This window comes from Pseudomonas sp. UW4, assembly GCF_000316175.1.
GTDB lineage: Bacteria > Pseudomonadota > Gammaproteobacteria > Pseudomonadales > Pseudomonadaceae > Aquipseudomonas > Aquipseudomonas laurylsulfatiphila.
The window spans coordinates 1,085,001-1,142,671 of sequence record NC_019670.1 but is presented as its reverse complement, the minus strand read 5'-3'; the positions used below and the strand labels follow the sequence as shown (position 1 = coordinate 1,142,671).

The 57,671-nt window shown below is 60.1% G+C and carries 51 protein-coding genes, 1 tRNA gene and 2 rRNA genes (2 of these 54 cut by a window edge); 14 read left to right on the top strand and 40 right to left on the bottom strand.

The genetic code is table 11. The features are described from left to right. A protein-coding gene (ptsP, locus tag PPUTUW4_RS04960; protein WP_015093651.1) for a phosphoenolpyruvate--protein phosphotransferase crosses the window boundary here: on the top strand, positions 1-1,780 show its 3' portion. It extends 737 nt beyond the left edge of the window; 1,780 of the gene's 2,517 nt are visible here — the last part of the coding sequence; the start codon falls outside the window, past its left edge; the stop codon is at positions 1,778-1,780. Positions 1,781-1,820: 40 nt separating this feature from the next. Next, the gene (nagE, locus tag PPUTUW4_RS04955; protein WP_015093650.1) at positions 1,821-3,536 is read left to right on the top strand and encodes an N-acetylglucosamine-specific PTS transporter subunit IIBC; all 1,716 of its coding nucleotides are present in this window, start codon (positions 1,821-1,823) and stop codon (positions 3,534-3,536) included. Between the two features lie 186 nt (positions 3,537-3,722). Here the strand turns inward: nagE and PPUTUW4_RS04950 are convergent, their stop codons facing one another. Together PPUTUW4_RS04950 and purL are read right to left on the bottom strand one after the other, a co-directional pair. Continuing rightward, the gene (locus PPUTUW4_RS04950) at positions 3,723-4,034 is read right to left on the bottom strand and encodes a YqfO family protein (RefSeq protein WP_015093648.1); all 312 of its coding nucleotides are present in this window, start codon (positions 4,032-4,034) and stop codon (positions 3,723-3,725) included. Between the two features lie 5 nt (positions 4,035-4,039). Continuing rightward, positions 4,040-7,936 (bottom strand): phosphoribosylformylglycinamidine synthase, encoded by a 3,897-nt coding sequence (purL, locus tag PPUTUW4_RS04945; RefSeq protein WP_015093647.1) that lies wholly within the window; start codon positions 7,934-7,936, stop codon positions 4,040-4,042. Between the two features lie 285 nt (positions 7,937-8,221). Here purL and mltF point away from each other — a divergent pair, with 285 nt between their 5' ends. Beyond that, entirely contained in the window at positions 8,222-9,682 is a 1,461-nt protein-coding gene (gene mltF, locus PPUTUW4_RS04940) for a membrane-bound lytic murein transglycosylase MltF (protein ID WP_015093646.1), read from the top strand. A 124-nt stretch (positions 9,683-9,806) separates the two neighbouring features. Here the strand turns inward: mltF and pdxJ are convergent, their stop codons facing one another. The 8 genes from pdxJ to lptF form a co-directional block, all read right to left on the bottom strand. Continuing rightward, positions 9,807-10,553 (bottom strand): pyridoxine 5'-phosphate synthase, encoded by a 747-nt coding sequence (pdxJ, locus tag PPUTUW4_RS04935; protein ID WP_015093645.1) that lies wholly within the window; start codon positions 10,551-10,553, stop codon positions 9,807-9,809. A 52-nt stretch (positions 10,554-10,605) separates the two neighbouring features. After that, entirely contained in the window at positions 10,606-11,295 is a 690-nt protein-coding gene (gene recO / locus PPUTUW4_RS04930) for a DNA repair protein RecO (protein ID WP_015093644.1), read from the bottom strand. 163 nt (positions 11,296-11,458) lie between these two features. Further along, positions 11,459-12,361: a GTPase Era gene (era, locus tag PPUTUW4_RS04925; RefSeq protein ID WP_007973959.1), complete on the bottom strand. Its 903-nt coding sequence runs from the start codon at positions 12,359-12,361 to the stop codon at positions 11,459-11,461. Next, on the bottom strand, positions 12,354-13,043 hold the full coding sequence (gene rnc, locus PPUTUW4_RS04920; RefSeq protein ID WP_007973960.1) for a ribonuclease III: 690 nt from the start codon (positions 13,041-13,043) through the stop codon (positions 12,354-12,356). The genes era and rnc overlap by 8 nt, the downstream gene beginning before the upstream one ends. 185 nt (positions 13,044-13,228) lie before the next feature. After that, a complete protein-coding gene (gene lepB / locus PPUTUW4_RS04915) occupies positions 13,229-14,083 on the bottom strand; it encodes a signal peptidase I (RefSeq protein WP_015093643.1) in 855 nt (284 codons plus the stop codon). A 5-nt stretch (positions 14,084-14,088) separates the two neighbouring features. Further along, positions 14,089-15,888, bottom strand: coding sequence for a translation elongation factor 4 (gene lepA / locus PPUTUW4_RS04910; RefSeq protein ID WP_007973962.1), 1,800 nt, complete (start codon positions 15,886-15,888; stop codon positions 14,089-14,091). 171 nt (positions 15,889-16,059) lie between these two features. Next, entirely contained in the window at positions 16,060-17,121 is a 1,062-nt protein-coding gene (gene lptG, locus PPUTUW4_RS04905) for an LPS export ABC transporter permease LptG (protein WP_015093642.1), read from the bottom strand. Continuing rightward, on the bottom strand, positions 17,114-18,232 hold the full coding sequence (gene lptF, locus PPUTUW4_RS04900) for an LPS export ABC transporter permease LptF (protein ID WP_015093641.1): 1,119 nt from the start codon (positions 18,230-18,232) through the stop codon (positions 17,114-17,116). Before lptF ends, lptG begins: the two co-directional genes overlap by 8 nt. A gap of 428 nt (positions 18,233-18,660) precedes the next feature. Here lptF and PPUTUW4_RS04895 point away from each other — a divergent pair, with 428 nt between their 5' ends. The 3 genes from PPUTUW4_RS04895 to PPUTUW4_RS04885 are packed head-to-tail and all read left to right on the top strand — an operon-like array spanning position 18,661 to position 21,056. Further along, entirely contained in the window at positions 18,661-20,151 is a 1,491-nt protein-coding gene (locus PPUTUW4_RS04895; RefSeq protein WP_015093640.1) for a leucyl aminopeptidase, read from the top strand. A gap of 60 nt (positions 20,152-20,211) precedes the next feature. Further along, complete coding sequence (locus tag PPUTUW4_RS04890; RefSeq protein ID WP_015093639.1) at positions 20,212-20,640, top strand: DNA polymerase III subunit chi; 429 nt, start codon at positions 20,212-20,214, stop codon at positions 20,638-20,640. Between the two features lie 8 nt (positions 20,641-20,648). Next, positions 20,649-21,056, top strand: a complete 408-nt coding sequence (locus PPUTUW4_RS04885; protein ID WP_015093638.1) for a hypothetical protein — start codon at positions 20,649-20,651, stop codon at positions 21,054-21,056. Between the two features lie 139 nt (positions 21,057-21,195). Here the strand turns inward: PPUTUW4_RS04885 and PPUTUW4_RS04880 are convergent, their stop codons facing one another. Next, a complete protein-coding gene (locus PPUTUW4_RS04880; RefSeq protein ID WP_015093637.1) occupies positions 21,196-21,963 on the bottom strand; it encodes a sulfite exporter TauE/SafE family protein in 768 nt (255 codons plus the stop codon). A gap of 100 nt (positions 21,964-22,063) precedes the next feature. On the opposite strand from PPUTUW4_RS04880, the gene PPUTUW4_RS04875 reads away from it, so the two are divergent. The 4 genes from PPUTUW4_RS04875 (at position 22,064) to leuA (ending at position 27,341) form a co-directional block, all read left to right on the top strand. Further along, complete coding sequence (locus tag PPUTUW4_RS04875; protein WP_015093636.1) at positions 22,064-22,954, top strand: LysR family transcriptional regulator; 891 nt, start codon at positions 22,064-22,066, stop codon at positions 22,952-22,954. Between the two features lie 42 nt (positions 22,955-22,996). Next, complete coding sequence (xseA, locus tag PPUTUW4_RS04870) at positions 22,997-24,376, top strand: exodeoxyribonuclease VII large subunit (protein ID WP_008053235.1); 1,380 nt, start codon at positions 22,997-22,999, stop codon at positions 24,374-24,376. Between the two features lie 3 nt (positions 24,377-24,379). After that, the gene (locus tag PPUTUW4_RS04865; protein WP_015093635.1) at positions 24,380-25,201 is read left to right on the top strand and encodes a M23 family metallopeptidase; all 822 of its coding nucleotides are present in this window, start codon (positions 24,380-24,382) and stop codon (positions 25,199-25,201) included. A 460-nt stretch (positions 25,202-25,661) separates the two neighbouring features. Beyond that, positions 25,662-27,341 carry a 2-isopropylmalate synthase gene (gene leuA / locus PPUTUW4_RS04855; protein ID WP_015093634.1) on the top strand — a complete coding sequence of 560 codons (1,680 nt, stop codon included), beginning with the start codon at positions 25,662-25,664 and terminating at the stop codon, positions 27,339-27,341. A gap of 205 nt (positions 27,342-27,546) precedes the next feature. Here leuA and PPUTUW4_RS04850 read toward each other — a convergent pair whose 3' ends face one another. The 21 genes from PPUTUW4_RS04850 to trmJ form a co-directional block, all read right to left on the bottom strand. Beyond that, a complete protein-coding gene (locus PPUTUW4_RS04850) occupies positions 27,547-28,338 on the bottom strand; it encodes an amidohydrolase (protein WP_015093633.1) in 792 nt (263 codons plus the stop codon). Next, the gene (locus PPUTUW4_RS04845; protein ID WP_015093632.1) at positions 28,326-29,474 is read right to left on the bottom strand and encodes a pyridoxal phosphate-dependent aminotransferase; all 1,149 of its coding nucleotides are present in this window, start codon (positions 29,472-29,474) and stop codon (positions 28,326-28,328) included. The genes PPUTUW4_RS04850 and PPUTUW4_RS04845 overlap by 13 nt, the downstream gene beginning before the upstream one ends. Before the next feature lie 226 nt (positions 29,475-29,700). Continuing rightward, entirely contained in the window at positions 29,701-31,173 is a 1,473-nt protein-coding gene (gene der / locus PPUTUW4_RS04840; RefSeq protein ID WP_007973987.1) for a ribosome biogenesis GTPase Der, read from the bottom strand. A 240-nt stretch (positions 31,174-31,413) separates the two neighbouring features. After that, the gene (bamB, locus tag PPUTUW4_RS04835) at positions 31,414-32,565 is read right to left on the bottom strand and encodes an outer membrane protein assembly factor BamB (RefSeq protein WP_015093631.1); all 1,152 of its coding nucleotides are present in this window, start codon (positions 32,563-32,565) and stop codon (positions 31,414-31,416) included. Next, a complete protein-coding gene (locus PPUTUW4_RS04830) occupies positions 32,558-33,199 on the bottom strand; it encodes a tetratricopeptide repeat protein (RefSeq protein ID WP_015093630.1) in 642 nt (213 codons plus the stop codon). The genes bamB and PPUTUW4_RS04830 overlap by 8 nt, the downstream gene beginning before the upstream one ends. A 41-nt stretch (positions 33,200-33,240) precedes the next feature. Further along, positions 33,241-34,530, bottom strand: a complete 1,290-nt coding sequence (gene hisS, locus PPUTUW4_RS04825) for a histidine--tRNA ligase (protein ID WP_007973994.1) — start codon at positions 34,528-34,530, stop codon at positions 33,241-33,243. A gap of 37 nt (positions 34,531-34,567) precedes the next feature. Then, positions 34,568-35,677, bottom strand: a complete 1,110-nt coding sequence (gene ispG / locus PPUTUW4_RS04820; protein ID WP_003185136.1) for a flavodoxin-dependent (E)-4-hydroxy-3-methylbut-2-enyl-diphosphate synthase — start codon at positions 35,675-35,677, stop codon at positions 34,568-34,570. Positions 35,678-35,680: 3 nt separating this feature from the next. Continuing rightward, positions 35,681-36,709 (bottom strand): RodZ family helix-turn-helix domain-containing protein, encoded by a 1,029-nt coding sequence (locus PPUTUW4_RS04815; RefSeq protein WP_015093629.1) that lies wholly within the window; start codon positions 36,707-36,709, stop codon positions 35,681-35,683. Next, entirely contained in the window at positions 36,709-37,467 is a 759-nt protein-coding gene (gene pilW, locus PPUTUW4_RS04810; protein WP_015093628.1) for a type IV pilus biogenesis/stability protein PilW, read from the bottom strand. The genes PPUTUW4_RS04815 and pilW overlap by 1 nt, the downstream gene beginning before the upstream one ends. Before the next feature lie 12 nt (positions 37,468-37,479). Further along, on the bottom strand, positions 37,480-38,628 hold the full coding sequence (gene rlmN / locus PPUTUW4_RS04805; protein WP_015093627.1) for a 23S rRNA (adenine(2503)-C(2))-methyltransferase RlmN: 1,149 nt from the start codon (positions 38,626-38,628) through the stop codon (positions 37,480-37,482). Positions 38,629-38,656: 28 nt separating this feature from the next. Further along, positions 38,657-39,082 carry a nucleoside-diphosphate kinase gene (gene ndk, locus PPUTUW4_RS04800; RefSeq protein ID WP_007903599.1) on the bottom strand — a complete coding sequence of 142 codons (426 nt, stop codon included), beginning with the start codon at positions 39,080-39,082 and terminating at the stop codon, positions 38,657-38,659. A gap of 88 nt (positions 39,083-39,170) precedes the next feature. Beyond that, complete coding sequence (gene iscX / locus PPUTUW4_RS04795) at positions 39,171-39,371, bottom strand: Fe-S cluster assembly protein IscX (protein WP_007973999.1); 201 nt, start codon at positions 39,369-39,371, stop codon at positions 39,171-39,173. A 14-nt stretch (positions 39,372-39,385) separates the two neighbouring features. After that, positions 39,386-39,727, bottom strand: a complete 342-nt coding sequence (gene fdx / locus PPUTUW4_RS04790; protein WP_015093626.1) for an ISC system 2Fe-2S type ferredoxin — start codon at positions 39,725-39,727, stop codon at positions 39,386-39,388. Between the two features lie 2 nt (positions 39,728-39,729). Continuing rightward, positions 39,730-41,592 carry a Fe-S protein assembly chaperone HscA gene (gene hscA / locus PPUTUW4_RS04785; protein ID WP_015093625.1) on the bottom strand — a complete coding sequence of 621 codons (1,863 nt, stop codon included), beginning with the start codon at positions 41,590-41,592 and terminating at the stop codon, positions 39,730-39,732. Positions 41,593-41,643: 51 nt separating this feature from the next. Further along, positions 41,644-42,165 (bottom strand): co-chaperone HscB, encoded by a 522-nt coding sequence (gene hscB, locus PPUTUW4_RS04780; protein ID WP_007974002.1) that lies wholly within the window; start codon positions 42,163-42,165, stop codon positions 41,644-41,646. Between the two features lie 8 nt (positions 42,166-42,173). After that, positions 42,174-42,497 carry an iron-sulfur cluster assembly protein IscA gene (iscA, locus tag PPUTUW4_RS04775; protein ID WP_007974004.1) on the bottom strand — a complete coding sequence of 108 codons (324 nt, stop codon included), beginning with the start codon at positions 42,495-42,497 and terminating at the stop codon, positions 42,174-42,176. 28 nt (positions 42,498-42,525) lie between these two features. Continuing rightward, positions 42,526-42,912: a Fe-S cluster assembly scaffold IscU gene (gene iscU, locus PPUTUW4_RS04770; protein WP_007974006.1), complete on the bottom strand. Its 387-nt coding sequence runs from the start codon at positions 42,910-42,912 to the stop codon at positions 42,526-42,528. An 85-nt stretch (positions 42,913-42,997) separates the two neighbouring features. After that, positions 42,998-44,212, bottom strand: coding sequence for an IscS subfamily cysteine desulfurase (locus PPUTUW4_RS04765; protein ID WP_007974008.1), 1,215 nt, complete (start codon positions 44,210-44,212; stop codon positions 42,998-43,000). A gap of 50 nt (positions 44,213-44,262) precedes the next feature. After that, positions 44,263-44,754, bottom strand: a complete 492-nt coding sequence (gene iscR / locus PPUTUW4_RS04760) for a Fe-S cluster assembly transcriptional regulator IscR (protein ID WP_007974010.1) — start codon at positions 44,752-44,754, stop codon at positions 44,263-44,265. 277 nt (positions 44,755-45,031) lie between these two features. Then, positions 45,032-45,808, bottom strand: a complete 777-nt coding sequence (cysE, locus tag PPUTUW4_RS04755; RefSeq protein WP_015093624.1) for a serine O-acetyltransferase — start codon at positions 45,806-45,808, stop codon at positions 45,032-45,034. 2 nt (positions 45,809-45,810) lie between these two features. Next, positions 45,811-46,581, bottom strand: a complete 771-nt coding sequence (trmJ, locus tag PPUTUW4_RS04750; protein WP_007974014.1) for a tRNA (cytosine(32)/uridine(32)-2'-O)-methyltransferase TrmJ — start codon at positions 46,579-46,581, stop codon at positions 45,811-45,813. A gap of 146 nt (positions 46,582-46,727) precedes the next feature. Here trmJ and suhB point away from each other — a divergent pair, with 146 nt between their 5' ends. Next, positions 46,728-47,546 (top strand): inositol-phosphate phosphatase, encoded by an 819-nt coding sequence (suhB, locus tag PPUTUW4_RS04745; RefSeq protein WP_007974015.1) that lies wholly within the window; start codon positions 46,728-46,730, stop codon positions 47,544-47,546. Positions 47,547-47,795: 249 nt separating this feature from the next. On the opposite strand, the gene PPUTUW4_RS04740 is transcribed toward suhB, so the two are convergent. From PPUTUW4_RS04740 to queA, 6 genes are all read right to left on the bottom strand, one after another. Beyond that, the gene (locus PPUTUW4_RS04740) at positions 47,796-48,344 is read right to left on the bottom strand and encodes a glycine zipper 2TM domain-containing protein (protein WP_015093622.1); all 549 of its coding nucleotides are present in this window, start codon (positions 48,342-48,344) and stop codon (positions 47,796-47,798) included. A gap of 121 nt (positions 48,345-48,465) precedes the next feature. Next, positions 48,466-49,380 (bottom strand): protein translocase subunit SecF, encoded by a 915-nt coding sequence (secF, locus tag PPUTUW4_RS04735; RefSeq protein WP_015093621.1) that lies wholly within the window; start codon positions 49,378-49,380, stop codon positions 48,466-48,468. 9 nt (positions 49,381-49,389) lie between these two features. After that, on the bottom strand, positions 49,390-51,258 hold the full coding sequence (gene secD, locus PPUTUW4_RS04730) for a protein translocase subunit SecD (RefSeq protein WP_015093620.1): 1,869 nt from the start codon (positions 51,256-51,258) through the stop codon (positions 49,390-49,392). A gap of 64 nt (positions 51,259-51,322) precedes the next feature. After that, positions 51,323-51,658, bottom strand: coding sequence for a preprotein translocase subunit YajC (gene yajC, locus PPUTUW4_RS04725; protein WP_015093619.1), 336 nt, complete (start codon positions 51,656-51,658; stop codon positions 51,323-51,325). A 43-nt stretch (positions 51,659-51,701) separates the two neighbouring features. Beyond that, the gene (tgt, locus tag PPUTUW4_RS04720; RefSeq protein WP_162139258.1) at positions 51,702-52,817 is read right to left on the bottom strand and encodes a tRNA guanosine(34) transglycosylase Tgt; all 1,116 of its coding nucleotides are present in this window, start codon (positions 52,815-52,817) and stop codon (positions 51,702-51,704) included. A gap of 14 nt (positions 52,818-52,831) precedes the next feature. Beyond that, the gene (queA, locus tag PPUTUW4_RS04715) at positions 52,832-53,896 is read right to left on the bottom strand and encodes a tRNA preQ1(34) S-adenosylmethionine ribosyltransferase-isomerase QueA (RefSeq protein ID WP_015093617.1); all 1,065 of its coding nucleotides are present in this window, start codon (positions 53,894-53,896) and stop codon (positions 52,832-52,834) included. Positions 53,897-54,003: 107 nt separating this feature from the next. Here queA and PPUTUW4_RS04710 point away from each other — a divergent pair. From PPUTUW4_RS04710 to PPUTUW4_RS04700, 3 genes are all read left to right on the top strand, one after another. Next, a tRNA-Leu gene (locus PPUTUW4_RS04710) sits at positions 54,004-54,088 on the top strand. A gap of 158 nt (positions 54,089-54,246) precedes the next feature. After that, positions 54,247-54,576, top strand: a complete 330-nt coding sequence (locus tag PPUTUW4_RS04705) for a hypothetical protein (protein WP_015093616.1) — start codon at positions 54,247-54,249, stop codon at positions 54,574-54,576. Positions 54,577-54,942: 366 nt separating this feature from the next. After that, positions 54,943-56,790 carry a DEAD/DEAH box helicase family protein gene (locus PPUTUW4_RS04700; protein WP_015093615.1) on the top strand — a complete coding sequence of 616 codons (1,848 nt, stop codon included), beginning with the start codon at positions 54,943-54,945 and terminating at the stop codon, positions 56,788-56,790. A 99-nt stretch (positions 56,791-56,889) separates the two neighbouring features. Here the strand turns inward: PPUTUW4_RS04700 and rrf are convergent. Further along, a 5S ribosomal RNA gene (gene rrf, locus PPUTUW4_RS04695) occupies positions 56,890-57,005 on the bottom strand. 170 nt (positions 57,006-57,175) lie between these two features. Further along, positions 57,176-57,671 (bottom strand): 23S ribosomal RNA (locus PPUTUW4_RS04690) (it continues 2,398 nt past the right edge of the window).

Below are 57,671 nucleotides of genomic sequence, written 5' to 3'. Positions count from 1 at the left end.
CTTGCTCACCGCGTTATCCACAGCCCTGGCCGAAGACAGTCACGCCGCCGCGCCACCGACGATCGCCCAACGCAATCGCCCCGCCGAAGCCGGTGTGTTGCACGGCGTTTGCGCGGCGCCGGGCCTGGTCGGCGGGCCGCTGTTTCGCCTGAATGCGATCAGCCTGCCAGTGGATGCCGGCCAGCATGATCCGCAACAGCAACGCCAGGTTCTGGACGCGGCACTGGGCCAGGTGCGCAATGAAATCGACCACACCCTGACCCTGGCAAAAAAACACAAGGACAGCGCTGAAGAGGCCATTTTCGCCGCACACCTGGCGCTGCTCGAAGATCCGGCCTTGCTCGACGCTGCCAGCCAATCCGTCGACCAGGGCACAGCTGCGACCCACGCCTGGAGCCAGGCCATCGACGCGCAATGCGAAGTGCTCCAGCAAACCGGCAGTACATTGCTCGCCGAACGCGCCAATGACCTGCGCGACCTCAAGCAACGTGTGCTGCGCGTATTGCTCGGCGATACCTGGCATTACGACGTGCCGGCCGGCGCCATCGTCGCGGCCCATGAACTGACTCCGTCCGATCTGCTGCAACTGAGCCAGCAAGGCGTCGCCGGGCTGTGCATGGCCGAGGGCGGTGCGACCTCCCACGTAGCGATTCTGGCCCGGGGCAAAGGCCTGCCGTGCATGGTCGCACTGGGCTCGACGCTGCTCGATCAGCAACAGGGGCAACCGGTGGTGCTGGACGCCGACGGCGGCCGCCTCGAACTGACACCCGGCACACAGCGCCTGGCCGACGTGCGCCAGTTGCAACAGCAACAGCAACAACGCCGGGCCGAACAACAGGCCCAGGCGCACACACCGGCGCTGACAAGCGATGGCCTGCGCATCGAGGTCGCCGCCAACGTGGCGTCCAGCACGGAAGCGGCAGACGCATTGGCCAATGGCGCCGACGGCGTCGGCTTGCTGCGCACCGAATTTCTCTTCGTCGACCGCCACACCGCCCCGGACGAACTGGAACAACACCAGGCCTATCAAGCCGTGCTCGATGCCATGGGCGACAAGTCGGTGATCATCCGCACCATCGACGTCGGTGGCGACAAGCAACTCGATTACCTGCCACTGCCCGCCGAGGCCAACCCGGTGCTCGGCCTGCGCGGCATTCGCCTGGCCCAGGTCCGCCCGGAACTGCTCGACCAGCAACTTCGCGCGCTACTGCACCTGCGCCCGTTGTCACGCTGCCGGATCCTGCTGCCGATGATCACTGAGGTCGATGAACTGCTGCACATCCGCCAGCGCCTCGATGCCTTGTGTACCGAACTGGGCCTGGCGCAGCGCCCGGAACTGGGGGTGATGATTGAAGTGCCGGCCGCCGCGCTGCTGGCCGAGCAACTGGCGGAGCACGCGGACTTCCTGTCCATCGGCACCAACGACCTGTCGCAATACACCCTGGCCATGGACCGCGACCATGCCGGCCTTGCCGCGCGCGTCGATGCGTTGCACCCGGCCCTGCTGCGGTTGATCGCCCAGACCTGCGCCGGTGCGGCGCAGCACAAGCGTTGGGTCGGTGTCTGCGGTGCACTGGCGTCCGATCCGCTGGCCACGCCGGTGTTGATCGGCCTGGGGGTCAGCGAGCTGTCGGTGAGCCCGGTACAGATCGGTGAAATCAAGGACCGCGTGCGTCATCTCGACGCCAGCGAATGCTGGCGCATCAGCCAGGGCCTGCTCAAGCTGAGCAGCGCCAGTGCCGTGCGTCATGCCTGCCACCAGCACTGGCCTCTGAGCTAGCTCTTTACAAAAGAAGAACAAAAATCCAGGGAGATCCGCCATGTACCAACTTTTCATTGAAGGCCTGCAACGCCTCGGCCGCGCGCTGATGCTGCCGATCGCGATCCTGCCGATTGCCGGCCTGCTGCTGCGCCTGGGCGACACCGACCTGCTCAACATCGCGATCATCCACGACGCCGGCCAGGTGATCTTTGCCAACCTGGCGATGATCTTCGCCATCGGCATCGCGGTGGGTTTCGCCAAGGACAACAACGGTACGGCGGGGCTTGCCGGGGTGATCGGTTACCTGGTGATGATCGCCACCCTCAAGGTCCTCGACCCGAGCATCAACATGGGCATGCTCGCCGGGATCGTCAGCGGCCTGATGGCCGGCGCGCTGTACAACCGCTTCAAGGACATCAAGCTGCCGGAGTACCTGGCCTTCTTCGGTGGGCGACGGTTCGTGCCGATTGTCACCGGGTTCGCCGCCGTGGGCCTGGGCGTGGTGTTCGGCTATATCTGGCCGCCGATCCAGCACGGCATCAACAGCTTCGGCACGCTGATGATGGAGAGTGGCAGCATTGGTGCGTTCGTCTTCGGCGTGTTCAACCGCCTGCTGATCGTCACCGGCCTGCACCACATCCTCAACAACATGGCGTGGTTCGTGTTCGGCAATTTCACCGACCCCACCTCCGGTGCGCTGGTCACCGGCGACCTGTCGCGCTACTTCGCCGGCGACCCGAAAGGCGGCCAGTTCATGACCGGGATGTTCCCGGTGATGATCTTCGGCCTGCCCGCCGCGTGCCTGGCGATGTACCGCAACGCCCTGCCGGAACGGCGCAAGGTGATGGGCGGGATATTCCTGTCGATGGCCCTGACCGCGTTCCTGACCGGCGTGACCGAGCCGATCGAATTCGCCTTCATGTTCCTCGCGCCGCTACTGTTTCTGCTGCATGCGTTGCTCACCGGCCTGTCGATGGCCGTCACCAATGCGCTGAACATTCACCTGGGCTTCACCTTCTCCGGTGGCTTCATCGACATGGTGCTTGGCTGGGGCAAGTCCACCAACGGCTGGCTGGTGTTTCCGGTGGGCCTGGCGTATGCCGTGATCTACTACGTGGTGTTCGATTACTGCATCCGTCGTTTCGACCTGAAGACACCGGGCCGCGAAACCAGTGTTGCCACCCCACAGGTGGCGGTGGCCGACAATGAACGCGCCGGGGCTTACATCAAGGCCTTGGGCGGTGCCGCAAACCTGATCACCGTCGGTGCCTGCACCACGCGGTTGCGCCTGGACATGGTGGATCGCAACAAGGCCTCGGATACCGATCTAAAGGCGCTCGGCGCCATGGCCGTGGTGCGTCCGGGCAAGGGCGGGAGCTTGCAGGTAGTGGTCGGGCCGATGGCCGATGCGATTGCCGATGAGATTCGCTTGGCGATGCCGGCGCAGGGGCGTGCCATCGTGTCGTCGCCGGCAGCAGAAATCGACGCGCCTCCACCTGCCGCCGTGGCAACACCCGAGGCGCAGCAATGGCTCGATGCGCTGGGGGGTGGCGACAATGTGCTGCAACTCGACTGCATCGCCATGACGCGCATCCGCCTGCAACTGGCCAATGGCAAGGCATTGTCGGAGTGTGATTTGAAAGCGCTGGGTTGCCAGGGTGTGAGTCAGCTGGACGGCGGGATCTGGCATCTGCTGGTTGGCGACAAGGCGCCAAGTTTGAGTGATGCGCTGGAAGCGTTGGTCAATCGCAGTGAGGTCAGTGCCAAGGTTTAGATCCTCGGTGCCTGACAGGCCGCCATCGCGAGCAGGCTCGCTCCCACAAGGGTCCGGTGTACATCGATCCACTGTGGGAGCGAGCCTGCTCGCGAAGAGGCCATCACTAACACCACAATAGTTGTGGGTAATAAAAAACCCGCTGAAATCACTTTCAGCGGGTTTTTCATTTCAGCGGCACGAGAATCAGAAATCCTCCAACCGCCACACTTCATAAGCCGGCGTCTCGTAGGGATGGCTCTGTTTCAGAGCCACCACCACCGAGCGAATCAACTCATCAGCCACTACAAGCTCGACTTTCCATTCCTCGACCTGTTCGACCTGCCCTGCCTCGCCAATGAACGGCTGACTGCCGTCCAGTGGACGAAACTGGCCCAGACCCAACACTTGCCATGCACAGTGATCGTAAGCACCGATCCGTCCGCCACCGGCGGCGAATACGGCACTTTTGACCATGTCGACATGACTGTCGGGAACAAAGAAGCTGAGCTTGTACACGACGCTTAGTTCACCCACACGCGAGCGTTACGGAACATGCGCATCAGCGGTGCATCTTCGTTCCAGTCATCCGAACGCCACGAGTTCTGCACGGCGCGGAACACACGCTCCGGGTGCGGCATCATGATGGTCACGCGACCGTCGCGGCTGGTCAAACCGGTGATCCCGCGCGGCGAGCCGTTCGGGTTGGCCGGGTAGCTTTCGGTGACCTTGCCGTGGTTGTCGACGAAACGCATTGCCACGCAACCGGACAGATCGGCTTCCAGCAGTGCTTCTTCGCTGGCGAACTCGGCATGACCTTCGCCGTGGGCGATGGCGATCGGCATGCGCGAACCGGCCATGCCCTGCAGGAAGATCGAATTCGACTCCTGGATCTGCACCATGGCAACACGGGCTTCGAACTGCTCGGAACGGTTGCGCACGAAGTGCGGCCAGAACTCGCTGCCCGGGATCAGCTCGTGCAGGTTGGACATCATCTGGCAACCGTTGCACACGCCGAGGGTGAAGCTGTCGTTGCGCTCGAAGAAGCCCTGGAACGCATCGCGGGCGCGGCTGTTGAACAGCGCGGATTTCGCCCAGCCTTCACCGGCACCCAATACGTCGCCGTAGGAGAAGCCACCGCAAGCAACCATGCCCTTGAACTCGTTGAGGTCGACACGGCCGGCCAGGATGTCGCTCATGTGCACGTCGATCGCGTTGAAACCGGCGCGGTCGAACGCCGCCGCCATTTCCACCTGACCGTTGACGCCCTGCTCACGCAGCACGGCAACCTGTGGGCGGATGCCTTTCTTGATGTAAGGCGCGGCGATGTCCTGGTTGATGTCGTAGCTCAGCTTGACGCTCAGGCCCGGGTTGTCTTCTTCCAGCAGCACGTCGAACTCTTGCTCGGCGCAATCGGCGTTGTCACGCAGGCGCTGGATCTGGTAGCTGGTCTCGGCCCACTGGCGTTGCAGCAGACGACGCTGGCCTTCGAACACGGTGTCACCGTTGAAGGTGATACCGATCTCGCCATTGTTGATTGGCTGACCGATCACCGACACGCAATCGCCCAGGCCGGCAGCGCTGAACTGCGCGAGGATGTCCGGGGTGGCGTCCTGGCGAACCTGGATCACGGCACCCAGTTCTTCGTTGAACAGGATCGCGGCGATGTCGGCGGAGGAATCCGCCAGGCTGTCGAGGTTCAGGCTCAGGCCGCAGTGACCGGCGAAGGCCATTTCGACGACGGAGGTCAGCAGACCACCGTCGGAACGGTCGTGGTAAGCCAGCAGGTGACCGTCGGCGTTGAGGCCCTGGATCACGGCGAAGAAGGCCTTCAGGTCTTCGGCGTCGTCGACGTCCGGAGCCTGTTTGCCGAGCTTGCCGTGAACCTGCGCGAGGATCGAGGCGCCCATGCGGTTCTGGCCGCGGCCCAGGTCGATCAGGATCAGGTCAGTGGTGCCCTTGTCCATGCGCAGTTGCGGGGTCAGGGTCTGACGGATGTCAGTCACTGGCGCAAAACCGGTCACGATCAGGGACATCGGCGACGTGACGGACTTGTCGACGCCTTCATCGTTCCAGCGCGTGGCCATGGACATCGAGTCCTTGCCCACCGGAATGGTGATGCCCAGCTCAGGGCACAGCTCCATGCCGACCGCTTTCACGGTGTCGTACAGACGCGCGTCTTCGCCCGGGTGACCGGCAGCGGACATCCAGTTCGCCGACAGCTTGATGTCGGAGATCTTGCCGATGCGCGAGGCCGCGATGTTGGTCAGGGTTTCGCCGATGGCCATGCGGCCCGACGCCGGAGCGTCCAGCAGTGCCAGCGGAGTCCGCTCGCCCATGGCCATGGCTTCGCCGGTGTAGACGTCGAAGCTGGTGGCGGTGACGGCAACGTCGGCCACCGGAACCTGCCACGGGCCGACCATCTGGTCACGAGCCACGAGGCCGGTGATGGTGCGGTCGCCGATGGTGATCAGGAAGCTCTTGCTCGCCACGGCCGGGTGATGCAGGACACGCTCGACGCAGTCGGCAATGTTCAGGGTCGACGGATCGAAGTCGTCGCCCAGCTCGGCTTCACGTACCACCGAACGGTGCATGCGTGGCGCCTTGCCCAGCAACACTTCCAGTGGCATGTCCACCGGGCTGTTGCCGAAATGGCTGTCGGTGACGGTCAGCTGGGGTTCGGCAGTGGCTTCGCCGACCACGGCAAACGGGCAACGCTCACGTTCGCAGATCGCCTTGAAACGCTCGAAGTCAGCCGGGCCGACCGCCAGAACGTAGCGTTCCTGGGATTCGTTGGACCAGATTTCGTGCGGGGCCATGCCCGGCTCGTCGTTTGGAATGTTGCGCAGTTCGAAACGGCCACCGCGGTCGCCGTCGTTGACCAGTTCCGGGAAGGCGTTGGACAGACCGCCTGCACCCACGTCGTGGATGAAGCTGATCGGGTTCTTGTCGCCCAGTTGCCAGCAACGGTCGATGACTTCCTGGCAGCGACGTTCCATTTCCGGGTTTTCGCGCTGTACCGAAGCGAAGTCCAGGTCCGCCGAGCTGGTGCCGGTGGCCATGGAGGAAGCCGCGCCGCCACCCAGGCCGATCAGCATCGCCGGGCCGCCGAGCACGATCAGCTTGGAGCCAACGACGATCTCGCCTTTCTTGACGTGTTCTTCGCGGATGTTGCCCATGCCGCCTGCCAGCATGATCGGCTTGTGGTAGCCGCGAACTTCGTCACCGTGCGGGGTGGTGATCGACTGTTCGAAGGTACGGAAATAGCCGGTCAGGGCCGGACGACCGAATTCATTGTTGAACGCAGCGCCGCCCAATGGGCCTTCGATCATGATGTCCAGCGCGGTAACGATGCGCTCAGGCTTGCCGTATGGCACTTCCCACGGCTGTTCGAAGCCCGGGATCTGCAGGTTGGACACGGTGAAACCGGTCAGGCCGGCTTTCGGCTTGGCACCGCGACCGGTGGCGCCTTCGTCGCGGATTTCGCCACCGGAACCGGTGGATGCGCCCGGGAACGGAGCAATCGCGGTCGGGTGGTTGTGGGTCTCGACCTTCATCAGGATGTGCACCGGTTCCTGCACCGCGCCGTACTGGCGGGTTTCAGGGTCCGGGAAGAAACGACCGGCCACGGAACCGACGATCACCGAAGCGTTGTCCTTATAAGCCGACAGGACACCTTCGTTGTGCATCTGATAGGTGTTCTTGATCATGCCGAACAGGCTTTTTTCCTGGCTCTCGCCGTCGATGTCCCAACTGGCGTTGAAGATCTTGTGACGGCAGTGCTCGGAGTTCGCCTGGGCGAACATCATCAGTTCGATGTCATGCGGGTTGCGCTTCAAACCGACGAAGGCGTTGACCAGATAGTCGATCTCGTCTTCGGCCAGGGCCAGGCCCAGCTCGGTGTTGGCTTTTTCCAGCGCGGCGCGGCCGCCGCCCAGCACGTCGATGGCGGTCAGGGGTTTCGGTTCGGCGTGGCTGAACAGGCCGGCGGCCTGTTCGAGGTTGCCCAGGACGATCTGGGTCATGCGGTCGTGCAGACCGTCAGCGATCAACCGGGCTTCAGCATCGCTGAACTGGCCGGCCACGTAGAACGCGATGCCGCGCTCCAGGCGCTGGATTTTCGCCAGGCCGCAGTTGCGGGCGATGTCGCTGGCCTTGCTCGACCACGGCGAGATGGTGCCGAAACGCGGCAGTACCAGAAACAGACGACCGGTCGGTTCTTGTACCGGAACGCTTGGACCGTACTTCAGAAGGCGCGCGAGCACCTGCTGTTCGTCGCCGGTCAGGACGCCGGTAACTTCGGCGAAGTGAGCGAATTCAGCATACAGGCCGCTGACAGCCGGAACCTTCTGGCTCAGTTGCTCAAGGAGCTTGCTGTGGCGAAAGGCGGAAAGGGCAGGAGCGCCGCGCAGGATCAACATCTTCGGGACAGCCTCGGGAAGGGGTGTGCTTTGAGGCCGTGCATTCTAGCCTAAACAGCCCGCGACATCACCCGAAACGCTACGCACGGTTGCACTCGGGTGTCGATCTGTGTTTCTGCCCCGAAAGTCAGGTTAACCGGGCGTGTGACGACAGCTTATTTTTACTGTGACAAAATGCAGACAAGGCCCGTTCCTGCGGGGTTTCGGCCGGATTTGTGATCTCTAGCAGACTCGCCCTTCACTGTCGAGATATGGCGCCCGTGGTCCTTTGCGTATACTGCGCAGATGTTTTTCCCAATGGCTTTGCGTCCGCGGTACGCCAAATGGCTGATCGCAACCGGACTCTTCCTGATGCTCGGCGCCTGTGTTGATAAACCCAACACGCTCGAGCGCGTAAAGGAGGATGGCGTGCTGCGGGTGGTTACCCGAAACAGCCCCGCCACCTACTTTCAGGATCGCAACGGTGAAACCGGCTTCGAATACGAGCTGGTGAAGCGCTTCGCCGACGATCTGGGGGTCGAGCTCAAGATCGAGACCGCCGACAACCTCGATGACCTGTTCAACCAGGTAGGCAAGCCCAACGGCCCGGTGCTGGCGGCTGCCGGTCTGGTCAGCAGCGAAGAACGCAAGAAGCAGGTGCGCTTCTCGCACTCTTATCTGGAAGTCACCCCGCAGGTCATTTACCGCAACGGCCAGTCACGGCCGACCGACGCCAAGGACCTGGTGGGCAAGAAAATCATGGTGCTCAAGGGCAGCACCCACGCCGAACAATTGGCAAAGCTGAAACAGAAATTTCCCGGCATCGAATACGAAGAGTCTGACGCAGTCGAGGTCGTCGATCTCCTGCGCATGGTCGACGAAGGTCAGATCGACCTGACGCTGGTCGACTCCAACGAAGTCGCGATGAACCAGGTGTACTTCACCAACATCCGGGTCGCCTTCGACCTCGGTGACGCCAGCAACCAGAGCTGGGCCGTCGGGCTGGGCGACGACAACAGCCTGCTCAACGAAATCAACGACTACCTCGACAAGGTCAAGAAAAACGGCACCCTGCAACGCCTCAAGGATCGTTACTACGGGCACGTCGACGTTCTCGGCTACATGGGCGCCACCACCTTTGCCCAACACTTGCAGCAACGCCTGCCCAAGTACGAACAGCACTTCAAGTCCTACGCCAAGAAAGAGAAAGTCGACTGGCGCCTGCTGGCGGCCATCGGCTATCAGGAATCCCTGTGGCAACCGACCGTCACGTCCAAGACCGGTGTTCGCGGCCTGATGATGCTGACCCAGAACACCGCACAGGCCATGGGCGTGTCCAACCGCCTCGATCCGAAACAAAGCATCATGGGCGGCGCCAAGTACCTGGCCTACATCAAAGAACAGCTCGACGACTCGATCCAGGAACCGGACCGTACCTGGTTTGCCCTGGCGGCCTACAACGTCGGCAGCGGCCATCTGGATGACGCACGCAAACTGGCGGCCAAGGAAGGGTTGAACCCGGACAAATGGCTGGACGTGAAGAAGATCCTGCCGCGCCTGTCCGAGAAGAAGTGGTACAGCAAGACCCGCTACGGCTACGCCCGCGGCGGCGAACCGGTGCATTTCGTGGCGAACATCCGTCGCTACTACGACATCCTGACCTGGGTAACCCAGCCACAGCTTGAAGGCGACCAGGTCGCCGAGGGCAAACTGCTCGTTCCGGGGATCGACAAGAGCAAGCCGGCTCAAGAGCCTGCGCCGCTCTGACAGCCACCACCAAACAAATGTGGGAGCGAGCTTGCTCGCGATGAGGCCCTTTCAGCCACATCGATTGTGTCTGTCAGACCGCTATCGCGAGCAAGCTCGCTCCCACAGGGTTTTGTGTTGGTTTTTAAGCCTTGGCAGCAGCCGCCAGAATCAGCGCCTTCATCTCCGACACCGCCGACTTGAAGCCAACGAACAACGCATGAGCCACCAGCGCATGCCCGATGTTCAGCTCGTTGATGCCCTTGATCGCCGCCACGGCTTCAACGTTGTGATAATGCAGGCCATGCCCGGCATTGACGATCAGGCCCTGAGCCAGGCCGCAGGCCACGCCATCGGCCACACGCTTGAGTTCTTCGGCGACTTCGGTCGGTGTCTCGGCATCGGCATAACGCCCGGTGTGCAGTTCGATGGCCGGGGCGCCAACACGGTGCGAGGCTTCGATCTGACGCTCATCGGCGTCGATGAACAGCGACACCTCGGAGCCGATCTTCGACAGGCGTTCTACCGCCGCCTTGATCCGCGCTTCCTGCCCCGCTACATCCAGTCCACCTTCGGTGGTCAGCTCCTGACGGGTTTCGGGCACCAGGCAGATATGCGCCGGGCGGATGCGTTCGGCGAACTGCATCATTTCTTCGGTGATGCCCATTTCGAAGTTCATGCGGGTTTGCAGCACATCCTTGAGCACCAGAACGTCGCGCTCCTGAATGTGCCGTCGGTCTTCGCGCAGGTGCACGGTGATGCCGTCAGCGCCCGCCTCTTCCGCGTCCAGTGCTGCCTTGACCGGGTCCGGATAACGGGTGCCCCGGGCCTGACGCAGGGTGGCAACGTGGTCGATGTTCACGCCAAGAAGAATACGGGTGCTGGTGGTCACGGAAAGCGCTCCAGAAGAAGAGAAAGTTCGGTGCACAGCATACACGGGGAAATTACGGCTTTCGAAACAACTCGCGGGAAACCAGTGGGCGTCCACCCAGATGCACGGCCAATGCCTGACGCATCAAACGCTTGGCCGCCGACAACGCACCCGGTGCGCTCCAGTCGGCATCGGCCATCGCCAGCAGTTCGGTGCCGTTGAACAGACCCGGTTGCAGCAGGTAGACCCGCTCCAGCCCGGCATCCACTTGCAAACGGTAGAGACCGTCGGGGGCGATGGCCTCATCGTGGATATCCGCAGTCAGTGAGAATCCGTAGCCAAGATCATCGAGCAAGCGCCATTCGAACGAACGCAGCAACGGCTCCAGCGCCCGACCTTCGGCCAGAGCAAGCAGGGTCGCGGCGTAATGTTCGAATACGGCGGGATGGGGATCTTCGGCAGGCAACAGGCGAATCAGCAGTTCATTGAGGTAAAGACCGCTGAACAGCGCCTCGCCATTGAGCCAGGTGGAAACACCGGCACTTTCCATGCGCCCGACGTTCTTCAGCTCGCCCTTGCCCCGGAACTCGACTTCCAATGGCACGAATGGCCGCGCCAGCGTCCCGGCCTTGCCTCGCGCACTGCGCAACACCGCCCGCAGCCGGCCTTGCGGCGTCAGGAAATCCACCAGCGCACTGTTTTCACGGTAGGCGCGCGAGTGCAGGACGTAGGCGGGTTGGGCGATGGGCGGGGTTTGCGACATGAGTGTCTCGCTGAAGGCGTGCCGTTTTGAAATCAACACAAACCAATGTGGGAGCGGGCTTGCCCGCGATGACGGACTCACATTCGACATCTCTGCTGAATGTTACATCCTCATCGCGGACAAGCCCGCTCCCACAGGGTTCTACGGTGTAGTGCAAACCTGTTTACAAGTCGCCGTAACCCAGCGAACGCAGCGCACGCTCGTCATCGGACCAGCCGCCCTTAACCTTGACCCACAGGTTGAGCATGATCTTGGAGTCGAACAGCAGCTCCATGTCCTTGCGCGCTTCGGTGCCGATTCGCTTGATGCGCTCGCCCTTGTCGCCAATGATGATTTTCTTCTGGCCATCGCGCTCGACGAGGATCAAGGCATGGATGTGCAGGGTCTTGCCCTGCTGCTTGAACTCTTCGATCTCGACGGTGATCTGGTATGGCAGCTCGGCGCCCATCTGGCGCATGATTTTCTCGCGCACAAGCTCGGCGGCGAGGAAGCGGCTGCTGCGGTCGGTGATCTGGTCTTCCGGGAAGAAGTGATCGTTTTCCGGCAAGTGCTCGGCAATCACCCGCTCCAGTGCATCGAGGTTGTGCCCGTGCTGCGCGGAAATCGGGATGATCTGCGCATTCGGCAGCTGCTCCTGCAACCAGCTCAGGTGCGGCATCAGCTCGGCCTTGTCTTCGATGCGATCGGTCTTGTTCAGCGCCACGATCAGCGGGCCGGTCACGTACTGGACGCGCTCGAGCACCATCTGGTCCTCTTCGGTCCACTTGGTGCGGTCAACCACGAAGATCACCACGTCGACGTCTTTCAACGCCGCCGAAGCGGTCTTGTTCATGTAGCGGTTCAGGGCCTTCTCGCCACCCTTGTGCATACCGGGGGTGTCGACGTAGATCGCCTGCACGTCGCCCTCGGTCTTGATACCGAGCATGTTGTGGCGGGTGGTTTGCGGCTTGCGCGAGGTGATCGCCAGCTTCTGACCCAGGATGTGGTTCAGCAGCGTGGACTTGCCCACGTTCGGACGGCCGACGATGGCAACATAGCCACAGCGCGTTGCGTTTGTATCAGTCATTGCCATTCTCCACACCCAGGGCAATCAGTGCTGCGGCGGCCGCTACCTGTTCGGCAATACGACGGCTCACACCCTGACCTCGGCTTTTTTCATTCAGTAAGATGATTTCGCATTCGACGAAGAACGTCCGGCAATGCGGCTCACCCTGGATATCCACCACTTCGTAACGCGGCAGCTCACAACCACGGGACTGCAGGAACTCTTGCAGGCGGGTCTTCGGATCTTTGTTGGTGTCGACCAGCGTCAGGCCTTCGAACTCTCCGGCCAGCCAGGCGAGCACACGCTCGCGGGCCACTTCCATGCCGGCGTCGAGGTAGATCGCACCGATCAGCGCTTCGAGGGCATCGGCCAGAATCGACTCGCGACGGAAACCGCCGCTTTTCAGCTCGCCCGAGCCCAGGCGCAGGTACTCGCCCAGATCGAAACCACGGGCCAGTACGGCCAGGGTCTCACCTTTCACCAGGCGTGCGCGCAAACGCGACAACTGGCCTTCGCGGGCCAGCGGGAAACGCTCGAACAACGCCTCGCCGGCGACGAAGTTGAGGATGGCGTCACCGAGGAATTCCAGGCGCTCGTTGTTACGCCCGGCAAAACTGCGGTGAGTCAGGGCCAGGACCATCAGTTCCTGATCCTTGAAGGTGTAGCCGAGCTGACGCTCTAGACGGCTTAAGGAGACGCTCACGGTTTACCCACGCTGAGTTCGTGGTTCGATTGCACTGCCATCGCCGTGAGGCGGCGCAGGCTTGGGACAATTAACGCTGTGTTCAAAAATAACGTCCTGAATATCATTGGCTTCATGCTTTTTCCGTCACCTTCTTCAGGTTCCAGAAATGCATTCGGCGCTGTGTTCAACAGCGCCGTGTTTGATTACTTGATCAGGCCAACCCGCGAGAAATTCGGCAGGTGACTGAGTTTGGGTTCCGGCCAGCTCATCCAGACCGCGAAGGCCTTGCCGACGATATTCTTGTCGGGAACCATGCCCAGCAGATCCTTGGGAATGCTCGGATCATCCCAGTAGCGACTGTCGTTCGAGTTGTCGCGGTTGTCGCCCATCATGAAGTAGTGCCCGGCCGGCACGGTCCACGAATGGTCCGGCATGGCGCGGTAGCGACTCATCTCTTTACGGATCATGTGCTCGGCGGCGCCGAGCTTTTCCTTGTAGAGCTCGGCGCTGCCCAGCGTGCCCGGCTCGGAGCCGACCAGTTGCTCGGCAATCGATTGACCGTTGACGAACAGACGCTTGTCGGCGGTGTAGCGAACCGTGTCGCCCGGCAAGCCAACCACACGCTTGATGTAGTTGACGTTCGGATCGCTCGGATAGCGGAATACCATCACATCGCCGCGCTGCGGATCACCGACTTCGATGACTTTCTTGTCGATCACCGGCAAGCGGATCCCGTAGGAAAACTTGCTCACCAGGATGAAGTCACCGACATCCAGGGTTGGCTTCATCGAACCGGAAGGAATCTGGAACGGTTCCACCAGGAACGAACGCAGCACCAGCACGATGAACAACACCGGGAAGAACGACTTGCCGTATTCGACCAGCAGCGGCTCTTTGTTCAGCTGCTCGACCACGACCATGTCAGGCTGGCTGACGCTGCCCTGATAGGAAGCGATGGCGGCACGCCGACGCGGGGCCAGGATCAACAGATCGAGCAACGCCAACAGGCCGCAGACAAATACGGCGATGACCAGCAACAGCGGGAAATTTAGTGACATAGGACCTAACTATCCAACCTGAGCACTGCAAGGAAGGCTTCCTGTGGAATTTCCACGTTGCCGACCTGCTTCATGCGTTTCTTACCGGCCTTTTGCTTTTCCAGCAGCTTTTTCTTACGGCTGACGTCACCACCGTAGCATTTGGCCAATACGTTCTTTCTGAGCGCCTTGACGGTTGTCCGCGCCACAATCTGCCCGCCAATGGCGGCCTGGATTGCCACGTCGAACATCTGCCGAGGAATCAGATCCTTCATCTTCTCGGTCAGCTGGCGACCTTTGTAGTGCGAATTGTCACGGTGCACGATCAGCGCCAGGGCGTCGACCTTGTCACCGTTGATCAGCACGTCCAGTTTCACCAAGCTGGCCGATTGGTAACGATCGAAATGGTAGTCCAGAGAAGCATAGCCGCGACTGGTGGATTTCAGACGATCGAAGAAGTCCAGCACCACCTCGTTCATCGGCAAGTCGTAGGTCACCTGTACCTGAGAGCCGAGGAACAGCATGTCGACCTGTACACCGCGTTTTTCGATACACAGGGTAATGACGTTGCCCAGGTGCTCTTGCGGCACAAGAATATTGGCGCGCACGATCGGCTCGCGCATGTCTTCGATGGCAGACAGGTCCGGCAGCTTCGACGGGTTATCGACGTAGATCGTCTCGCCGGTCTTGAGCAGCAGCTCGAAGATTACCGTAGGCGCCGTGGTGATCAGGTCCAGGTTGTACTCGCGCTCCAGGCGCTCCTGGATGATTTCCATGTGCAGCATGCCGAGGAAGCCGCAGCGGAAGCCGAAGCCCAGGGCGTCGGAGCTTTCCGGCGTGTATTGCAGCGACGAATCGTTGAGGGTGAGCTTTTGCAGCGCCTCGCGGAAGTCTTCGAAGTCGTCGGAGCTGACCGGGAACAGGCCGGCGTACACCTGCGGCTGAATGCGCTTGAAGCCTGGCAGCACGTCGACGTCCGGCGTCGAGCTCAAGGTCAGGGTATCGCCCACTGGCGCACCGTGAATGTCCTTGATGCTGGCAATGATGAAGCCCACTTCGCCGGCCTTCAGGTCAACGGTCGGGGTGTGTTTCGGGTTGAATACACCGACGCTGTCCACCAGGTGGATCTTGCCGGTGGACTTGACCAGGATCTTGTCGCCCTTCTTCACGCGGCCGTGGCGCACGCGCACCAGGGAGACAACGCCCAGGTAGTTGTCGAACCAGGAGTCGATGATCAACGCTTGCAGCGGATCTTCGATGTTGCCGGTCGGCGCAGGAATGGTGGTCACCAGGCGCTCGAGTACTTCATCGACGCCCAGACCGGTCTTGGCAGAGCAAGTGACCGCGTCGGTGGCATCGATGCCGATGATTTTTTCGATTTCTTCCTTGACGCGCTCAGGATCGGCCTGTGGCAGGTCGATCTTGTTCAGCACCGGCATTACTTCCAGGCCCTGTTCGATCGCCGTGTAGCAGTTGGCAACCGACTGCGCTTCAACGCCTTGGCCGGCGTCGACCACCAGCAGCGCGCCTTCACAGGCCGCCAGCGAACGGCTGACTTCGTAGGTGAAGTCGACGTGGCCGGGGGTGTCAATGAAGTTCAGCTGGTAGTTGATACCGTCTTTGGCTTTGTAATACAGAGTAACGCTGTGCGCCTTGATGGTGATCCCGCGCTCGCGCTCGAGGTCCATGGAGTCCAGGACCTGGGCTTCCATTTCGCGCTCGGCCAGGCCGCCACACATCTGGATGAAGCGATCGGCCAGCGTCGACTTGCCATGGTCAATGTGGGCGATGATGGAGAAATTGCGGATATGACTCAAATCACTCACGGATCAACACTCAAAAAGGCTGCAGGCATAGCCCGCCGAAAAATAGCCGGGAATTGTACCTGATCCACGGCACGAGCGTCACGTTCGCAGGTCAGACGGCACCTACAAAAACGCCCCGGTCTTGCGACAAGGGCGTTTTTGATCGTCAAAGCGGTCGGAAAAAGCCCGCCATCAACCGGCCCGGCGCAACAGCCAGAGCCCGGCCACGGCACAAATACCCGCTGGCACCAGCACCGAAAGCAACGGTGGGAAGCCGAACACCTGGCTCGAAGGGCCCAACAAATCCTGAACGATGCGGAAGGTGAAGCCCACCAGCACGCCTGTGAACACCCGTTGACCCAGGGTCACCGAACGCAGCGGACCAAAGATGAAGGAGATCGCCATCAACACCAGGGCGGCAGTCACCAGCGGCTGCAACACTTTGACCCAAAATGCCAGCCAGTAACGGCTGTTGTTCAACCCCTGGTCCGCCAGGTAGTGGATATAACCCCACAGACCGCTGATCGACAGCGACTCTGGCACCATGACCACGGTGCTCAGCAACTGCGGACTCAAGGCCACGTTCCAACGCTCGACCGGGGTCGACACCACTTCAGTGCTGCGCTCGTGGAACACAGTGGTCGTGACGTCCGTCAACTGCCAGTGATCCGTGTCGAACTCGGCACGCTTGGCGAAACTCGCCGACAGCATGTGCCGCTCGCTGTCGATACGATAGCGAGTCACGCCGTACAGGATGCCATTAGGCTGCACCGAGTTGACATGAATGAACTCATCGCCCTGGCGGTGCCACAAACCGTGCTTGGCGCTTTGTGCATCGCCGCTGCCCTGGGCCAGCGAGCGATTGGCCTGCGCGGCGGTTTCAGCGGGCGGAGCGACATACTCGCCAATCAGCAAGCCCGCCAGCATCAACACCAGCATCGGTTTCATGACCGCCCAGACGATCCGGCCGGTCGACACACCGGCGGCGCGCATGATCGTCAATTCACTGTTGCTGGCCAGAGTGCCCAGGCCGATCAGGCAACCGATCAGCGCGGCCATCGGCAGCATTTCGTACATCCGGCGCGGCGCCGTCAGCGTCACATAGCCCAGCACATCGACCAGGGTGTAGGTATCGCTGACGTCCCCCATCTCGTCGATGAAGGCAAACAGCGTCGCCAGACCAAGAATGATCCCGAGCACCGCGAGAATAGCCATGAACACGCTGCTACCAATGTAGCGATCCAGCTTAACCACGGGCCACCTCCAGCGCGCTGCGGCGACTCGCCCGCTTCAAGCGCAAAGGCTCCCAATAGAGCAGGCCCAGGCCAATGGTGAGGAAGATCCCGTGCACCCACCACAAGCCCACCGCGGCGGGAATCTTGCCTTTATCCAGGGCACCGCGGGCGGCAATCAGAATGCTCAGGTAAGCCATATAAAGAAGAATCGCCGGCAATAATTTGAGGAATCGGCCCTGACGCGGGTTGACCCGCGACAGCGGCACCGCCATCAAGGTCACGATGAACACCAGCAATGGCAGCGAGATGCGCCATTGCAATTCGGCGCGCATGCGAATGTCTTCACTGCCGATCAACGTACTGGTCGGCATTGCATCGCGGTCGGTGACTTCATCGCTGACTTCCGGTTTTGGCAGCAACACACCGTACTCGTCGTATTTGATCGCCCGGTAGTCGGCCTGCCCCGGACTACCGTCATAGCGATAGCCGTTATCCAGGATCAGGTAGCGGTTGCCGTCCGGGCGAATTTCCTGACGCCCCTTTTCCGCCACCAGCACGGAAATTCCGCGATCCTTGTTGTTGGAACTGATGTTTTTTTGCGAGATGAACACACCGCCCAGATTCACGCGATCATCCGACATGCGTTCGGTATAGGTGACCCGGGTGCCGTCACGCAGGGACTGGAAGCGCCCCGGCTCCAGGGTATCGAATTCGGTGAGCGCATCCTGCTTGTTCAGCAGCAGCTGAAACTGATTGGCCCCCTGTGGCGCCAGGCTCAGGCTCAGCCATGCGACGATGAGTGCAACCAGGGTGGCCGGAAACATCGTCATCCAGACCAGCCGCTGCTGGCTCATGCCGGTGGCCGAGAGCACGGTCATTTCGCTTTCGAGGTACAGCCGCCCGTAGGACAACAGGATCCCGAGAAACAGCCCCAGCGGCAGGATCAGCTGGAGGAACCCCGGCATGCGAAAGCCCATGATCAGGAACAGCGAGCCCGGATCCAGCAGGCCCGAGGCCGCCTGGGCGAGGTATTTGATGAAGCGACCGCTCATGATTATGACCAGCAGCACGGCGCTGACGGCGCTCAAGGTCAACAGGACTTCGCGGGACAGATAACGGAAGACGATCAAACCAGACACTCCAGGGTTGTCAGGCTAAGGCGGCCAAACAAGCAAACATATCGGACAGCCCGCAAGACAGAGCCGCCGAAAAAAGATGGCGCATTATCCTGTGATTGGGTGCGCCTGTCACTGCGCAATGCATTGGGCAGGTGTAGGAGCGAGCTTGCTCCGGGCGGCGTTCCGACGATGGTCGTCAACGATAACGCGGGGAGCCTGAAGCCCCGCGGTGGTCTCGGGTTCTTCGCGAGCGGGCTCGCTCCTACAGAGGCCGTCAATTCCATGAAGATCGTACAACCGAGGGTTGTCAGCCGCCGGTAGCGAGGTTCAAACTGCGGCCTTTGTCGCCGGTCGATCCTGGCGCCTTTCTTCATATAAGCAATCGACGCACATAAGGTGTCGGGTGCATGCGTGATAACCATCAATTCAGGGACCCGGACATGGAACTGGTTGTAAAAAGCGTCAACCCGGAAACGTTGAAGACCGCCACTCTCGTGGTCTCCGTCGGCGAAGGCCGCAAGCTCGGCGCCGTCGCCAGACAACTCGACGAACTGAGCGGCGGCGCGATCAGCGCAGTGCTCAAGCGCGGCGACCTGGCCGGCAAGGTTGGCCAGAGCCTGTTGCTGCACAGCCTGCCGAACCTCAAGGCCGAACGTGTGCTGCTGGTGGGCACTGGCAAGGACGACGAACTGGGTGACCGCCCGTTCCGCAAAATCATCGCCGGCATCCTCAACACCCTGAAGGGCCTGGGCGGCAGCGATGCCGTGCTGGCCCTCGACGAAGTCGTGGTCAAGGGCCGCGACAGCTATGGCAAGACCCGCCTGCTGGCCGAAACCCTGGTGGACGGCGAGTACAGCTTCGAGCAGTTCAAGAGCCAGAAAGCCGATCCCCGCGCCCTGAAGAAAATCACCCTGCTGACCATCAAGGCCGCTCAAGCTGAAGTGCAGCGCGCCGTGACTCACGCCACTGCCATCGCCAACGGCATGGCCTTCACCCGTAACCTGGGCAACCTGCCGCCCAACATCTGCCACCCGACTTTCCTCGGTGAGCAGGCGAAAGACCTCGGCAAGGAATTCAAGGATCTGAAAGTCGAAGTCCTCGACGAGAAGAAGATCAAGGCCCTGGGCATGGGTTCGTTCTACGCCGTAGGCCAGGGCAGCGCCCAGCCGCCACGCCTGATCGTCATGCAATACAACGGCGGCAAGAAATCCGAGAAGCCGTATGCGCTGGTCGGCAAAGGCATCACCTTCGACACCGGCGGCATCAGCCTCAAGCCAGGCGCCGGCATGGATGAAATGAAGTACGACATGGGCGGTGCCGCCAGCGTGTTCGGCACCCTGCGTGCCGTGCTGGAACTGAAGCTGCCGATCAACCTGGTGTGCATCCTGGCCTGTGCCGAGAACATGCCGAGCGGCAACGCTTCGCGCCCTGGCGACATTGTCACCACCATGAGCGGCCAGACCGTGGAAATCCTCAACACCGACGCCGAAGGCCGTCTGGTGCTGTGCGACGCCCTGACCTACTCCGAGCGCTTCAAGCCGCAAGCGGTCATCGACATCGCGACCCTGACCGGTGCCTGCGTGGTCGCCCTGGGTTCCCACACGTCGGGCCTGCTGGGCAACAACGACGAACTGATCGGCCAACTGCTGAGCGCCGGCAAGGCTGCCGACGACCGTGCCTGGCAATTGCCGCTGTTCGATGAGTATCAGGAACAGCTGGACAGCCCGTTCGCCGACATCGCCAACATTGGCGGCCCGAAAGCCGGCACCATCACCGCCGCCTGCTTCCTGTCGCGCTTCACCAAGAACCTGAACTGGGCGCACCTGGACATCGCCGGCACCGCCTGGACCAGCGGCGGCAAGGACAAGGGCGCCACTGGCCGTCCGGTTCCTTTGCTGACCCAATACCTGCTGGACCGCGCCAAAGCCTGAAACCAATGACCCTGGGGGGCATTGCTTTCGGGCAGTGCCCCCAAGGGATCAGGAACCGCAATGACCAAAGTCGACTTCTATATCCTGCCCAGCGCCGATCCTTCGGCACGCCTGGATTTCGCTTGCAAGCTCACCGAAAAGGCCTGGCGCATGGGGCACCGTGTCTACCTGCATTGCAGTGACGCCGCCCAACGCAACGATCTCGACGCACGCCTCTGGACGTTCAAGGGTGAAAGCTTCGTTCCCCACGGCCCCGCCGAAAACGAACCGGATGGCTTGATTGTCCTGGGTCTGGGTGACGATTGCGGTCAGCATCAGGACTTGCTGGTCAATCTCGACCTGAAAGTCCCGGCCTTCGCCCAGCGTTTCGCCCGCGTGGCGGAAGTGGTGGTGGAAGACCCGACGATTCGCCAGGCCGCGCGGGAGAGTTTCCGTTTCTACCGCGAACAGGGCTATCCTCTGCAAGATCACCGTTTACAGCGACTCTGAGCCTTCCAATGGACACTCCAAAACCGCTGCAACAGTCCGCGCACCTGCTGGACGACCTTGAGTCGATCCGCCAATTGCTCGGCGATGACAACCTGCAACCGCCCCTGCTGACCGACACGGTCGAGGAAGGCGACCAGGAACAGATTCCCATGTTGTTCGACGCGGTCAGCGAGCCTTCGCCGCCCGTCGAGCCGACAATCCCCGCCCCAGTTGTAGAACCGGTCATCGCTGCTGCGCCGGCGCCTGCCGCCAGCAAGAACCCGGATGACCTGTTGCACCTGGACAGCGAACTGCGCGCCGCCGCGCAGCTGATCATGCAAGACGTGATCGACGATTTCGCCCCGCACATCGAGACCGAAATCAAACGCCGCCTCAGTGCACGACTGGAGCGGTTGTTGAGCCAGTACAACGATTGAACAACTTGCGGTGAGGGCTCTTCTGTGGGAGCGAGCTTGCTCGCGATGAGGGCGTCATATTCAACATTGATGTGTCTGTTCGACCGCTATCGCGAGCAAGCTCGCTCCCACAAAAAGCCCCCTGCAACAGGTTGAATCTTCAGGTGCTGAGATATCGCCCGATCAACGCAATCCCGCTGGCCAGCACCAGCCACGTCACCAGGCGCACGAACCCCTCGCGGGACATCCGCATGGTCAGGCGCCGCCCAATCCACAGCCCCAGCACCATCGCCGGCAACAGACACACCGCCAGCACCAGCAATGGCAGATCGGCATACACACCGGCGATTGCAAACAGACTCAATCGCACCACCGTACTGCAACTGATCAGTGCGCTCTGGGTGGCCCAGGCCGCCTCCTTGGGCAACCGACTGTTCAGATAGATCGCATAGAGAAAGCCGCCGCTGCCAAACAACGCGCCAAACATCCCGCCCACAGTGCCCATCGGCAGAGCCCACACTGCGGACAACTGCGTCGGGCGGGTTTTGACCCACAGGCTGTAGATCGCATAGGCACTGATAAACAGCCCCATCAACAGCAACAACAGATCGGACTTGAGGTTCAGCAGGAAAATCACCCCCAGCGTGCAGCCCACCGCCATGCAGGGCAACAGCCGCAACAGCTCCGGCCGGGCGACATCCCGCCGCGAAGGCAACAGGTTGCCGAATGCCGCGACAAAATCGAGCAACACCAGCAACGGCACGATCTTCGACAGCGGCATGAACAGAATCAGAATCGGCCCCGCGATCAACGCCGTACCGAACCCGGCGATGCCGAACACAATGTAGGCCAGGGCGATGCCCGAGCCGATGACCAGCCAGTCCATGGCGCTGAAAGGCCATTGATTCAACAACGTCAATACGCTCATTGCAGCGTTCCTCTACTTTAAGTTCGCTGACTTTAGCCATCGCCAAGCGTTGCGACTAATATCATCAAAGCCACTAACCCATCTCAAAAAGGCATGCCTTGTGCTTTCAACCCGGCAACTGCGTTACTTCGTTGAAATCGCTGAATGCGGCAGCTTCGGCGCCGCAGCCGAGCGCCTGTTCATCGCCCAATCGGCCCTGAGCCGGCAAATCAAGGACATGGAAGTCCACCTGCAAACCCCACTTTTCGAACGTACTGCACGGCGGCCCCAGCTCACTCCAGCGGGTGAGGCTTTCTTACCCCGTGCCAAAAACCTGTTGAGCGAGCTGATCAAAGCCAGCGAGACGGCCACCAGGATCGGCAAAGGTCAACACGGCACCTTACGCTTGAGCCATTCCAGCACTGTGCCCATGAGCGGCCGACTGCTGCGCAGCGTCGGCCGTTATCTCGAACATCATCCTGGCGTGTCCATGGACATCGCTCAGTTGTCTTCCGAGGCGCAGCTGCAAGAGTTGGCGGACGGCCGACTGGACATCGGCCTATTGCGCCTGCCAGTGCTCCGTCAGTGTGAAGAGGTGCAAATCGACCCGCTGTACGACGAACCTTTGCTGGTGGCAGTCCCGCCCGATCACTGGCTGGCCGGGGACAAATCCGGGCGGAAGATCAACCTGGCGCAGCTACGCGACGAAGCGTTTATTTCCATCCCTCATCCCCAGCGAGGCGGTCTTAGCTACCTGTCTGCCGAGTTGTGCATGCGCCAGGGCTTCTTTCCCAAAGCAGCTCGGGTAATGTCGCGTAAAACCACGCAACTGCAACTGATCCAGGCGGGATTTGGTATCGCCCTCTTGCCGGAATCGATGCAGGACATTGCGCCACCCGACGTTCATTTCCTGCCTTTGGCAGACCCTGGCAGTCATAGCAGCGTCGCTCTGGCGTACCGCAAACACCCGACGGCACTGGTTCAACAGTTCCTCGAGCATTTGGTGATATAGGGGTCGTGCATTCACTTGAAGAATGCCTTTAAACTGCGCCCCATGATTAAAGATCCCTTTGCAAGACTCGGCCTGGACCGCGAAGTCCTGACCGTCAGCCAGCTCAACGGCCGCGCGCGGGTGTTGCTCGAAGACGTGTTCAGCAACATCTGGGTAGAGGGCGAAATCTCCAATCTCGCCCGCCCGGCGTCCGGCCACGTGTATTTCACCCTCAAGGACAGCGGCGCCCAGGTGCGTTGCGCGCTGTTCCGGCAGAACGCGGCCCGGGTTCGCCAGGCCTTGAAGGACGGGCTGGCGGTCAAAGTGCGCGGCAAGGTCTCGTTGTTCGAGGGGCGCGGGGATTATCAACTGATCCTCGACACCGTGGAGCCGGCCGGCGATGGCGCCTTGCGCCTGGCTTTCGATGCACTCAAGGAAAAGCTCAGCGCCGAAGGCCTGTTCAGTGCCGAGCGCAAGGTCCCGCTACCGGCGCATCCGCAACGCATCGGCATCATCAGTTCGCCCACCGGGGCAGTGATCCGCGACATCATCAGCGTGTTCCGCCGTCGCGCACCGCAGGTGCAGTTGACGCTGATCCCCACCGCCGTACAGGGCCGCGAAGCCACCGCACAGATTGTCCGTGCGCTGAAACTGGCGGATGCCCGCGGTTTTGACGCCCTGATCCTGGCCCGGGGTGGCGGTTCGCTGGAAGACCTCTGGTGTTTCAACGAAGAAGCCGTGGCCCGCGCCGTGGACGCTTGCGTGACGCCGATTGTCAGCGCCGTCGGCCATGAAACCGACGTGTCGATCAGCGACTTCGTCGCCGATGTTCGCGCGCCCACCCCCTCCGCTGCCGCCGAATTGCTGGCACCGGATTCCAGTGACCTGGTGCGTCGGGTCGAGAGCCTGCACCGCCGGCTGGTGATGCGCATGCGTGACCGCTTGATGCGCGACCGCCTGCGCCTGGAAGGCATCTCTCGCCGCCTGCGCCATCCCGGCGAGCGCCTGCGCCAGCAAGCGCAACGCCTGGATGACCTGGACATGCGCATGCGCCGCGCGTTCGAGCGTAGCCTCAACACCCGTCGCGAACGCTTGATCCGTCTGGAAACCCGCCTGGCCGCACAGCATCCTGGCCGGCAACTGGCAATGTTGCGCCAGCGCCTCGACAGCCTGGCCGAACGCCTGCCGCGCGCCATCCGCGAAGGGCTGAAGAACCGTCGCCTGCAATTGCACAGCCAGATGCAGACCCTGCATGTGGTCAGCCCGCTGGCGACCCTCGGTCGTGGCTACAGCATCTTGCTGGACGAGCGCGGCAACGCGATCCGCAACGCCGCGCAAACACACACCGGCCAACGCCTGAAAGCCAAGCTGGGCGAAGGCGAACTGCAAGTGCGGGTCGAAGACAACCACCTGACGCCTGTCACCCTTTCTTTACTGGACTGATCCATGCCGCGTTTCCTGGCTCCATTGCTGTTGCTGCTCCTGACCTTCAACGCCCACGCCGACAGCTACATCACCCGCCTGTTGAACAAACCGGTGCCGGGCGGCGTGGCGGTGGTGGATCTGGGCCCGTCCGCCCAGGCGCCAAAAGCCAGTTATCAAGGCAAACCCGTGCTGGTCGTGAAGGAGCAGAACAACTGGCTGGCCATAGTCGGCGTGCCGCTGACGGTCAAGCCGGGGGCTCAATCGATCAGCAGCGGCGGCCGCAATCTGAGTTTTACGGTTGGCAACAAGAAATACCCGGAACAGCGCATCACCCTGAAAAACACCCAGCAGGTCAATCCAGACCCGGAAAACCTCAAGCGCATCGAGCGTGAACTGGCTGAGCAGATTGCCGCTTACCGCACGTTCAGCCCCAATACGCCAAGCAACCTGCTGCTGGACAAACCGGTGAACGGGCCGCTGTCGAGCAAGTTTGGCGTGCGGCGATTCTTCAACGGTGAGGAGCGTAATCCTCATTCGGGCCTGGATTTCGCGGTGGGCGCCGGCACACCGATCAAGACCCCGGCCGCGGGCAAGGTGATCCTGATCGGCAACTATTTCTTCAATGGCAATACGGTGTTCGTCGACCATGGCCAGGGCTTCATCAGCATGTTCTGCCACATGTCGAAAATCGACGTGAAGGTGGGGCAGCAACTGGCGCGCGGTGGCGTGGTCGGCAAGGTCGGCGCGACTGGCCGGGCGACAGGGCCGCATATGCACTGGAACGTCAGCCTGAACGATGCGCGGGTGGATCCGGCCATTTTCATTGGGGCGTTTCAACCTTGATTATTGCGTAAGGCAGCTGACGCCATCGCGAGCAAGCTCGCTCCCACAGTGTCCGTGTTCACGCAGATCCAATGTGGGAGCGAGCTTGCTCGCGATGGCAATTTCACAGGCACCGAAAGTCGTCCAGCCATGCCCCACACCAATTGCGCACCGCTCAAACCTCGCGCAAAAAACAAGATCATCGCAACCATTTGAAGCAATAAAATCTCGATAAATACCCACCCACGAGTATTCCTCTCAATTTTTTTCGACTGCTTGCCATCCTTCCCCCCCAAGGTTAGGGTTGAAGGCATGAAAACCTCTCACACCCTCATTCAGCTCCGCCAGCACAGCAGCCTGTGCCTTGTCAGCGCACGACTGTCGGGCTGAATCGTGGTGCCTCGCCCCAAGCGTCAGTCCAAGAACTTTTGATCCACCGGCAGGCCGCCTTTTTTTCGGCCCACACAATAAGGATTTCCCGATGAGCATGCTCAAAGACCCGTCTTCGAAATACCGCGCGTTCCCGACCATCGATATTCCGGACCGCACCTGGCCATCGAAAACCATCACCGCCGCGCCGATCTGGTGCAGTTCCGACCTGCGCGACGGCAACCAGTCGCTGATCGAGCCGATGGACGCCGTCAAGAAGCTGCGCTTCTGGAAAACCCTGGTGCAGGTCGGCGTGAAGGAAATCGAAGCGTCGTTCCCGGCCGCTTCGCAAACCGACTTCGACTTCGTCCGCACCCTGATCGAAGGCAACCACATCCCGGACGACACCACCATCCAGGTGCTGACCCAGGGCCGTGAAGACCTGATCGAGCGCACCTTCGAATCCCTGCGCGGCGCGAAGAAAGCCATCGTTCACCTGTACAACGCGACCTCCCCTTCCTTCCGCCGCATTGTCTTCAACCAGGACAAGGACGGGGTCAAGGCCATCGCCGTGAACGCCGCCAAGCTGTTCGTCAAATACGCAGCCATGCAGCCGGACACCGAGTGGACCTTCGAATACTCGCCGGAGACCTTCAGCGCCACCGAGCTGGAGTTCGCCAAGGAAGTCTGCGACGCGGTAATCGAGGTCTGGAACCCGACGCCTGAGCACAAGATGATCCTCAACCTGCCGGCCACCGTCGAATGCGCGACCCCGAACATCTATGCCGACCAGATCGAATGGTTCGGCCGTCACATCAACCGTCGTGACAGCGTGATCATCAGTCTGCACACCCACAACGACCGTGGCACCGGCGTTGCCGCCACCGAACTGGGCCTGATGGCCGGCGCCGACCGTGTCGAAGGCTGCCTGTTCGGCAACGGCGAGCGTACCGGCAACGTCGACCTGATGACCGTGGCCCTGAACCTCTACACCCAGGGCGTGAACCCTGAACTGGACTTCTCCGACATCGACGGCGTGCGCAAAGTCGTCGAAGAGTGCAACCAGATCCAGGTACACCCGCGTCACCCGTACGTCGGCGACCTGGTGCACACCGCGTTCTCCGGCTCGCACCAGGATGCGATCCGCAAGGGCTTCGCCCAGCAGAAATCCGATGCCTTGTGGGAAGTGCCGTACCTGCCGATCGACCCGGCTGACATCGGCCGCAGCTACGAGGCGGTCATCCGCGTCAACAGCCAGTCGGGCAAGGGTGGTATCGCCTACCTCCTGGAGCAGGAATACGGCATCAGCCTGCCACGTCGCATGCAGATCGAATTCAGCCAAGTCGTGCAGCGTGAAACCGACCGCCTGGGCCTTGAGATGACCGCCCAGCAAATCCACGCGCTGCTGCACAGCGAGTACTTGCAGGCCAACACCCCGTACGCGCTGGTCAGCCATCGCCTGCAGGAAGAAAACGGTCACAGCGCCGTCGAAGTGGAAGTGGCCAGCAAAGGCCAGGGCGAGACCAACCTGCACTGGCGCGGCAAGGGCAACGGTGCCCTGGAAGCGCTGGTGGCCGGTCTGCCGATCCCGGTGGAAATCATGGACTACAACGAGCACGCCATTGGCGCGGGCACCAATGCCAAGGCTGCGGCCTACATTGAACTGCGCGTGAACGGCGAACGTGCGGTGCACGGCGTCGGCATCGATGAAAACATCACCACCGCCAGCTTCAAGGCCCTGTTCAGCGCGCTGAACCGTTCGCTGAGCCAGCCGGAAGCGAAAGCGGCGTAATCGGCCTTCGCTGAAATGCAAAAGGCCCCGGGGTTTGCACCTCGGGGCCTTTTTTTGCCTGCTTGTTTTTTGTTGTCTGAACCGGCCTCTTCGCGGGCAAGCCCGCTCCCACAGTTGAGTGTTGCGAACACAAGTTTTGTGTACACCCACATACCCTGTGGGAGCGGGCTTGCCCGCGAAGAGGCCCTGTCAGGCAGCGAAAATCTCAGGTGAACTCGAAGGTATCGGCATCCAGATTCGCCGGAAACCGTGTGCGATAAGCTTGAAGGTCTGCGGCATTCAGAACGACCTGAAACACCCCATCCGCCTCTCCTGCGCTAAGCAACGTCTCGCCCTGGAAATCCAGCACCTGGCTGTCCCCGGTATAGGCGAAGCCTTTGCCATCGGTGCCAACGCGATTGACTGCCGCCACATAGCAGAGGTTCTCGATCGCCCGCGCCGGTAGCAGACGGTTCCAATGCTGGCGTCGCGCACCTGGCCAATTGGCGGTGTACAGCAACAGATCCGTGTCCTGAGCGTCACGACTCCACACCGGGAAGCGCAAGTCGTAGCAAATCAGCGGCCGCACGCGCCAGCCCTTTAACTCGAACTGCACCTGACGCTCGCCCGGGGTGTAGTGGTTGTGCTCACCGGCCATTCGGAACAGGTGACGCTTGTCGTAATGCAACACCTCGCCATCCGGGCGTGCCCACAACAGGCGATTGCGGTGACTGCCGTCGGCGGCCTGGATGATCACGCTGCCGGTAATCACGGCATCAAGTCTTGCCGCCTGAACCCGCAGCCACTTGCTGGTGGGGCCGTTTTCCGATTCCGCGAGGGTCTCGGACTCCATGGAAAAACCGGTGGTGAACATCTCCGGAAGAATGATCAGGTCAGCGCCGCGAGCCTGCTCCAGCAATGACTCAAAATGCTCCAGGTTGGCCTGACGGTCGTGCCAGGCCAGGGATGTCTGGATCAGCGCCACGGTCAGGTTCGGCAATTCACTCAGATCGCGCATAGTTTTTCCGCCGCTTCACACAGGGTCTCCTCACGCTTGGCAAAGCACAACCGCACCAGGCGCTGCCCTTCAGGCGGTGTCTGGTAGAACACCGAGATCGGGATACTTGCCACACCATGCTCGCGAGTCATCCACAGGGCCATCTCGACATCATTGAGGTCCGGGCGGATCTGCGAGTAATCGACCAACTGGAAATAGGTTCCGGCAACCCGGGTGAAACTGAAACGCGAAGGCGCCAGCAGATCGCAGAACAGATCACGCTTGGCCTGATAGAAGTCCGGCAGCTCTTCGACGTGCTCCGGGTGTTCGGCCATGAAGTCGGCCAAGGCATATTGCAGCGGCGTCACACCACAGAAATTGACGTACTGGTGCACCTTGCGCAATTCCGCCGTCAGGGCCGGCGGCGCGACCACGTAGCCGGTTTTCCAGCCGGTGACGTGGTAGGTCTTGCCGAACGAGCTGACCACGAAAGCACGCTGATACAGCTCTTCATGGGCCAGCACGCTGACATGGGGCACACCGTCATACACCAGGTGTTCGTAGACTTCGTCGCTGATCACATAGATGTCGCGATCGCGGATCAAGGCGGCCAACTGATCGAGTTCGGCACGACTGATCAATGCGCCACTGGGGTTGTGCGGGGAGTTGAGAATGATCATCCGCGTGCGCGGGCTCAGTGCCTGGGCAAGCTTCTCGAAGTCGATACTGAAATCGTTCAAGCCCAGTTGTACATGCACGCAACGACCGCCGGCCAGCTCTACCGAGGGCTCGTAGCTGTCGTATGCCGGGTCAAACACGATGACTTCGTCGCCGCTGTGGATAACCGCCTGAATGGCACAGAAAATCGCCTCGGTCGCGCCTGGGGTGACCGTCACTTCAGTATCCGCATCCACCTGCGTGCCATAGCTGCGGGCGATTTTCACCGCAATCTGCTGACGCAACACCGGCAGTCCGGTCATCGGCGAATACTGGTTATGGCCACTGGCGATATGCCGGCCAACCGCATCGCACAGGGCCTGCGGGGCCGCGAAATCGGGAAAGCCCTGGGACAGATTGAGCGCGCCGGTCTGTGCCGCGAGCTGAGACATCTGCGTGAAGATGGTGATGCCGACATTCGGCAGCTTGCTGGTGATCATCGGGGGTTCCCTGCTCTACACCCGGCTCTACGGCGGCGCGGGGGAGTCCGAGGATAGCCCAAACGGCGCCCATAAAAAAAGGGCGCTCTGGTGAGCGCCCTTTCTCTGACCGCCCCCTGTAGGAGCTGCCGCAGGCTGCGATCTTTTGATCTTGTCTTTAAAGCAAAATCAAAAGATCGCAGCCTGCGGCAGCTCCTACAAAAGCGGTCGATCTGGCCTTCAGGAATCAGCGCTTATCGCGGCGCTTCTTGTCGGCTTTCTTGTGGTGTGACATCAAACGACGCTTCTTGTTGACCTGACGGTCGGTGAGCGTGTTCTTGTTGCCTTCGTACGGGTTCTCGCCACCCTTGAACTCGATGCGGATCGGCGTACCGACCAGCTTCAGGACACGGCGGTAAGTGTTTTCCAGGTAGCGCACGTAGGACTTCGGCACCTTCTCGATCTGGTTGCCGTGGATCACGATGATTGGCGGGTTTGCACCACCGAGGTGGGCATAACGCAGCTTGATCCGGCGGCTGTTGACCATCGGCGGCTGGTGCTCGCTGACCGCGTCTTCGAGGATCTGGGTCAGGCGGCTGGTCGGCCAACGGGTAACCGCAGACTTGAACGAGTTCTGTACCGACGCGTAGAGGTTGCCCACGCCGGTGCCGTGCAGGGCCGAGATAAAGTGGATATCGGCGTAGTCAACGAAGAACAGCCGACGTTGCAGCTCGACCTTCACGAAGTCGCGCTCGCTCGGCGTCATGCCATCCCATTTGTTGATCGCGATGACCAGCGCACGACCCGATTCAATGGCGAAGCCCAACAGGTTGAGGTCGTGATCGACCACACCTTCGCGGGCGTCCATCACGAAGATCACCACGTTGGCGTCTTTGATCGCTTGCAGGGTTTTGACCACGGAAAACTTTTCGACTTCTTCGTGGATCTTGCCGCGCTTGCGCACACCGGCCGTGTCGATCAGCGTGTACTTCTCGTCGTTACGTTCGAACGGGATGTAGATACTGTCGCGGGTGGTGCCAGGCTGGTCGTAGACGATGACCCGGTCTTCACCGAGCATGCGGTTGACCAGGGTCGACTTGCCGACGTTCGGACGGCCGATGATCGCGATCTTGATCCCGTCTTTTTCGCTTGGGCCAGGAATGCGCTTGGCTTCCTCGCCTTCAGCGACGACCTCTTCCTCTTCGCCTTCCTGCGGCTCGTCTTCGTCACGCGGGAATTCACTCAGTGCCGCTTCCAGCAACTGGGTGATACCACGGCCGTGGGCACCGGCGATCGGGATCGCATGGCCCATGCCCAACGGGGCAAATTCGGCGCGGGCCATTTCCGGGTCGATGTTGTCGACCTTGTTGGCGACCACGTGGGAACGCTTGTTACGTTTGCGCAAATGCTCGGCGATCATCTGGTCGGCGGCGGTAAAACCGGCCTTGGCATCTACCAGGAACAGAACGACATCGGCTTCTTCGATGGCCAGCAGTGACTGCTCGGCCATCTTTTCGTCCATACCGTGCTCGTCACCGGAGATACCGCCGGTGTCGATCAGAATGTAGGAACGCCCTTGCCACTTGGCCTCACCGTACTGGCGATCACGGGTCAGACCGGACAAGTCGCCGACGATGGCGTCACGAGTCCTGGTCAGGCGGTTGAACAAGGTGGACTTGCCGACGTTCGGTCGGCCCACCAGGGCGATTACGGGAACCATGCGGCTCTCCACTTCGTTATTTCAGAAAATACAAAAGCCGCTGCGAGGCAGCGGCTGGTGCTCGGGGCAACACTGCGCGCTTGTCTGTGGGAGCGAGCCTGCTCGCGATAAACGCAAAGGCACCGCGTTCATTCAGGACGCAAACGCTATCGTTGACGTCCATCGCGAGCAGGCTCGCTCCCACATTCATACCCACAAGTGAAGCAGCCTGGGGGGTTAACCCCAAGCATAGTCAAACCTTTACTTGATGGTCAGGGCTTCCAGTTTGCCGCTGTTGCCATACACATAAATCGTGTCACCCACCACCAGCGGACGGGCACGCAGGCCGTCGCTGTCGATGCGCTCACGGCCGACGAATCGACCGTCCACCTGACTCAGCAGGTGCAGGTAACCTTCCAGGTCACCGACTGCAACGTAGCTGGAGAACACTTCCGGGGCCGACAGTTGACGACGGGCCAGCGAATCGTTGCTCCACAAGGCTGTGGTGGAACGCTCGTCGACGCCTTCAACGGTACCCGAAGACAGGCTTACATAAACGGTGCCAAAGCCCTGGGCGACACCGGCGTAGCTGGAAGCATCACGCTGCCAGAGCTGACGGCCGCTTTGCAGATCCAGGGCCGCAACGCGCCCCTGATAGCTGGCGACATACAGCGTCTCGCCCGACAGCAGCAAGCCACCGTCGATATCGACCACGCGCTCCAGCTCCGAACGACCTTGCGGGATCGCTACGCGCTGTTCCCACACCGGTACGCCGTTGGAGATGTCCACGGCAACCACTTTGCCGGTCGACAGGCCAGCCACCGCGAGGCGGTTGGTCACGATCGGCGCACTGGTGCCCCGCAGGGTCAGAACCGCAGGCGTGCTGTCATAGATCCAGCGACGATCACCGGTGGAGGCATCCAGGCCGATCAGGCGATCGTCCTGGGTCTGAACCACCACAACGTCACCGTTGTTGGCTGGCGGTGCCAGCACTTCGCTGGACACGCGAGCGCGCCACTTTTCTTCACCGTTGATCGCGTCCAGGGCAACGATTTCACCCTTGATCGTACCGATCGTGACCAGACCGTAAGCAACGCCGACAGCGCCGGAAACAGGCAGTTCGAGATCTTTCTTCCATTTGACGTCGCCCGTGTGGCGATCCATCGCCATCAACACGCCAGTGACATCGGCGGCATAGATGGTATCGCCATCGATGGCCGGAACCAGCATGTTGTAGGTTTCGCCCTGACCGTCACCGATCGAACGACTCCACTGTTTTTGCAGAACCACTTCTTCCTTGAAGTCGACCAGTTCGGCCGGAGGCAGTTCTTTTTTGCTGTTGCTGCTGCAACCCGCGGCCAAAATGGCCAGGGCCAGCAATGCTGCATGTTTCCAACGAATCACGTCACGCATCCCCTTTGGCCAGGTCGTCCAGCTTGATTTGCAGGCCACCGACCGCCGCTTCATCCGACAGTGCCGCCTTGGCTTTTTGATACGCCGTGCTCGCCTCGTCGGTACGACCCAACTGCACCAGCAGGTCGCCCTTGAGTTCTTCGCGGGTGGCCAGGAATGCCTTGTCGGCATCGCCTTCGAGCAGCTTCAGGGCTTCGTCGGCCTTGTTCTGCGCGCCGAGTACCTGGGCCAGACGCTGACGGGCGATTTCGCCCAGCGCCGGGTTGGCCGGCTTGGCGACAATGGCCTTGAGCTCGGTGACCGCGTCGTCCAGCTTGCCGCTGTCGACCGCGACCTTGGCCACGAACAGGCTGCCGTACTGCGCGTAGGCGCTGCCGCCGTACTCGCTGTTAAGCTTGCCGGCCAGGTCCGAAACACGGGCCGCATCAGGCTTGCCGTCAGGCGTCAGCGTGGTTTCGAGCAATTGCTGATAGAGAATCGACGCGCCTTGCGACTGATTGCTCTGATACTTTTGGAACGCCTGCCAGCCGAACACGATGACCAGCGCCAACAGGCCGCCAGTGACCAGGGGCTTACCGTTGCGTGACCACCATTCCTTCAGTTCCATCAAATGTTCGTCTTCGGTACTCGACACCCCAATACTCCTTAATCGCTAATTCGGCTGTTTAGACAGCTTCAACCCTGCACGACGCAGGTGGCCAGGTGCGCTGCAAGCGCATCCCAGGCAATGCTTTGTTGTTCGCCCTGGCCACGCAGGGGTTTGAAACCTACCACTTGCTGGGCCATTTCGTCGTCACCGAGGATCAGCGCGTACAACGCACCGCTCTTGTCGGCCTTCTTGAACTGGCTTTTGAAACTGCCGGCGCCGGCATTCACTTGCAGGCGCAGGTTGGGCAACTGGTCACGGACACGCTCCGCCAGGGTCAGCCCGGCAAGTTCGGCGGCTTCACCGAAGGCGCAGAGGTAGACATCAACCTGACGGGAGATCTCCTCCGGAATCTGCTCCAGGGTTTCCAGCAACAGCACCAGGCGTTCGATGCCCATGGCAAAGCCAACGCCGGCGGTCGGCTTGCCGCCCATCTGCTCTACCAGGCCGTCGTAACGACCGCCAGCACACACGGTGCCTTGGGCGCCGAGCTTGTCGGTGACCCATTCGAAAACGGTCTTGCTGTAGTAATCCAGCCCGCGAACCAGCTTCGGGTTGATCACGTAGGGAATGCCGGCAGCGTCCAGGCGAGCCTTGAGGCCCTCGAAGTGCACGCGGGATTCTTCGTCGAGGTAGTCGGCCATCTTCGGCGCATCGACCAATACCGCCTGGGTGTCGGCGTTCTTGGTATCCAGAACCCGCAGCGGGTTGGTTTTCAGGCGACGCTGACTGTCTTCGTCGAGCTTGTCCATGTGCGCCGAGAGGTATTCGACCAGCGCTTCGCGATAACGGCCGCGGGATTCGCTGGTACCCAGGCTGTTGAGCTCAAGTTTTACCGCATCGCGGATGCCCAGCTCGCCCCACAGGCGCCAGGTCAACACGATCAGTTCGGCGTCGATGTCCGGACCGTCGAGGTTGAACACTTCGACACCAATCTGGTGGAACTGGCGATAGCGACCTTTCTGCGGACGCTCGTGGCGGAACATCGGACCGATGTACCAGAGTTTCTGAACCTGGCCGCCGCCGGTGATGCCATGTTCCAGCACCGCGCGCACGCAAGCCGCCGTGCCTTCAGGGCGCAGGGTCAGGGAGTCGCCGTTGCGGTCGTCGAAGGTGTACATCTCTTTTTCGACGATGTCGGTCACTTCACCGATGGAGCGTTTGAACAGCTCGGTGAACTCGACGATCGGCATGCGGATCTGCTTGTAACCGTAGTTATCCAGCAGGCGCGAAACGGTGCCTTCGAAATGACGCCACAGGGGGGTCTGTTCGGGCAGGATGTCGTTCATGCCACGAATGGCTTGCAATGACTTGCTCACTTTAAATCCTTAAATTCGTCCGGCTCTTCAGTCAGGTTCAGCCGCGCGCAATTACGGCAGCGTCAGCTTCGACCTTTTCGGCCGCTTTCTGACGGATCAAGCGTTCAAGCTCATCCACCAGATTGTCATTCGTCAGTTTCTGCGACGGCTTGCCGTCGATGTAAATCAGGTTCGGCGTGCCGCCGGTCAAGCCGATATGGGCTTCCTTGGCTTCGCCCGGGCCGTTGACCACGCAACCGATGACCGCGACATCCAGCGGCACCAGCAAATCCTCGAGGCGCCCTTCCAGCTCGTTCATGGTCTTGACCACATCGAAGTTCTGCCGCGAGCAGCTCGGGCAGGCGATAAAGTTGATGCCACGGGAACGCAGGTGCAGGGATTTGAGAATGTCGTAGCCGACTTTCACTTCCTCGACCGGGTCGGCCGCCAACGAGATGCGGATAGTATCGCCAATCCCTTCGGCGAGCAGCATACCGAGGCCCACGGCAGATTTCACCGTGCCTGAACGCAAACCACCGGCTTCGGTGATGCCCAGGTGCAGTGGCTGGACGATTTCCTTGGCCAGCAGGCGGTACGCTTCGACGGCCATGAACACGTCGGAGGCTTTCACGCTGACCTTGAAGTCCTGGAAGTTCAGACGTTCAAGGTGCTCGACGTGACGCAAGGCAGACTCGACAAGCGCAGCAGGCGTGGGCTCGCCGTATTTCTTCTGCAGGTCTTTTTCCAGAGAACCGGCGTTCACGCCGATACGGATCGGGATCCCGCGGTCACGGGCGGCATCGACCACAGCGCGCACGCGGTCTTCGCGACCGATGTTGCCCGGGTTGATCCGCAGGCAATCGACACCCAGTTCGGCGACGCGCAACGCGATGCGGTAGTCGAAGTGGATGTCGGCGACCAGGGGGACTTTGACCAGCTGCTTGATCTTGCCGAAGGCCTCGGCGGCGTCCATGTCCGGTACGGAAACCCGCACGATATCGACGCCGGCCGCTTCCAGGCGATTGATTTGCGCGACCGTGGCCGCGACGTCGTTGGTGTCGCTGTTGGTCATGCTCTGCACAGCGATAGGCGCATCGCCGCCAACAGGCACGTTACCGACCCAGATCTTGCGGGATTCGCGACGTTTGATTGGAGATTCGCCGTGCATGACTTATTGACCCAACTTCAGGCGAGCAGTCTCGCCACTGGTGAACGGAGCGACATCGACTGGCTGGCCGTTGTAGCTGACCTGAGCGCCACGGGCAAAACCCAGGCGTACGGAAAACGGTGGTTTGCCATTGACTGCCAGGCTGTCGCCTTTGCGTTTGAGACCGCTGAACAGCACCTTGCCGCTACCGTCGGTCACTTGTGTCCAGCAATCAGAGGTGAACTGCACCTGAACCTGGCCTTGACCGGCCACCGGTGCGGCTGCGGCAGGAGCAGGAGCGACTACCGGCGCAGTCACCGCAGGAACCGGGACGGCAGCCGCTACCGGAGCCGGAGCTGCCGGGGTCACCGGCGCTGCGACAACGGGCGCGGGGGTATGAGCGGGTGCGGCTGGTGTGGTCGGCGCTGCCGGGGCAACTGGCGCAGTCACTTGAGCCTGTTCCGGTGCTTCAGCCGGAGCCTCGGCCTGCGGCAACGCGAGAGCGGTTCCGCCTTCGGTCTGACCTTCCACGACGGCCTGGTCTTCCGGCTCGTCCAGCGGATGAATCTGTGTCGTACCGTCGGCGCCTTCGACTTCTACGTGTTCCGGAGCCAGACCGATCAGGTCCTTGGTGCGCATCGAGGTCTGATCCTGCCACCAGACGAAACCGCCACCGATCACCGCTACCAGCAACAGCAGGCTGACGATTCGCAAAATGGTGTGGGAAACCCGGACCGGCTCTTCAATACGACCCAGGCTGTGAACATTGCTGCCTTGGGAGTCGGTACCGGTGGATTGATCGAATTGCTGGACCAGAACGGCCTGGTCCATGCCGAGCAACTTGGCATAAGCACGAATGTAACCACGGGCAAAGGTATGCCCGGGCAGCTTGTCGAAAGCGCCGGCTTCCAGATTGCTCAAGGAAGTGGTGGTGAGGTTGAGCTTGAGGGCCACTTCGGCCAGCGACCAGCCATTGCTTTCGCGGGCCTGGCGCAAAGTCTCACCGGGGTTAACGCGATTCGCTGCTACAACTTCGGGATGCGCCGCTTTCATCATTGCTCCGACAGGTATTGCTGATATTCCGGCGTACCGGGATAGAGTCTTTTTAGTTGCAGGCCTTTACTTGCAGCCTTGTCGCGATCTTCGAACACGTTTGCCAGCCGAACGCCGAGCAATAGACTACGTGCATTTTGCTCAGAGAGCTGGCTGAAACGGTCGTAATAATCTCGCGCGGGCACATAATGCCTGTCTTCGTAAGACAACTCAGCCATTTCCAGCAATGCACGAGGTTGTTGCCGGTTCAGGCGCAGGGCTTTTTCCAGTTGCTGCTGGGCCAGATCACGCTGACCGAGCATCGCAGCGGTCATGCCCAGGTTCTCGAACACCCGCGAACGCTCAGGATACAGCGTATCGGCAGCGGCTTGTTCAAAGCGCTCGTAGGCTTCCTTGTAACGTTTCTGCTCGAAAAGAAAACTGCCGTAATTATTGAGGATTCGTGCGTCGCCCGGACGGGAAGACAGCGCCTTGCGAAAATGCTCGTCGGCCAGCTCCGGCTCCATCTCGGCCTGGAACACCAGCCCCAGCGCCGCGTTGGCATCCGGGTCGGAGCCATCGAGTTCCAGGGCTTTTCTGAGCGGAACCTTGGCGCGCTCGGTCATGCCTTGTTGCAAATACCCGATACCGAGTTGCACATACGCCTCACGCGCTTCATCACGGCCCTTGCTGGTCTTCATCGGGTTGTAATCACCCGAAAGCACGCAGCCAGCACACAGGCTGGCCAACAGCAAAAGCAGCGCAAAGCGCAGGGACATAGAGATCCTCTCTTAATTGTTGTTCGCAGTGCTCGAAGCAACATCGCTGTCGGCGTTCAATTCACGCACGGCGATATAACGTTCGCTGCGACGGGTGCGATCCAGCACCTGCCCTACCAATTGACCACAGGCGGCGTCGATGTCTTCACCACGGGTGGTGCGGACGGTGACGTTGAAACCGGCATGATGAAGCTGATCCTGGAAACGACGAATGGCGTTGTTGCTCGGACGCTCGTACCCGGAATGCGGGAACGGGTTGAACGGGATCAGGTTGATCTTGCACGGGATGTTCTTGAGCAGCTCGATCATTTCCACGGCGTGCTCAAGCTTGTCGTTGACGTCCTTGAGCAAGGTGTACTCGATGGTCAGCACACGCTTTTCGCCCAGGGACGACATGTAGCGCTGGCACGACTCGAGCAGCATCTTAAGCGGATACTTCTTGTTGATCGGCACCAATTGGTTACGCAATGCGTCATTCGGTGCGTGCAGGGACAACGCCAGGGAGACGTCGATGTGCTTGGAGAGCTCATCGATCATCGGTACCACGCCGGAGGTCGACAGGGTCACGCGGCGCTTGGAAATGCCGTAGCCCAGGTCGTCCATCATCAAGTGCATGGCCGCGACGACGTTGTCGAAGTTCAGCAGCGGCTCACCCATGCCCATCATCACCACGTTGGTGATGGCACGGTCGACGGTTGCCGGGACGCTGCCAAAGGATTTGTTGGCAATCCACACCTGGCCGATGACTTCGGCGGCGGTGAGGTTGCTGTTGAAGCCTTGCTTGCCGGTGGAGCAGAAACTGCAATCCAGGGCACAGCCTGCCTGGGACGAAACGCACAAAGTGCCGCGTTTGCCCTGGGGAATGTAAACGGTCTCGACGCAGCTGCCGGACGCCACGCGCACCACCCACTTGCGGGTGCCGTCGCTGGAGATGTCCTCGCTGACCACTTCCGGACCACGGACCTCAGCAACAGCCTTGAGCTTTTCGCGCAAGGCCTTGCTGACGTTCGTCATGGCATCGAAATCATCGACACCAAAGTGGTGAATCCATTTCATTACCTGACCGGCACGGAAACGCTTCTCCCCGATTGAGTCGAAGAATTTTTCCATTTCCTGTTGAGTCAGACCCAGCAGGTTAGTTTTTACAGTCGATGTAGTCATGGATTCACCTTCACTCTTAAGCCAATGCTTAGCGAGTGGTTACTTCAGTAGCTGCGAAGAAGTACGAGATTTCGCGAGCGGCAGCGGCTTCGGAGTCCGAACCGTGTACGGCGTTGGCGTCGATGGAGTCAGCGAAGTCAGCACGGATGGTGCCGGCAGCAGCTTCTTTAGGGTTGGTAGCGCCCATCAGCTCACGGTTCAGAGCGATAGCGTTTTCGCCTTCCAGAACCTGAACGACAACCGGACCGGAGATCATGAAAGCAACCAGGTCGTTGAAGAAACCACGAGCGCTGTGCTCAGCGTAGAAGCCTTCGGCTTCAGCTTTGGACAGCTGCTTCAGTTTCGAAGCTACAACGCGCAGGCCAGCTTTTTCGAAACGAGTGGTGATCTCGCCGATCACGTTTTTAGCAACGGCGTCAGGCTTGATGATGGAGAAAGTACGTTGAACAGCCATGGTGTAACTCCAGAAACGGTAATTTACGAAAAATTAAACCCGCGAATTATACGCGGGTTCTCGGGTATTGCCTAACCTGCGGCGTGGCTCAATCGCGTTCTTCGATCCAGTGAGCCTGAATGGCTTCCAGGATCTTTTCGCCACAATGCTCAGGCATATCGTCGAAATCGGGCAATTCCATTACCCATTTGCGCAGATCGACGAAGTTGACCGACATAGGGTCCACGTCGGGCTTGCTTTCAGCCAGCTGGATCGCGATCTCCAGCACATCAGTCCACTTGAGTTTCATGACAATTCCTTGAATCAATGCGGCGCTTCGGCGGCGTGGTTGAGCGAGTACTTCGGAATTTCGACCGTCAGGTCTTCGGTACCGACCTTGGCCTGGCACCCCAGGCGGGACTCGCGCTCAAGACCCCAGGCTTTATCAAGGTAGTCTTCTTCCAACTCGTCGGCTTCTTCCAGCGAGTCAAAACCCTCACGGATGATGCAGTGGCAGGTGGTGCAGGCGCAGACGCCGCCACAGGCGCTTTCCATCTCGATGTGGTGCTCATGGGCCAGTTCGAGGATGGAAACCCCCGTCTCAGCCTCAACAACCATGCCTTCGGGGCAAAACTTCTCGTGTGGCAGAAAAATGACCTGCGGCATCGTTATTCCTCAATCTCATTCAGGTTGCGCCCCGCCAGCGCGGCTTTCACCGTCGAGTCCAGGCGGCGGGCAGCAAAGGCGTCGGTCACTTGCGACAGACGCTTGGTCTGCTGCTCGATGGCGTAACCATCGGTACCTTTCATCAGTTCGGTCAGTTCCTGCACCTGCAGGTCGATGACCAGGCGCTCTTCGGCGTCGAGCAAGCGCTCGCCATCAGCCTCCAGAGCGGCCTGCACGGCTTCGATCAGACGCTGGGCGTCGACCTGCTGCTCGCGCAGTACACGGGCAACCTTGTCGTCATTGGCGTGCTGGAACGAGTCCTTGAGCATTTTGGCGATTTCGCCGTCGGTCAGGCCGTAGGACGGCTTGACCTGAATGCTGGCTTCGACGCCCGAACCCAGTTCGCGAGCGGAAACACTGAGCAGACCGTCGGCGTCGACCTGGAAGGTCACGCGAATCTTCGCCGCACCCGCCACCATTGCCGGGATACCGCGCAATTCGAAGCGCGCCAGGGAGCGACAGTCGCTGATCAGCTCGCGCTCGCCCTGCAACACATGGATGGCCATGGCCGACTGGCCGTCTTTATAGGTGGTGAAGTCCTGGGCGCGAGCGACGGGGATGGTGGTGTTGCGCGGAATCACCTTCTCCATCAGGCCACCCATGGTTTCCAGGCCCAGGGACAGCGGAATCACGTCGAGCAGCAGCAGTTCGCCACCATCGCGCTTGTTACCGGCCAGGGTATCAGCCTGGATCGCAGCACCAATGGCGACCACTTGATCCGGGTCGATTTCAGTCAGGGGCTGGCGACCGAAGGCTTCGGCGACAGCTTCGCGAACGCGAGGCACGCGAGTCGAACCACCGACCATGACCACGGCGTGCACGTCTTCCAACTCGATACCGGAATCACGCACCGCACGACGGCAGGCTTTGAGGCTGCGCGCGACCATCGGCTCGATCAGCGCATTGAAGGCTTCACGGGTCAGCTCGGCCTTCCAGTCGCCATAGGCCACTTCAACGGCAGGCGCATTGGTCAGGGCTTCCTTGGCCGCACAGGCGGTTTGCAGCAGGTTGCGCTGCGCACCGGGATCGAGGTCGGCGGACAGACCGGCGCTCTCGATGATCCAGCCCGCGATCGCGTGGTCGAAGTCATCGCCACCCAGGGCGCTGTCGCCGCCGGTGGCCAGGACTTCGAAGACACCGCCGGTCAGGCGCAGAATCGAAATATCGAAGGTACCGCCGCCCAGGTCGTAAATGGCGACCAGGCCTTCGGCATGCTGATCCAGGCCGTAAGCCACAGCGGCTGCGGTCGGCTCATTGAGCAAACGCAGCACATTCAGGCCGGCCAGCTTGGCCGCATCCTTGGTGGCTTGACGTTGAGCGTCATCGAAATAGGCCGGAACGGTAATCACCGCCCCCACCAGCTCACCGCCCAGGGTCGCTTCGGCGCGCTGGCGCAGGACCTTGAGGATATCGGCTGACACTTCGACCGGGCTTTTCGGGCCCTGGATCGTGTCGATGAACGGCATGTGCGACTCGCCGCCGACAAAGCGGTAGGGCAGTTGCTCGCCCAACTGCTTGACGTCGGACAGACCACGACCCATCAAGCGCTTGACCGACAGCACGGTGTTCAAGGGATCGGTGGCGGCAGCCAGCTTGGCGGATTCGCCAACCTCGACCCGATCGGCGTGATAGCGCACGGCAGACGGCAGGATGACCCGCCCTTGCGCGTCAGCCAGAGGCTCGGAAAGTCCACTGCGCAATGCAGCGACCAGCGAATTGGTAGTGCCCAAGTCAATCCCCACAGCCAGACGACGCTGGTGCGGTTGAGGACTTTGGCCGGGTTCGGCGATCTGCAGTAGGGCCATCGTTATCAGGACTTATCTGTATATCAGGCGTGCGACCGGAGCGGCACTGGGTTAGTCGTCGAGGCGCTCTTCTAACTGGCGCACTTCGTAGGTGAGCTTGTCGAGGAACTGCATGCGCCGCATCAGGCGTTCGGCCCGTTCACGTTGCGCGGCATCGTTCCAGCAAGCTGCGAAGCTTTGGTTCAGTTCATCCTGGGCAGCCTTCAGGCGACGCTTGAAGACGGCAACGCCATTGAGATCGGCGCTGTCCTGCAGGTCCTCGAGCTCTTCACGCAGCTCCATCTGCTGCAGAAGGAACTCCGGATCATGCACCGTGACCTCCAGAGGCAGCTCGCCACCATTCAAGGCGAGCAGGTAACGCGCGCGCTTGGGTGGACTCTTGAGCGTCTGATAGGCCTCGTTGAGGCTCGCGGATTGCTCCAGCGCCAGCCGCTGCTCGCGCTCGGAAGCGTCTGCAAAGCGGTCCGGATGAACGCCGCGCGCCAACTCACGGTAGCGCGTAGCCAACTGATCGAGATCCAGATCGAAACTCGGTTGCAGCTCGAATAAAGCGAAATGACAAGGAGTACCCACGACAAGCCTCAGATGTTGAAGCTTTCGCCGCAGCCACATTCACCGCGCACGTTGGGGTTGTTGAACTTGAAGCCTTCGTTCAACCCTTCCTTGACGAAATCGAGCTCGGTGCCGTCCAGGTAGGCCAGGCTTTTCGGGTCGATAATCACTTTTTCGCCGTGACTTTCGAACACCTGGTCCTCAGCAACCACCTCGTCGACAAACTCCAGCACATAGGCAAGGCCGGAACAGCCCGTGGTGCGGACACCCAGACGAATCCCTTCACCCTTGCCGCGCCCGTCGAGGGAGCGCCGCACGTGCTTGGCCGCCGCTTCTGTCATGCTGATAGCCATCGTTGACTCCTTACTCGTCGCCAAATGCTTAGATCAAGCCTTTCTTCTGCTTGTAGTCGCGAACAGCCGCCTTGATGGCGTCTTCAGCGAGTACCGAGCAGTGGATTTTCACTGGCGGCAGGGCCAGTTCTTCAGCCAGCTGGGTGTTCTTGATGGTTTCCGCTTCGTCCAGGGTCTTGCCCTTCATCCACTCGGTAGCCAAGGAGCTGGAAGCGATAGCCGAACCGCAGCCGTAGGTCTTGAATTTGGCATCTTCGATGATGCCGGCGTCGTTGACCTTGATCTGCAGGCGCATCACGTCGCCGCACGCCGGAGCGCCGACCATGCCGGTGCCGACATCAGGATCTTCCGCGTCCATCTTGCCGACGTTGCGCGGGTTTTCGTAGTGGTCGATGACCTTTTCGCTGTAAGCCATGATTCTTAATCCTCACTCATCAGAGAGTCGCTCTTGAAGCCCTGCACCCAAAGGGTTTGCAGGGCTGGTTTGCGGCGACTTGAAATCAGTGTGCCGCCCACTCGATTTTCGAAATGTCGACACCGTCTTTGTACATGTCCCACAGCGGCGACAGAGCGCGCAGCTTGGTTACGGCCTCGCAGACTTTCTGCGCGGCGTAGTCGATTTCTTCTTCGGTGGTGAAACGACCGAAGGTGAAGCGGATCGAGCTGTGAGCCAGTTCGTCGTTGCGGCCCAGGGCGCGCAGTACGTACGAAGGCTCAAGGGATGCCGAGGTGCAGGCCGAACCGGACGAAACCGCCAGATCCTTGAGTGCCATGATCAGCGACTCGCCTTCAACGTAGTTGAAGCTCAGGTTCAGGTTGTGCGGAACGCGGGCGGTCAGGCTGCCGTTGACGTACAGCTCTTCCAGGTGCTCGACCTGCTTGTAGAAACGGTCGCTCAACGCCTTGATGCGTGCGTTTTCGGCAGCCATGTCTTCCTTGGCTACGCGGAAAGCTTCACCCATGCCGACGATCTGGTGGGTCGCCAGGGTGCCGGAACGCATGCCGCGCTCGTGGCCGCCACCGTGCATGGTCGCTTCGATACGTACGCGCGGCTTGCGGCTTACGTACAGGGCGCCGATGCCTTTGGGACCGTAGGTCTTGTGGGCGGAGAACGACATCATGTCGACTTTCAGCTTCTGCAGGTCGATCTCGACCTTGCCAGTGGACTGAGCGGCGTCGACGTGAAACAGGATGCCCTTGGAACGGAGCAGTTCGCCGATCGCTGCGATGTCGTTGATGGTGCCGATTTCGTTGTTCACGTGCATGACCGAAACCAGGATGGTGTCGTCGCGCAGTTCGGCTTCGATCATCTCAGGCGTTACCAGGCCATCGGTGCGAGGCTCGATGTAGGTCACTTCGAAACCTTCACGCTCCAGTTGGCGCATGGTGTCCAGGACAGCCTTGTGCTCGATCTTGGTGGTGATCAGGTGCTTGCCTTTGGTGGCGTAGAAATGTGCCGCACCCTTGATTGCCAGATTGTCGGATTCGGTGGCACCGGAGGTCCAGACGATTTCGCGCGGGTCGGCGTTGACCAGGTCGGCCACCTGACGACGAGCGTTTTCAACGGACTCTTCAGCTTTCCAGCCGAACACGTGGGAACGGGACGCCGGGTTACCGAAGTTTCCGTCGACCAGCAGGCATTCACTCATCTTTTGCGCGACACGCGGATCAACCGGGGTGGTCGCAGAGTAATCAAGGTAAATCGGCAATTTCATGGACTATCTCCTAAATCAGGCTGGCTGGCGTGCCGCTAGCTCTTTGGCTGTCATTCGACGGCGGACGCTTCAATCTTGTCCAGGCGTGGCACCTTGCTGTTGCAACGGCGCTGGTCCTGACGCTGGGCTACTTCTTGCACCTCACGGCGAGTCACAAGGTCAGCCAAGCTGATACCGCTCAGAAATTCGTGAATCTGCAGGCTCAGGTCGCACCACAAGTGGTGGGTCAGACAAGTGTCGCCTTGATGGCAATCACCTTGGCCCTGGCATTTGGTGGCATCGACCGATTCGTTCACCGCATCGATCACCTGGGCGACCTGGATGCCCTGCATGTCGCGGGACAATTGGTAGCCACCGCCCGGACCACGCACGCTGGACACCAGATTGCTGCGGCGCAATTTGGCAAAAAGCTGTTCGAGGTAGGACAGGGAGATGCCTTGGCGCTCGGAGATATCGGCCAGGGACACGGGCCCGTGCTGCGCGTGCAACGCCAGGTCAAGCATGGCGGTCACGGCGTATCGGCCTTTTGTAGTCAGTCGCATGGACAATTACCACGGAGTTCGGAATGAGGCGAGTATGCAATTCCCGAGTATTTAAGTCAACTATAAGACCTAGTACTTTAGTCAGGATTACCCGCAAAAGAGCGGGCGCATCATAGCAGGGTCTGCGGCTTAATGGCACACCGCTTAGCGCAGCGCCATTACCCAAATACGACCCCCAATCCCTGTAGGAGCTGCCGCAGGCTGCGATCTTTTGACTTTGATTCTTAAAAAACAAGATCAAAAGATCGCAGCCTGCGGCAGCTCCTACACAAAGGCATCAGCTGGCCTGGGTCTGGTCTTTGTCTTTTACGCAGGCGAAGTCTTCTTCGCGCAGCTCAGGCAGATCTTTCGCACAGTAATTACTGCCCAGATCCTTCAACGCCCCGCACATCCCCTCCAGACGACCATCGACCGCCTGCAGGTGATCGAGCAACTGATTGATGGCGCGAGCCACCGGGTCAGGCATGTCTTCTGTCACGCCGTAGGCATCAAAACCGATCTTCTCGGCCATGGCCTTGCGCTTGGCATCCTGCTCTTCGTCGGATTTGACGATGATCCGCCCCGGTATCCCGACCACAGTCGCACCCGGCGGCACTTCCTTGGTCACGACAGCATTGGAACCCACCTTGGCACCGGCACCGACAGTGAACGGGCCGAGCACCTTCGCGCCCGCCCCGACTACTACACCGTCACCCAAGGTCGGATGACGCTTGCCCTTGTTCCAGCTGGTGCCGCCCAGGGTCACGCCCTGGTAAATAGTGACATCGTCGCCGATCTCCGCAGTTTCACCGATGACGATGCCCATGCCATGGTCGATGAAGAAACGTCGACCGACCTTGGCACCCGGATGGATCTCGATCCCGGTCAGCCAGCGACCGAAGTTCGACACCAGCCGCGCCAGCCACTTCAGGTCCGCGCGCCACAGCATCGCCGACAAACGGTGAATCCAGATAGCGTGCATGCCGGGATAGCAAGTCAGGACTTCAAAAGCGTTACGCGCCGCCGGGTCTCGATGGAATACGCTCTGGATATCTTCACGCAAACGCTCAAACATCATTAATCCTTCCGCTTAAGAAGCTCACCACGGGCCGCTTTCTGGGTTTCCGTGAGGATGCCACGCAAAATATTCATTTCCGCCCGGCTGACCGAGCTGCGTCCGTACAACCGGCGCAGGCGTGCCATCAAGTGCCGTGGTTTTTCCGGATCGAGGAATTCGATGGCCACCAGGGTTTGCTCCAGGTGTTCATAGAATCGCTCCAGCTCATCCATGGTCGCGAGCTCAGCGCTCTTGACCGAAGCCACCTCTTCCTTCTCGACCTTGCTTGGCTGACCTTGGGCGGCCAGCCAGGACATGCGCACTTCATAGCTCAACACCTGCACCGCCGCCCCAAGGTTCAGCGAGCTGAACTCAGGGTCTGATGGGATGTGCACGTGATAATGACATCGCTGCAGCTCTTCGTTGGTCAGGCCGGAATCTTCACGACCGAACACCAGGGCGATTTCCGCGCCCTGCCCCGCTTCCTCGACCACCTTCGTTCCGCATTCGCGGGGATCGAGCAGCGGCCAGGGAATGCGCCGGTCGCGGGCACTGGTACCCAGCACCAGATTGCAGCCGACCAGGGCATCTTCCAAGGTGGCGACGACTTGCGCGTTTTCAAGGATGTCACCGGCACCGGAAGCACGGGCGTCGGCTTCGTGATGCGGGAATTGACGAGGCTCGACCAGCACCAGCCGCGACAGCCCCATGTTCTTCATGGCACGCGCAGCCCCGCCGATATTGCCCGGATGGCTGGTATTGACCAAGACGACACGAATGTTATGCAGCAAGGGAGGCGCTCTCGAACACGATAATCGGGAGCGGAATCTTACAGCTCAAACTACCGTTAAGCCATGAAAGCGAACGTCGTCCTTCTCCTGTAGAAACTTTCTGATAGAATGCCCGGCTTTCTTTAACAACCTTAGGTGACACATCCATGCAGCCCATGCTGAATATCGCGCTGCGCGCCGCCCGCAGCGCCAGTGAATTGATCTTCCGCTCCATCGAGCGCCTGGATACCATCAAGGTCGACGAAAAAGACGCCAAGGATTACGTATCCGAGGTGGATCGCGCCGCCGAACAGAAAATCATCGACGCCCTGCGCAAGGCGTACCCGAATCACTCGATCCTGGGTGAAGAGACCGGCATGCACGCCGGCACCGGCATCGAAGGCGAAGAGTACCTGTGGATCATCGATCCGCTGGACGGCACCACCAACTTCCTGCGCGGCATTCCTCACTTCGCTGTCAGCATTGCCTGCAAATACCGCGGTCGCCTGGAGCACGCTGTTGTTCTGGACCCGGTTCGCCAGGAAGAATTCACCGCCAGCCGTGGTCGCGGCGCTCAACTGAACGGTCGCCGCCTGCGCGTCAGCGGTCGCACCAGCCTGGACGGCGCCCTGCTGGGTACCGGCTTCCCGTTCCGTGACGAGCAGATGGACAACCTCGACAACTACCTGGGCATGTTCCGCGCCCTGGTCGGCCAGACTGCCGGCATCCGCCGCGCCGGTTCGGCGAGCCTGGACCTGGCCTACGTGGCTGCCGGCCGCTTCGACGCCTTCTGGGAGTCGGGCCTGTCCGAGTGGGACATGGCTGCTGGCGCCCTGCTGATCCAGGAAGCAGGCGGCCTGGTGAGCGACTTCACCGGCGGTCACGACTTCCTCGAGAAAGGCCACGTCGTTGCCGGCAACACCAAATGCTTCAAGGCAGTTTTGACGGCGATCCAGCCGCACCTGCCGGCCTCGCTGAAGCGCTAAGCTTCCCGCGACAGAAAAAGCACCCTTCGGGGTGCTTTTTTATGCCTGAAATTCATCCTCGAAAACACCCCAACCCCCTGTAGGAGCGAGCCTGCTCGCGATGGTCGTCAACGATAACGCGGTAATTCTGGATAAACGCGGCGTCCTTGGGTTTTTCGCGAGCAGGCTCGCTCCTACAGGGGGTTGTGGTGCTGCATAAATCCCGGGCACAAAAAAAGCACCCCGCAGGGTGCTTCTTTTTTATCCAGATCACTGACCCTGCTGATTCTCCGACAGGATCAACTTGCCTTCCTTATCCACCGGAATCTGGTTGCCCGGATCACGATCCATGCGCACCTTGCCTTCCTTGCCGTCCAGCGAATACCGCACGTCGTAACCTACAACCTTGTCACTAATGTCGTTGACCGTGTTACAGCGGGTCTGGGTCGTGGTGTAGGTATCACGCTCTTGCATGCCTTCCTGCACCTTGTTGCCGGCATAACCGCCACCGACAGCACCCGCGACCGTGGCGATCTTCTTGCCGGTGCCGCCACCGACCTGGTTACCCAGCAAACCACCTGCCAATGCACCGACCACCGTACCGGCGATCTGATGTTGATCTTTCACCGGCGCCTGCCGGGTGACAGTTACATCCTTGCACACTTCACGTGGAGTCTTGATTTGTGTCTTGACCGGCTCAACGGCGAGTACTTGTGCGAACTCAGGACCGCTTTTAACCAGGCTGTAGGTGGCCACAGCGCCCCCGGCAGTCACACCGACAGCACCCAGTACAGCACCAACCAGCATCGACTTGTTCACATGAACCTCCTGGACCATCACATGCGGAACGTGTCCGCGCTTCTCCCAGCCTTGGAGCACAAAAAAAGGCGCGAGTTCAACTCGCGCCTTTTTTGGACTACACCGCCAGAGGAATTGTCCCTCAAGGACGGTCGTCGACTTCCTTCTCGGTATTGGCAGGAGGAATCAGGTCTTCCGTGCTCAGGTTCAGCCAGATCAGCACCACGTTCGCGATATAGATCGACGAGTAAGTACCCGCCAGCACACCGATGAACAGGGCGATGGAGAAACCGAACAGGTTGTCGCCGCCGAAGAACAGCAGGGCCGCGATCGCCAGCAAGGTGGAGATCGAAGTTGCCATGGTCCGCAGCAGGGTTTGCGTGGTCGAGATGTTGATGTTCTCGATCAGGCTGGCCTTGCGCAGTACACGGAAGTTCTCACGAACCCGGTCGAATACCACGATGGTGTCGTTGAGCGAGTAACCGATGATCGCCAGTACCGCCGCCAGCACCGTCAGGTCGAAGGTGATCTGGAAGAACGACAGGATACCGATGGTCACGATCACGTCGTGGATCAGGGACACGATCGCACCGATCGCGAACTTCCACTGAAAGCGGAACGCCAGGTAGATCAGAATGCCGCCCAGCGCCATCAGCATGCCGAGGCCGCCCTGATCGCGCAGTTCTTCACCCACCTGCGGGCCGACGAATTCGACACGCTTGACCGTTGCCGGGTTCTCGCCGCCGACCTTCTGCAAGGCCTCGGCCACCTGATGACCCAGTTGCGGGTCTTCGCCAGGCATGCGCACCAGCAGGTCGGTGGTTGCACCGAAGTTCTGCACGACGGCGTCATTATAACCGGCGCTCACCAGCTGCTCACGCACCTTGGAGACATCAGCCGGACGCTCGTAGGTCAGCTCGATGAGCGTACCGCCGGTGAAGTCCAGGCCCCAGTTCATGCCCTTGGTGGCGACACTGAACAAGGCCAGCACGGTAAGGAACAATGTGACGCCGAACGCGAAGTTGCGAACGCCCATGAAGTTGATTGTACGTAACATGGCAGCCCCTTAAATCCACAACTTCTTGAAGTCACGACCGCCGAAGATCAGGTTGACCATCGCGCGGGTCACCATGATGGCCGTGAACATCGAGGTAAAGATCCCGAGGGACATGGTCACTGCGAAGCCCTTGACCGGGCCGGTGCCCATGGCAAAGAGGATGCCGCCGACCAGCAAGGTGGTCAGGTTGGCGTCGAGAATCGCGGTGAATGCCCGGCCGAAGCCTTCGTTGATTGCACGCTGCACGGTCATGCCGGCGGCGATCTCTTCACGGATCCGCGAGAAGATCAGCACGTTGGCGTCGACCGCCATACCCATGGTCAATACGATACCGGCGATGCCCGGCAGGGTCAGCGTTGCACCCAGCAGCGACATCAGCGCCAGCAGCATCACCATGTTCACCGCCAGAGCGACGGTGGCGATGAGGCCGAAGAAGCGGTAGATGGCCATGATGAACAGCGAGACGAACAGCATGCCCCACAGCGACGCATCGATACCCTTGGTGATGTTGTCGGCACCCAGGCTTGGACCAATGGTGCGCTCTTCAGCAAAGTACATCGGTGCAGCCAGACCACCGGCACGCAGCAGCAGCGCCAGCTCGGACGACTCGCCCTGGCCGTTCAGGCCGGTAATACGGAACTGGGCACCCAGCGGCGACTGGATGGTCGCCAGGCTGATGATCTTCTTCTCTTCCTTGAAGCTCTGAACCGGCACGTCTTTCTCGACGCCGTTGACCACTTGCTTGGTATACGTGGTAACCGGACGCTGCTCGATGAAGATCACCGCCATGCTGCGACCGACGTTCGAACGGGTCGCACGGTTCATCAGCTCGCCGCCGTGGCCATCCAGACGGATATTCACTTCTGGCCTGCCGTGCTCGTCGAAGCCGGCCTTGGCGTCAGTCACCTGGTCGCCGGTGATGATCAGGCCGCGCTCGATCAGCGCTGGAGGACGGCCGCCTTCACGGAACTCGAAGGATTCGGAAGTGGCTTTCGAAGCACCCGGCTCTGCCGCCAGACGGAACTCGAGGTTGGCCGTCTTGCCGAGAATACGCTTGGCTTCGGCGGTGTCCTGCACACCCGGCAGCTCAACCACGATGCGGTTGGCGCCCTGGCGCTGGACGATCGGTTCGGCAACACCCAGCTCGTTGACGCGGTTACGTACCGTGGTCAAGTTCTGCTTGATGGAGTATTCGCGGATTTCCGCCAGCTTGGCCGGGGTCATCGCCAGACGCAGCACCGGTTGACCATTGAGGTCGGCCGGAACAATGTCGAAATCGTTGAAGTTCTTGCGGATCAGCACACGGGCCTGTTCACGACTGTCTTCATCAGCGAAGCCCAGCTGGATGGCACCATTGAGTTGCGGCAGGCTGCGATAGCGCAGCTTTTCTTTACGCAGCAGGCTCTTGACGTCGCCTTCGTAGACTTTCAGGCGTGCATCGAGGGCTTTGTCCATGTCCACTTCCAGCAGGAAGTGCACACCACCAGACAAGTCCAGACCCAGCTTCATCGGGTGCGCAGCGAGGTTGCGCAGCCATTGCGGGGTGGTTTGCGCCAGGTTCAATGCAACGACGTAGTCATCACCCAACGCCTTGCGTACAACGTCCTTGGCCGGCAACTGGTCTTCAGCCTTGGTCAGGCGAATCAGACCACCCTTGCCGCCCTCTGCCAGCGTGGCAGCCTTGACGTTGATCCCGGATTCCTTGAGCGCAGCGCTCACACGATCCAGATCAGCCTGATTGACCTGCAGCGCAGTGCTTGCACCACTGACCTGAATGGCCGGGTCATCAGGATAAAGATTGGGAGCGGAATAAATCAGACCGACCGCCAGCACCGCCAGGATCAGAATGTATTTCCACAGAGGATATTTGTTCAGCATCACGCCGCCCGTTTATGACGCGGGGCGCCTTGCGCGCCCCGTCGATTGAAAATGAAGTTGAAACTTAGATCGCTTTGAGCGTGCCTTTTGGCAGCGTGGCGGCGATGGCGCCTTTCTGGAACTTCATTTCGACGGTGTCGGAAACTTCCAGAACGACGAAATCGTCGGCCACTTTAGTGATCTTGCCGGCGATGCCGCCGGTGGTCACAACTTCGTCGCCTTTCTGCAGGCTACTCAGCAGGTTTTTCTGCTCTTTGGCGCGTTTGGCCTGTGGACGCCAGATCATCAGGTAGAAGATGACCAGGAAGCCGACCAGGAAAATCCACTCGAAACCGCCGCCCATAGGGGCTCCCGCAGGGGCTGCAGCGTCTGCCATGGCATTAGAGATAAAAAAGCTCATTTAGCACTCCAGTTGCAAATGTTGAATCTTGGGGTCAGGAAACTCAGTCCAAAGGCGGAACAGGTAACCCGCGTTTGGCGTAGAAGGCATCGACAAAGGCGGCCAATGTACCCTGTTGAATAGCCTCGCGCAAACCAGCCATAAGCACTTGATAATGACGCAAGTTATGGATGGTATTGAGCATGCTTCCCAGCATTTCGCCGCACTTGTCCAGGTGATGCAGATAAGCGCGAGAGAAGTTCTGGCAGGTATAGCAATCGCAGGTCGGATCGAGCGGCGAATCATCATGGCGATGGAACGCGTTTCGGATCTTCAGCACGCCGGTATCGATGAACAGATGCCCATTGCGGGCATTACGGGTTGGCATCACGCAATCGAACATGTCCACACCGCGGCGCACACCCTCAACCAAGTCTTCCGGTTTGCCAACGCCCATAAGGTAACGAGGTTTGTCAGCCGGCATCATGCCCGGCAGGTAATCCAGCACCTTGATCATCTCGTGCTTGGGCTCGCCCACCGACAGGCCGCCGATGGCCAGGCCATCGAAGCCGATCTTGTCCAGGCCTTCCAGGGAGCGCATGCGCAGGTCCTGGTGCATGCCGCCCTGAACGATGCCGAACAGCGCCGCGGTGTTGTCGCCATGGGCTTCTTTCGAACGCTTGGCCCAACGCAGGGACAATTCCATGGAAATACGGGCGACGTCTTCATCAGCCGGGTACGGCGTGCATTCGTCGAAAATCATCACGATGTCCGAGCCCAGGTCACGCTGGACCTGCATCGACTCTTCCGGGCCCATGAACACCTTGGCGCCATCGACCGGGGAAGCGAAGGTCACGCCCTCCTCCTTGATCTTGCGCATGGCACCCAGGCTGAACACCTGGAAACCGCCGGAGTCGGTCAGGATCGGGCCTTTCCACTGCATGAAATCGTGCAGGTCGCCGTGCTTCCTGATCACTTCCGTGCCCGGGCGCAGCCACAGGTGGAAGGTGTTGCCCAGAATGATTTCAGCGCCAGTCGCCTCGATATCCCGTGGCAGCATGCCCTTGACCGTGCCGTAGGTGCCCACCGGCATGAAGGCCGGGGTCTCGACGGTACCGCGCGGGAAGGTCAAGCGACCGCGACGAGCCTTGCCATCAGTGGCCAGCAGCTCGAAAGACATACGACAGGTGCGACTCATACTGTTTCCTCTGGGCCCGATTCTTTAGGGGCAGTCGGCGCAGGATTACGCGTGATGAACATCGCATCACCGTAGCTGAAAAAGCGGTACCCGTTGTCGACGGCGGCCTTATAGGCGGCCATGGTCTCGGGATAACCGGCGAACGCCGAAACCAGCATCAACAGCGTGGATTCGGGCAAATGGAAGTTGGTGACCAGGGCATCGACCACATGAAACGGCCGGCCAGGGTAAATGAAAATGTCTGTATCGCCGCTGAACGGCTTGAGCACACCATCGCGCGCAGCACTTTCCAGCGAGCGCACGCTGGTGGTCCCCACCGCCACCACACGACCACCGCGAGCGCGGCAGGCGGCAACGGCATCCACCACGTCCTGGCCGACTTCCAGCCATTCGCTGTGCATATGATGGTCTTCGATCTTCTCGACCCGCACCGGCTGGAACGTACCCGCGCCAACGTGCAAGGTCACGAACGCCGTCTCGACGCCCTTGGCGGCAATCGCCTCCATCAGCACCTGATCGAAATGCAGCCCCGCCGTCGGCGCCGCCACCGCGCCCAAACGCTCGGCGTAGACGGTCTGGTAACGCTCGCGGTCGGCGCCTTCATCCGGGCGGTCAATATAAGGAGGCAACGGCATGTGCCCGACGCGGTCGAGCAGCGGCAACACCTCCTCGGCAAACCCCAGCTCGAACAACGCATCGTGCCGCGCCAGCATCTCGGCCTCGCCACCGCCGTCGATCAGGATCTTCGACCCAGGCTTGGGCGACTTGCTGGAACGCACATGGGCCAGCACGCGATGACTGTCGAGCACCCGCTCCACCAGGATTTCCAGCTTGCCGCCGGAAGCCTTCTGGCCAAACAGCCGCGCCGGAATCACCCGGGTATTGTTGAACACCATCAAATCGCCAGGGCGCAAATGCTCCAGCAAATCAGTGAATTGACGGTGTTCCAGGGCGCCGCTGACCCCATCCAGGGTCAACAGACGACTATTGCGACGCTCGGCCAAAGGATGGCGGGCAATCAGCGAATCAGGGAGCTCGAAAGTAAAGTCAGCAACGCGCATGATGGGGTTCGTCTAGCAGGGCCGGGAAGTCTAGCGGAATTATCAAAAATTCTCCATGTACCTGATTGACCAGCGGTTATCTCATCTCTATACTTCGCCGCCATTGAGCCCTGATGGCGGAATTGGTAGACGCGGCGGATTCAAAATCCGTTTTCGAAAGGAGTGGGAGTTCGAGTCTCCCTCGGGGCACCAAAATTAAGAAAGGTCTTGCTTAGCAAGGCCTTTTTTTTCGCCCAAAGAAAAGCCCCTGCCCCACCGCCGTCCTGTGGGAGCTGGCTTGCCAGCGATGCTTTTGACCCCGCTCTTCCCCACCACCCGTAACGCCGGAACATTTCACAAGGATTCCCCCCATGGAATTGCACCTGGAAACCGTCGCCCTCTTCTCCCTCAAACTGGCTTATGAATCGGAAGGCCAGAGCCCGATCTTGCGGGATGATCTGGTGATGGGGGATTACCAGCGGGATGTGTTTGAGTTGTTGGTGCGGCGTGGGGATGTAGAGGGGATTCAGTTGAAGGTGGGTGAGTGTGTGGGGCTGGCGTTGGAGGCGGTTGGGGGTGTGGATAAGCCGTTGGGGCGGGAGTTAGGGCGGTTGGTGGGGGAATTTGCTGGGATTCGGGCGATGGAGGGGCTTGATGGTCCTCTCATTGCGCTTAAGGACTATCTGAAGGACATCCTGTGATGTGATGGGGAGGGTTGCGCCCGCACTGAATATCTCGTTTGGTTTTTGAACGACCACATGAACTCAAACTCGAAATCGACGCGCTACTACTACCTGCTGACTACAAACCTGATCACTCTGCGCCCAGGAAAATCCTGGAACTCTCCACGCTAGCCGAATGCCAGCAACTGCGCGCTCTGTATCCCTCACCGGCAGATTGAGCCAGCCAACGATTTGATTGGGACTAGGGCGGACCTCTTCAGCTCCTGAACCGAACCTCTGTTGTTTGTTAACCTCTATGTTTTACTGATGGACTGAGGGTTGTAGCTCGAGGCTACAGGCTTCACCTGAGACGTAGAGGCGCAACTAAGGGCTGAGAATGCAAGATTGGTTGCCTTGCTGGATGCTCATGGCATCGATTGGCGCCCGCCTGCTGAGCCAGTCAAGATAGCGATTGTCCAAGCAGAACAATCACAGCAACTCGATACTGAAGGAAAGCTTGCCCTATTCCGAAGCTTATTTCGGGGCAGGACGGACGTTTATCCCATCCGCTGGGAAAGCAAGGCAGGCAAATCAGGATACGCACCCGCTTGCGCAAACGAATGGAGGCCTGGCGTTTGTGAGAAGCCCCGAATTAAATGTGGCGACTGCGGTAACCGCCAGCTGCTTCCGCTGACCGATGAGGTGATCTATCGCCATCTGGCGGGCGAAGTGGTCGTTGGTATCTACCCCCTACTCTCTGATGACACTTGTTATTTTTTGGCGGTCGACTTCGATGAGGCCGAATGGCGTGATGATTCCAAAGCTTTTGTGCAGTCATGCCATGAGCTGAACGTCCCGGTGGCGCTGGAAATATCGCGCTCAGGCCAAGGGGCTCATGGCTGGATTTTCTTTGAGCGTAATGTTCCTGCCTGCGATGCGCGCCGCCTCGGTGCCGCAATCATCAGTCATGCCTGTGAGCGCACCCGCCAGTTGGCGCTCAGCTCCTATGATCGACTGTTTCCAAACCAGGACTATATGCCCAAAGGCGGCTTTGGAAATCTCATCGCGCTCCCTTTGCAAAAGCGCGCCAGGGCCCAAAACAACAGCGTTTTTGTAGACGACACGCTTGATCCTCATCCTGATCAATGGGCCTTCCTGGCATCGATTCAGCGCATGAGTCCAGAAGATATCCAGCCCGTTATTATCCAGGCGATGGGTAATCGAGACCCTCTAGGGGTCGCCTATGTCGATGACGAAGGTGATGCAGAACCCTGGAAAGATCGTGAATCGAGATCACGTAAATTGACATGCCCGTTGCCTGCTGCTGTCAACATCACGTTGGCTAACTTAATTTACTTTGAAAAGTCGGAATTGCCACAGCCATTGGCAAACCAGCTTGTCCGGCTCGCTGCTTTTCAAAATCCTGAGTTCTACAAAGCTCAGGCCATGCGCATGTCAGTGTGGAACAAGCCAAGGATTATCGGCTGTGCCCAGAACTTCCCCAAACATATTGCGTTACCGCGTGGCTGTTTGGATGCTGCGCTGGAGCTTTTAGAGGAAAACGGGGTTACCCCTATTTTTAAAGACGAGCGCTTCGCGGGCGACCCCATCGACGTGAGTTTTCTCGGGACCCTGCGTTCTGACCAAGAGGCTGCTGTCAGCGTAATGCTAAGTCATGACACCGGTATCCACTGCGCACCGACAGCTTTCGGTAAAACGGTGAGTGCTGCTGCATTGATTGCCGCTCGTGGCATTAACACGTTGGTGCTTGTGCATCGGACGGAACTGTTAAGGCAGTGGCAAGAGCGCTTGCAGGCGTTCCTGGGAGTCGAGAATGGTGTCGTTGGTACCCTTAGGGGCGGAAAAGCGAAGCTTACCGGCATCATCGACATTGCCGTAATGCAGTCGTTATCGCGAAAAGGCGAGATCAGCGATCAGGTAAAAAACTACGGCCAGATCATCGTTGATGAGTGTCATCACCTATCAGCCGTGTCATTCGAGGCGCTACTGAGGAGCGCGACCGCGCGGTACGTACTGGGACTCACCGCAACCCCAGTGCGCCGAGATGGGCAACTTCAGCAATATGCGGGGCGGTTGCATCGATCGCATGCCGATAAGGCCGACGTGCGAGTGATTGACTTCGTTGACGGGGGAAATGTCGCGCTGCTGAGAATGTGGGATAAGCGCCAGGCGGGTTACAAAGCGATGGGCTACCGCATGGCTGACTCCATGGCCACCATGGACCTACTCTAACGTGGTTGACGGTCAACCTCCGCACCAGTCTCAGGATGCTTTTTTCAAGGACAAACAAAACCCCTACCTGCATACGCAGATAGGGGTTTCGGAATTTAATCTTGACGATGACCTACTCTCACATGGGGAAACCCCACACTACCATCGGCGATGCATCGTTTCACTTCTGAGTTCGGGATGGGATCAGGTGGTTCCAACGCTCTATGGTCGTCAAGAAATTCGGGTACTGAGTCGTGACCAGTTGGTCTCGCTTCAGCAAATTGGGTAGGTGATAGCTTCGGTGTTTTGTGAGTCTTTCGAACTTTCGGTTCGTTTCGTCTTCACACACCGCAATCTGGTCTCTTTCGTCTTTTCAACTAGGAGCATCAAATTGCTTGGGTGTTATATGGTCAAGCCTCACGGGCAATTAGTATTGGTTAGCTCAACGCCTCACAGCGCTTACACACCCAACCTATCAACGTCGTAGTCTTCGACGGCCCTTCAGGGAACTCAAGGTTCCAGTGAGATCTCATCTTGAGGCAAGTTTCCCGCTTAGATGCTTTCAGCGGTTATCTTTTCCGAACATAGCTACCCGGCAATGCCACTGGCGTGACAACCGGAACACCAGAGGTTCGTCCACTCCGGTCCTCTCGTACTAGGAGCAGCCCCTCTCAAATCTCAAACGTCCACGGCAGATAGGGACCGAACTGTCTCACGACGTTCTAAACCCAGCTCGCGTACCACTTTAAATGGCGAACAGCCATACCCTTGGGACCGGCTTCAGCCCCAGGATGTGATGAGCCGACATCGAGGTGCCAAACACCGCCGTCGATATGAACTCTTGGGCGGTATCAGCCTGTTATCCCCGGAGTACCTTTTATCCGTTGAGCGATGGCCCTTCC

Coding starts and splice junctions, on each gene's coding strand:
- nagE (WP_015093650.1), top strand. CDS start 1,821: ATGTACCAACTTTTCATTGAAGGCCTGCAACGCCTCGGCCGCGCGCTG.
- purL (WP_015093647.1), bottom strand. CDS start 7,936: ATGTTGATCCTGCGCGGCGCTCCTGCCCTTTCCGCCTTTCGCCACAGC.
- mltF (WP_015093646.1), top strand. CDS start 8,222: ATGTTTTTCCCAATGGCTTTGCGTCCGCGGTACGCCAAATGGCTGATC.
- recO (WP_015093644.1), bottom strand. CDS start 11,295: ATGTCGCAAACCCCGCCCATCGCCCAACCCGCCTACGTCCTGCACTCG.
- era (WP_007973959.1), bottom strand. CDS start 12,361: ATGACTGATACAAACGCAACGCGCTGTGGCTATGTTGCCATCGTCGGC.
- lepB (WP_015093643.1), bottom strand. CDS start 14,083: ATGTCACTAAATTTCCCGCTGTTGCTGGTCATCGCCGTATTTGTCTGC.
- PPUTUW4_RS04895 (WP_015093640.1), top strand. CDS start 18,661: ATGGAACTGGTTGTAAAAAGCGTCAACCCGGAAACGTTGAAGACCGCC.
- PPUTUW4_RS04890 (WP_015093639.1), top strand. CDS start 20,212: ATGACCAAAGTCGACTTCTATATCCTGCCCAGCGCCGATCCTTCGGCA.
- PPUTUW4_RS04885 (WP_015093638.1), top strand. CDS start 20,649: ATGGACACTCCAAAACCGCTGCAACAGTCCGCGCACCTGCTGGACGAC.
- PPUTUW4_RS04880 (WP_015093637.1), bottom strand. CDS start 21,963: ATGAGCGTATTGACGTTGTTGAATCAATGGCCTTTCAGCGCCATGGAC.
- xseA (WP_008053235.1), top strand. CDS start 22,997: ATGATTAAAGATCCCTTTGCAAGACTCGGCCTGGACCGCGAAGTCCTG.
- PPUTUW4_RS04865 (WP_015093635.1), top strand. CDS start 24,380: ATGCCGCGTTTCCTGGCTCCATTGCTGTTGCTGCTCCTGACCTTCAAC.
- leuA (WP_015093634.1), top strand. CDS start 25,662: ATGAGCATGCTCAAAGACCCGTCTTCGAAATACCGCGCGTTCCCGACC.
- PPUTUW4_RS04850 (WP_015093633.1), bottom strand. CDS start 28,338: ATGCGCGATCTGAGTGAATTGCCGAACCTGACCGTGGCGCTGATCCAG.
- PPUTUW4_RS04845 (WP_015093632.1), bottom strand. CDS start 29,474: ATGATCACCAGCAAGCTGCCGAATGTCGGCATCACCATCTTCACGCAG.
- der (WP_007973987.1), bottom strand. CDS start 31,173: ATGGTTCCCGTAATCGCCCTGGTGGGCCGACCGAACGTCGGCAAGTCC.
- bamB (WP_015093631.1), bottom strand. CDS start 32,565: ATGCGTGACGTGATTCGTTGGAAACATGCAGCATTGCTGGCCCTGGCC.
- ispG (WP_003185136.1), bottom strand. CDS start 35,677: ATGCACGGCGAATCTCCAATCAAACGTCGCGAATCCCGCAAGATCTGG.
- PPUTUW4_RS04815 (WP_015093629.1), bottom strand. CDS start 36,709: ATGAAAGCGGCGCATCCCGAAGTTGTAGCAGCGAATCGCGTTAACCCC.
- pilW (WP_015093628.1), bottom strand. CDS start 37,467: ATGTCCCTGCGCTTTGCGCTGCTTTTGCTGTTGGCCAGCCTGTGTGCT.
- rlmN (WP_015093627.1), bottom strand. CDS start 38,628: ATGACTACATCGACTGTAAAAACTAACCTGCTGGGTCTGACTCAACAG.
- ndk (WP_007903599.1), bottom strand. CDS start 39,082: ATGGCTGTTCAACGTACTTTCTCCATCATCAAGCCTGACGCCGTTGCT.
- iscX (WP_007973999.1), bottom strand. CDS start 39,371: ATGAAACTCAAGTGGACTGATGTGCTGGAGATCGCGATCCAGCTGGCT.
- fdx (WP_015093626.1), bottom strand. CDS start 39,727: ATGCCGCAGGTCATTTTTCTGCCACACGAGAAGTTTTGCCCCGAAGGC.
- hscA (WP_015093625.1), bottom strand. CDS start 41,592: ATGGCCCTACTGCAGATCGCCGAACCCGGCCAAAGTCCTCAACCGCAC.
- iscA (WP_007974004.1), bottom strand. CDS start 42,497: ATGGCTATCAGCATGACAGAAGCGGCGGCCAAGCACGTGCGGCGCTCC.
- iscU (WP_007974006.1), bottom strand. CDS start 42,912: ATGGCTTACAGCGAAAAGGTCATCGACCACTACGAAAACCCGCGCAAC.
- PPUTUW4_RS04765 (WP_007974008.1), bottom strand. CDS start 44,212: ATGAAATTGCCGATTTACCTTGATTACTCTGCGACCACCCCGGTTGAT.
- iscR (WP_007974010.1), bottom strand. CDS start 44,754: ATGCGACTGACTACAAAAGGCCGATACGCCGTGACCGCCATGCTTGAC.
- cysE (WP_015093624.1), bottom strand. CDS start 45,808: ATGTTTGAGCGTTTGCGTGAAGATATCCAGAGCGTATTCCATCGAGAC.
- suhB (WP_007974015.1), top strand. CDS start 46,728: ATGCAGCCCATGCTGAATATCGCGCTGCGCGCCGCCCGCAGCGCCAGT.
- secF (WP_015093621.1), bottom strand. CDS start 49,380: ATGTTACGTACAATCAACTTCATGGGCGTTCGCAACTTCGCGTTCGGC.
- secD (WP_015093620.1), bottom strand. CDS start 51,258: ATGCTGAACAAATATCCTCTGTGGAAATACATTCTGATCCTGGCGGTG.
- yajC (WP_015093619.1), bottom strand. CDS start 51,658: ATGAGCTTTTTTATCTCTAATGCCATGGCAGACGCTGCAGCCCCTGCG.
- tgt (WP_162139258.1), bottom strand. CDS start 52,817: ATGTCTTTCGAGCTGCTGGCCACTGATGGCAAGGCTCGTCGCGGTCGC.
- queA (WP_015093617.1), bottom strand. CDS start 53,896: ATGCGCGTTGCTGACTTTACTTTCGAGCTCCCTGATTCGCTGATTGCC.
- PPUTUW4_RS04705 (WP_015093616.1), top strand. CDS start 54,247: ATGGAATTGCACCTGGAAACCGTCGCCCTCTTCTCCCTCAAACTGGCT.